This window comes from Microbacterium sp. CnD16-F (genome assembly GCF_024124465.1).
Taxonomy (GTDB): domain Bacteria; phylum Actinomycetota; class Actinomycetes; order Actinomycetales; family Microbacteriaceae; genus Microbacterium; species Microbacterium gawkjiense.
On the sequence record NZ_JAMXSA010000009.1, the window covers coordinates 1 to 55,890 of the forward strand.

50 protein-coding genes, 4 tRNA genes, 1 other RNA gene and 2 pseudogenes (1 of these 57 only partly in view) are annotated in these 55,890 nt (G+C 70.0%); 37 read left to right on the plus strand and 20 right to left on the minus strand.

Going from position 1 to position 55,890, the window contains the following annotated elements; translation table 11 throughout:
• Positions 1 to 366 (plus strand): annotated as a pseudogene (locus NH287_RS04105) (bifunctional 3'-5' exonuclease/DNA polymerase); the annotation flags it as partial.
• A 31-nt stretch (positions 367 to 397) separates the two neighbouring features.
• An RNA gene (gene rnpB / locus NH287_RS04110) (RNase P RNA component class A) lies at positions 398 to 762 on the plus strand.
• Positions 763 to 777: 15 nt separating this feature from the next.
• On the opposite strand, the gene ppgK is transcribed toward rnpB, so the two are convergent.
• Entirely contained in the window at positions 778 to 1,599 is an 822-nt protein-coding gene (gene ppgK / locus NH287_RS04115) for a polyphosphate--glucose phosphotransferase (RefSeq protein WP_253034581.1), read from the minus strand.
• 92 nt (positions 1,600 to 1,691) lie between these two features.
• Between ppgK and NH287_RS04120 the strand changes: the two genes are divergently transcribed.
• The 5 genes from NH287_RS04120 (at position 1,692) to NH287_RS04140 (ending at position 7,527) form a co-directional block, all read left to right on the plus strand.
• Complete coding sequence (locus NH287_RS04120; protein ID WP_253034582.1) at positions 1,692 to 1,874, plus strand: SPOR domain-containing protein; 183 nt, start codon at positions 1,692 to 1,694, stop codon at positions 1,872 to 1,874.
• A gap of 78 nt (positions 1,875 to 1,952) precedes the next feature.
• Entirely contained in the window at positions 1,953 to 3,290 is a 1,338-nt protein-coding gene (gene glnA / locus NH287_RS04125; protein ID WP_253034583.1) for a type I glutamate--ammonia ligase, read from the plus strand.
• A gap of 4 nt (positions 3,291 to 3,294) precedes the next feature.
• Complete coding sequence (locus NH287_RS04130) at positions 3,295 to 6,276, plus strand: bifunctional [glutamine synthetase] adenylyltransferase/[glutamine synthetase]-adenylyl-L-tyrosine phosphorylase (RefSeq protein ID WP_253034584.1); 2,982 nt, start codon at positions 3,295 to 3,297, stop codon at positions 6,274 to 6,276.
• Between the two features lie 27 nt (positions 6,277 to 6,303).
• Positions 6,304 to 7,212, plus strand: a complete 909-nt coding sequence (locus NH287_RS04135) for a DUF808 domain-containing protein (protein WP_253034585.1) — start codon at positions 6,304 to 6,306, stop codon at positions 7,210 to 7,212.
• 48 nt (positions 7,213 to 7,260) lie between these two features.
• On the plus strand, positions 7,261 to 7,527 hold the full coding sequence (locus NH287_RS04140) for a hypothetical protein (RefSeq protein ID WP_253034586.1): 267 nt from the start codon (positions 7,261 to 7,263) through the stop codon (positions 7,525 to 7,527).
• Positions 7,528 to 7,590: 63 nt separating this feature from the next.
• Here NH287_RS04140 and glnA (NH287_RS04145) read toward each other — a convergent pair whose 3' ends face one another.
• A complete protein-coding gene (gene glnA / locus NH287_RS04145) occupies positions 7,591 to 9,015 on the minus strand; it encodes a type I glutamate--ammonia ligase (protein WP_253034587.1) in 1,425 nt (474 codons plus the stop codon).
• Positions 9,016 to 9,146: 131 nt separating this feature from the next.
• On the opposite strand from glnA (NH287_RS04145), the gene NH287_RS04150 reads away from it, so the two are divergent.
• The gene (locus tag NH287_RS04150) at positions 9,147 to 9,575 is read left to right on the plus strand and encodes an RDD family protein (protein WP_359918819.1); all 429 of its coding nucleotides are present in this window, start codon (positions 9,147 to 9,149) and stop codon (positions 9,573 to 9,575) included.
• Positions 9,576 to 9,584: 9 nt separating this feature from the next.
• Here the strand turns inward: NH287_RS04150 and NH287_RS04155 are convergent, their stop codons facing one another.
• On the minus strand, positions 9,585 to 10,295 hold the full coding sequence (locus tag NH287_RS04155) for a DUF4191 domain-containing protein (RefSeq protein WP_217531720.1): 711 nt from the start codon (positions 10,293 to 10,295) through the stop codon (positions 9,585 to 9,587).
• A 117-nt stretch (positions 10,296 to 10,412) separates the two neighbouring features.
• Between NH287_RS04155 and NH287_RS04160 the strand changes: the two genes are divergently transcribed.
• Positions 10,413 to 11,687 (plus strand): hypothetical protein, encoded by a 1,275-nt coding sequence (locus NH287_RS04160; protein WP_253034588.1) that lies wholly within the window; start codon positions 10,413 to 10,415, stop codon positions 11,685 to 11,687.
• Positions 11,688 to 11,701: 14 nt separating this feature from the next.
• Here the strand turns inward: NH287_RS04160 and sucB are convergent, their stop codons facing one another.
• The 3 genes from sucB to NH287_RS04175 all read right to left on the minus strand — a co-directional run bounded on the left by sucB (position 11,702) and on the right by NH287_RS04175 (position 16,332).
• The gene (gene sucB / locus NH287_RS04165) at positions 11,702 to 13,429 is read right to left on the minus strand and encodes a 2-oxoglutarate dehydrogenase, E2 component, dihydrolipoamide succinyltransferase (RefSeq protein ID WP_253034589.1); all 1,728 of its coding nucleotides are present in this window, start codon (positions 13,427 to 13,429) and stop codon (positions 11,702 to 11,704) included.
• A gap of 63 nt (positions 13,430 to 13,492) precedes the next feature.
• Entirely contained in the window at positions 13,493 to 14,863 is a 1,371-nt protein-coding gene (gene lpdA / locus NH287_RS04170; RefSeq protein ID WP_253034590.1) for a dihydrolipoyl dehydrogenase, read from the minus strand.
• Positions 14,860 to 16,332 (minus strand): leucyl aminopeptidase, encoded by a 1,473-nt coding sequence (locus tag NH287_RS04175; RefSeq protein ID WP_253034591.1) that lies wholly within the window; start codon positions 16,330 to 16,332, stop codon positions 14,860 to 14,862. Before NH287_RS04175 ends, lpdA begins: the two co-directional genes overlap by 4 nt.
• Before the next feature lie 86 nt (positions 16,333 to 16,418).
• Between NH287_RS04175 and NH287_RS04180 the strand changes: the two genes are divergently transcribed.
• The 5 genes from NH287_RS04180 to NH287_RS04200 all read left to right on the plus strand — a co-directional run bounded on the left by NH287_RS04180 (position 16,419) and on the right by NH287_RS04200 (position 21,654).
• Positions 16,419 to 17,348: a proteasome assembly chaperone family protein gene (locus NH287_RS04180; RefSeq protein WP_064002137.1), complete on the plus strand. Its 930-nt coding sequence runs from the start codon at positions 16,419 to 16,421 to the stop codon at positions 17,346 to 17,348.
• Between the two features lie 222 nt (positions 17,349 to 17,570).
• Positions 17,571 to 18,890 (plus strand): RNA polymerase sigma factor, encoded by a 1,320-nt coding sequence (locus tag NH287_RS04185; protein ID WP_253034592.1) that lies wholly within the window; start codon positions 17,571 to 17,573, stop codon positions 18,888 to 18,890.
• A complete protein-coding gene (locus tag NH287_RS04190; RefSeq protein WP_253034593.1) occupies positions 18,887 to 19,591 on the plus strand; it encodes a coenzyme F420-0:L-glutamate ligase in 705 nt (234 codons plus the stop codon). Before NH287_RS04185 ends, NH287_RS04190 begins: the two co-directional genes overlap by 4 nt.
• A gap of 2 nt (positions 19,592 to 19,593) precedes the next feature.
• Positions 19,594 to 20,616, plus strand: a complete 1,023-nt coding sequence (locus tag NH287_RS04195; RefSeq protein WP_253034594.1) for a sugar-transfer associated ATP-grasp domain-containing protein — start codon at positions 19,594 to 19,596, stop codon at positions 20,614 to 20,616.
• Positions 20,617 to 20,640: 24 nt separating this feature from the next.
• The gene (locus tag NH287_RS04200) at positions 20,641 to 21,654 is read left to right on the plus strand and encodes a sugar-transfer associated ATP-grasp domain-containing protein (RefSeq protein WP_217531711.1); all 1,014 of its coding nucleotides are present in this window, start codon (positions 20,641 to 20,643) and stop codon (positions 21,652 to 21,654) included.
• 61 nt (positions 21,655 to 21,715) lie between these two features.
• Here the strand turns inward: NH287_RS04200 and NH287_RS04205 are convergent, their stop codons facing one another.
• Positions 21,716 to 21,937, minus strand: a complete 222-nt coding sequence (locus tag NH287_RS04205) for a hypothetical protein (protein WP_018186680.1) — start codon at positions 21,935 to 21,937, stop codon at positions 21,716 to 21,718.
• Positions 21,938 to 22,131: 194 nt separating this feature from the next.
• On the opposite strand from NH287_RS04205, the gene NH287_RS04210 reads away from it, so the two are divergent.
• Both NH287_RS04210 and NH287_RS04215 read left to right on the plus strand, forming a co-directional pair.
• A complete protein-coding gene (locus tag NH287_RS04210; protein ID WP_374209359.1) occupies positions 22,132 to 24,204 on the plus strand; it encodes a type IIA DNA topoisomerase subunit B in 2,073 nt (690 codons plus the stop codon).
• Positions 24,205 to 24,235: 31 nt separating this feature from the next.
• Positions 24,236 to 24,484 (plus strand): DUF4287 domain-containing protein, encoded by a 249-nt coding sequence (locus NH287_RS04215; RefSeq protein ID WP_253034595.1) that lies wholly within the window; start codon positions 24,236 to 24,238, stop codon positions 24,482 to 24,484.
• 1 nt (position 24,485) lies between these two features.
• On the opposite strand, the gene NH287_RS04220 is transcribed toward NH287_RS04215, so the two are convergent.
• Genes NH287_RS04220 through NH287_RS04230 form a run of 3 tightly spaced genes read right to left on the minus strand, consistent with a single transcriptional unit; the run spans position 24,486 to position 28,224 of the window.
• Positions 24,486 to 25,154, minus strand: coding sequence for a DUF4166 domain-containing protein (locus NH287_RS04220; RefSeq protein ID WP_253034596.1), 669 nt, complete (start codon positions 25,152 to 25,154; stop codon positions 24,486 to 24,488).
• Positions 25,151 to 25,759, minus strand: coding sequence for an SRPBCC family protein (locus NH287_RS04225; protein ID WP_253034597.1), 609 nt, complete (start codon positions 25,757 to 25,759; stop codon positions 25,151 to 25,153). The genes NH287_RS04220 and NH287_RS04225 overlap by 4 nt, the downstream gene beginning before the upstream one ends.
• A gap of 11 nt (positions 25,760 to 25,770) precedes the next feature.
• On the minus strand, positions 25,771 to 28,224 hold the full coding sequence (locus tag NH287_RS04230; protein ID WP_253034598.1) for a DNA topoisomerase (ATP-hydrolyzing) subunit A: 2,454 nt from the start codon (positions 28,222 to 28,224) through the stop codon (positions 25,771 to 25,773).
• 75 nt (positions 28,225 to 28,299) lie between these two features.
• Here NH287_RS04230 and NH287_RS04235 point away from each other — a divergent pair, with 75 nt between their 5' ends.
• The gene (locus tag NH287_RS04235) at positions 28,300 to 29,430 is read left to right on the plus strand and encodes an alkaline phosphatase family protein (protein ID WP_253034599.1); all 1,131 of its coding nucleotides are present in this window, start codon (positions 28,300 to 28,302) and stop codon (positions 29,428 to 29,430) included.
• 3 nt (positions 29,431 to 29,433) lie between these two features.
• Here NH287_RS04235 and sepH read toward each other — a convergent pair whose 3' ends face one another.
• Positions 29,434 to 30,456, minus strand: coding sequence for a septation protein SepH (sepH, locus tag NH287_RS04240; RefSeq protein ID WP_253034600.1), 1,023 nt, complete (start codon positions 30,454 to 30,456; stop codon positions 29,434 to 29,436).
• Between the two features lie 218 nt (positions 30,457 to 30,674).
• On the opposite strand from sepH, the gene NH287_RS04245 reads away from it, so the two are divergent.
• Positions 30,675 to 30,968, plus strand: a complete 294-nt coding sequence (locus tag NH287_RS04245) for a DUF4193 domain-containing protein (protein ID WP_018186686.1) — start codon at positions 30,675 to 30,677, stop codon at positions 30,966 to 30,968.
• 21 nt (positions 30,969 to 30,989) lie between these two features.
• Here NH287_RS04245 and NH287_RS04250 read toward each other — a convergent pair whose 3' ends face one another.
• A complete protein-coding gene (locus NH287_RS04250) occupies positions 30,990 to 31,460 on the minus strand; it encodes a DUF3093 domain-containing protein (protein ID WP_253034601.1) in 471 nt (156 codons plus the stop codon).
• A gap of 12 nt (positions 31,461 to 31,472) precedes the next feature.
• Here NH287_RS04250 and dut point away from each other — a divergent pair, with 12 nt between their 5' ends.
• The 7 genes from dut to pepN all read left to right on the plus strand — a co-directional run bounded on the left by dut (position 31,473) and on the right by pepN (position 41,571).
• On the plus strand, positions 31,473 to 31,922 hold the full coding sequence (gene dut / locus NH287_RS04255; RefSeq protein WP_253034602.1) for a dUTP diphosphatase: 450 nt from the start codon (positions 31,473 to 31,475) through the stop codon (positions 31,920 to 31,922).
• The gene (locus NH287_RS04260) at positions 31,919 to 32,503 is read left to right on the plus strand and encodes a DUF3710 domain-containing protein (RefSeq protein WP_064002126.1); all 585 of its coding nucleotides are present in this window, start codon (positions 31,919 to 31,921) and stop codon (positions 32,501 to 32,503) included. The genes dut and NH287_RS04260 overlap by 4 nt, the downstream gene beginning before the upstream one ends.
• Entirely contained in the window at positions 32,500 to 33,279 is a 780-nt protein-coding gene (locus tag NH287_RS04265) for a DUF3159 domain-containing protein (protein WP_253034603.1), read from the plus strand. The genes NH287_RS04260 and NH287_RS04265 overlap by 4 nt, the downstream gene beginning before the upstream one ends.
• Positions 33,280 to 33,321: 42 nt before the next feature.
• Positions 33,322 to 33,963: an LON peptidase substrate-binding domain-containing protein gene (locus tag NH287_RS04270; protein WP_253034604.1), complete on the plus strand. Its 642-nt coding sequence runs from the start codon at positions 33,322 to 33,324 to the stop codon at positions 33,961 to 33,963.
• A 150-nt stretch (positions 33,964 to 34,113) separates the two neighbouring features.
• On the plus strand, positions 34,114 to 36,978 hold the full coding sequence (locus tag NH287_RS04275; RefSeq protein ID WP_253034605.1) for an aconitate hydratase: 2,865 nt from the start codon (positions 34,114 to 34,116) through the stop codon (positions 36,976 to 36,978).
• Between the two features lie 74 nt (positions 36,979 to 37,052).
• Positions 37,053 to 39,020 (plus strand): 1-deoxy-D-xylulose-5-phosphate synthase, encoded by a 1,968-nt coding sequence (gene dxs / locus NH287_RS04280; protein ID WP_253034606.1) that lies wholly within the window; start codon positions 37,053 to 37,055, stop codon positions 39,018 to 39,020.
• A gap of 28 nt (positions 39,021 to 39,048) precedes the next feature.
• Positions 39,049 to 41,571, plus strand: a complete 2,523-nt coding sequence (pepN, locus tag NH287_RS04285; protein ID WP_253034607.1) for an aminopeptidase N — start codon at positions 39,049 to 39,051, stop codon at positions 41,569 to 41,571.
• Between the two features lie 56 nt (positions 41,572 to 41,627).
• Here pepN and NH287_RS04290 read toward each other — a convergent pair whose 3' ends face one another.
• From NH287_RS04290 to NH287_RS04305, 4 genes are all read right to left on the minus strand, one after another.
• Positions 41,628 to 43,769 carry a 3-hydroxyacyl-CoA dehydrogenase NAD-binding domain-containing protein gene (locus NH287_RS04290; RefSeq protein WP_253034608.1) on the minus strand — a complete coding sequence of 714 codons (2,142 nt, stop codon included), beginning with the start codon at positions 43,767 to 43,769 and terminating at the stop codon, positions 41,628 to 41,630.
• Positions 43,770 to 43,780: 11 nt separating this feature from the next.
• On the minus strand, positions 43,781 to 44,986 hold the full coding sequence (locus tag NH287_RS04295) for a thiolase family protein (RefSeq protein ID WP_253034609.1): 1,206 nt from the start codon (positions 44,984 to 44,986) through the stop codon (positions 43,781 to 43,783).
• Positions 44,987 to 45,058: 72 nt separating this feature from the next.
• Positions 45,059 to 46,255, minus strand: a complete 1,197-nt coding sequence (locus NH287_RS04300; protein ID WP_217531684.1) for a ribonuclease D — start codon at positions 46,253 to 46,255, stop codon at positions 45,059 to 45,061.
• On the minus strand, positions 46,248 to 46,829 hold the full coding sequence (locus tag NH287_RS04305) for a DUF3000 domain-containing protein (RefSeq protein ID WP_217531682.1): 582 nt from the start codon (positions 46,827 to 46,829) through the stop codon (positions 46,248 to 46,250). The genes NH287_RS04300 and NH287_RS04305 overlap by 8 nt, the downstream gene beginning before the upstream one ends.
• Before the next feature lie 25 nt (positions 46,830 to 46,854).
• On the opposite strand from NH287_RS04305, the gene NH287_RS04310 reads away from it, so the two are divergent.
• The gene (locus tag NH287_RS04310; protein WP_253034610.1) at positions 46,855 to 48,075 is read left to right on the plus strand and encodes a S9 family peptidase; all 1,221 of its coding nucleotides are present in this window, start codon (positions 46,855 to 46,857) and stop codon (positions 48,073 to 48,075) included.
• Here NH287_RS04310 and NH287_RS04315 read toward each other — a convergent pair.
• Positions 48,047 to 48,751, minus strand: coding sequence for a dihydrofolate reductase family protein (locus NH287_RS04315; protein WP_253034611.1), 705 nt, complete (start codon positions 48,749 to 48,751; stop codon positions 48,047 to 48,049). The genes NH287_RS04310 and NH287_RS04315 overlap by 29 nt on opposite strands.
• Positions 48,752 to 48,815: 64 nt before the next feature.
• On the opposite strand from NH287_RS04315, the gene zapE reads away from it, so the two are divergent.
• From zapE to NH287_RS04335, 5 genes are all read left to right on the plus strand, one after another.
• A complete protein-coding gene (zapE, locus tag NH287_RS04320; RefSeq protein ID WP_253034612.1) occupies positions 48,816 to 49,847 on the plus strand; it encodes a cell division protein ZapE in 1,032 nt (343 codons plus the stop codon).
• A gap of 195 nt (positions 49,848 to 50,042) precedes the next feature.
• A complete protein-coding gene (locus tag NH287_RS04325) occupies positions 50,043 to 51,260 on the plus strand; it encodes an ammonium transporter (protein ID WP_253034613.1) in 1,218 nt (405 codons plus the stop codon).
• 410 nt (positions 51,261 to 51,670) lie between these two features.
• Positions 51,671 to 51,796 carry a hypothetical protein gene (locus tag NH287_RS15185; protein ID WP_290440328.1) on the plus strand — a complete coding sequence of 42 codons (126 nt, stop codon included), beginning with the start codon at positions 51,671 to 51,673 and terminating at the stop codon, positions 51,794 to 51,796.
• Between the two features lie 100 nt (positions 51,797 to 51,896).
• Positions 51,897 to 52,304, plus strand: coding sequence for a DUF6098 family protein (locus tag NH287_RS04330; protein ID WP_253034614.1), 408 nt, complete (start codon positions 51,897 to 51,899; stop codon positions 52,302 to 52,304).
• 83 nt (positions 52,305 to 52,387) lie between these two features.
• Complete coding sequence (locus NH287_RS04335; protein ID WP_308210385.1) at positions 52,388 to 53,092, plus strand: MBL fold metallo-hydrolase; 705 nt, start codon at positions 52,388 to 52,390, stop codon at positions 53,090 to 53,092.
• A gap of 52 nt (positions 53,093 to 53,144) precedes the next feature.
• Here NH287_RS04335 and NH287_RS04340 read toward each other — a convergent pair.
• Positions 53,145 to 53,217 (minus strand) — tRNA-Val (locus tag NH287_RS04340).
• A 160-nt stretch (positions 53,218 to 53,377) separates the two neighbouring features.
• Between NH287_RS04340 and NH287_RS04345 the strand changes: the two genes are divergently transcribed.
• The 3 genes from NH287_RS04345 to NH287_RS04355 all read left to right on the plus strand — a co-directional run bounded on the left by NH287_RS04345 (position 53,378) and on the right by NH287_RS04355 (position 53,674).
• Positions 53,378 to 53,449 (plus strand) — tRNA-Gly (locus NH287_RS04345).
• Positions 53,450 to 53,504: 55 nt separating this feature from the next.
• Positions 53,505 to 53,578: transfer RNA gene (locus NH287_RS04350), tRNA-Cys, on the plus strand.
• 24 nt (positions 53,579 to 53,602) lie between these two features.
• Positions 53,603 to 53,674, plus strand: a tRNA-Val gene (locus NH287_RS04355).
• A 90-nt stretch (positions 53,675 to 53,764) separates the two neighbouring features.
• Here the strand turns inward: NH287_RS04355 and NH287_RS04360 are convergent.
• A complete protein-coding gene (locus NH287_RS04360) occupies positions 53,765 to 54,079 on the minus strand; it encodes a hypothetical protein (protein WP_217531671.1) in 315 nt (104 codons plus the stop codon).
• Positions 54,080 to 54,215: 136 nt separating this feature from the next.
• On the opposite strand from NH287_RS04360, the gene NH287_RS04365 reads away from it, so the two are divergent.
• The gene (locus tag NH287_RS04365; protein ID WP_064002111.1) at positions 54,216 to 54,566 is read left to right on the plus strand and encodes a YnfA family protein; all 351 of its coding nucleotides are present in this window, start codon (positions 54,216 to 54,218) and stop codon (positions 54,564 to 54,566) included.
• Positions 54,567 to 54,584: 18 nt separating this feature from the next.
• On the opposite strand, the pseudogene NH287_RS04370 reads toward NH287_RS04365, so the two are convergent.
• Positions 54,585 to 54,761, minus strand: a pseudogene (locus NH287_RS04370) (zinc-binding dehydrogenase); the annotation flags it as partial.
• Between the two features lie 86 nt (positions 54,762 to 54,847).
• Here NH287_RS04370 and NH287_RS04375 point away from each other — a divergent pair.
• Positions 54,848 to 55,360: a glycine cleavage system protein R gene (locus NH287_RS04375; RefSeq protein WP_253034616.1), complete on the plus strand. Its 513-nt coding sequence runs from the start codon at positions 54,848 to 54,850 to the stop codon at positions 55,358 to 55,360.
• Between the two features lies 1 nt (position 55,361).
• A protein-coding gene (locus tag NH287_RS04380) for a DNA alkylation repair protein (RefSeq protein WP_253034617.1) crosses the window boundary here: on the plus strand, positions 55,362 to 55,890 show its 5' portion. It continues 128 nt past the right edge of the window; the window shows 529 of its 657 coding nt (coding positions 1-529); the start codon lies at positions 55,362 to 55,364; the stop codon falls past the right edge of the window.

Consider the following 55,890-nt stretch of genomic DNA (forward strand, 5'->3'; position numbering starts at 1 on the left):
GACAGGACGCGCGCCCGCCGCGCCGCGCGCGACCGTGGGCGCTTCACGCGCAACTTCGTCGTGCAGGGGACGGCGGCGGAATGGGCCCTCGCGTGGCTGGGCGACCTGCGTGCGCGCCTCGCGGCACTGCCGCTCGTCGACGAAGCGGATTCCGCGCCGCGGTCGGGTCCGCTCCACGCACGGCAGGCGCACCTGGCCTTCTTCCTGCACGACGAGGTCATCGTCCACACGCCCGCCGCGCACGCGGCGCTCGCGGCCGAGGCGGTGTCGCTCGCGGCCGACGCGGCCACGCGCCGGCTCTTCGGCGACATCCCGTTGGACTTCCGCCTCGACCTGCAGGTGCGGGTCGACGCCGCGAAGGAGTGACCGGCCGGCCGGATAGACTCGACCCCGCGAATGGGTCGGCTGGACGGTCGCGTGGCGCGAGAGCGCACCGAGGAACGTCCGGGCTCCACAGGGCAGGGCGGTGGGTAACACCCACCCGGAGTGATCCGCGAGACAGTGCCACAGAGAGCAGACCGCCCCGGTTCCGACCGGGGTAAGGGTGAAAGGGTGGTGTAAGAGACCACCGGGGTCGTGGTGACACGACCCGCACGGTAAACCTCGCCCGGAGCAAGGTCAGACAGGGGATGCCGACGCGGCCCGCCGAGTCCCCGGGTAGACCGCTGGAGCGGCACGGCAACGTGCCGCCGAGAGAGATGACCGTCCACGGGGTCCGCGAGGACCCCCGGACAGAACCCGGCGTACAGGCCGGCCCATTCGCCCCCGGACGACGCGTCAGCGCGCGGTGGTGTCCGCCAGGTCGCCGCCCTGCTCGGCCGACACGTCCTCACGCTCGCCCGCGAGAGCGAGCGCCGCCGCACCGATGATGCCCGCGTTGTTGCGGTGCACGGCGGGGACGATCTCGGTCTTCAGATCGAGCAGCGGCAGGAACTTGTCGGCGTGCTTCGAGACGCCGCCGCCGACGACGAACAGGTCGGGCGTGAACAGGAACTCGAGGTGGCTGTAGTACTGCTGCAGACGGCCGGCCCAGGCATCCCATTCGAGTTCCTCGCGCTCCATCGCCGAGTAGGCGGCGAAGTGCTCGAAGTCCTTCTTGTGACCGGGGCGGTGCAGGTGGCCCAGCTCCGTGTTCGGAACGAGGACGCCCTTGTAGATCATCGCGGTGCCGATGCCGGTGCCGAGGGTCGTCAGCAGGACGAGGCCGTTGCGGTCCTTCGCGGCGCCGTAGCGCATCTCGGCGACGCCGGCGACGTCCGCGTCGTTGGCGAAGTGAATCTGGCGGCCGAGTCCCTTCTCGAAGAAGGCCTCGGCCTCGAAGTCGATCCACGTGTCGGCGACGTTCGCGGCGGACAGGGTGCGGCCGTTCTTCACGATCGCCGGGAACGCGACGCCCAGGGGGACGTCGGCGTCGGTGACCTCGAGCTTCTCGAGCACCTCGCGCACGGCCGTGAGCACGTCGTCGGGTTCGGCGCCCTTGGGCGTCGGGACCTTGATCCGGTCGGTGAGGAGCGTTCCTTGCGAGAGGTCGACGAGGGCACCCTTGATGCCCGTCCCTCCGATGTCGATGCCGACGGCGGTGGTGGCGGTCCCAGTCATGCCTCCGAGCCTACTGCGACCGCGCGATGGGAATCGTAGGATGCCGGGCGCCGCCTTCGTAGGATGAAGCACACGAGGCCGAGGAGGACCCCATGAGCGACGCCGACAAGTACTGGTACAACCTGAAGACGGGCGAGGTGCAGCAGGGGTACGAGGTGCCGTCGGTCGATCGGGCCGGCCCGTTCGACACCGCCGAAGAGGCGGCGCGCGCTCCCGAGATCATGCGCGAACGCTCCCGCGCGTGGGCGGCGGAGGACGCGGCCGAAGACGACTGAGGCGCGCCCGCGTCGCGTGAGTGCGGCGCCGTGGCGGACCGATAGTCTTGCAGTCGGCTCGGCACCGGGAAGGATGCGATGGACAAGCAGCGTGACTTCGTTCTGAGGACGATCGAGGAACGGGGGGTCAAGTTCATCCGGTTGTGGTTCACCGATGTGACCGGAACCCTCAAGTCGGTCGCGATCGCCCCCGCCGAGGTGGAGGGCGCCTTCGCGGAGGGACTCGGCTTCGACGGGTCCGCGATCGAAGGTCTGACCCGTTCCTACGAGTCCGACCTGCTGGCCCACCCGGACCCCTCCACGTTCCAGACCCTGCCCTGGCGCGGCGAGATCGACCCGACGGCGCGCATGTTCTGCGACATCACGACCCCCGACGGGCAGCCCGCGGTCGCCGATCCGCGCAACGTGCTCAAGCGCGCCCTCGCCAAGGCGGGGGACGCCGGCTTCACCTTCTACACGCACCCCGAGATCGAGTTCTACCTGCTCAAGTCGTCGTCCTTCGGTCCCGAGGGACCCGAGCCCGTCGACTCGGCTGGCTACTTCGACAACGTCCCCGGCGGCACGGCGCACGACTTCCGCCGCCGCTCGGTGCGGATGCTCGAGGACCTCGGCATCTCCGTCGAGTTCAGCCACCACGAGGGTGGGCCGGGTCAGAACGAGATCGACCTCCGGTACGCCGACGCGCTGGCGACGGCTGACAACATCATGACGTTCCGCACCGTCGTGAAGGAGGTGGCGATCGAGCAGGGCGTCTACGCGACGTTCATGCCGAAGCCCCTCAGCGGCAAGCCGGGCAGCGGCATGCACACGCACATGTCCCTGTTCGAGGGCGACATGAACGCGTTCTACGAGGAGGGCGCGCAGTACCAGCTCTCCAAGACCGGCCGCCAGTTCATCGCCGGCCTCCTGCGTCACGCGAACGAGATCTCGGCCGTCACGAACCAGTTCGTGAACTCCTACAAGCGCCTCTGGGGCGGGGACGAGGCACCGAGCTTCATCTGCTGGGGCCACAACAACCGCTCCGCCCTCGTGAGGGTGCCGATGTACAAGCCCAACAAGGGCCAGTCGACGCGCGTCGAGTACCGCGCCCTCGACTCCGCCGCCAACCCATACCTCGCGTACGCGCTCATGCTCGCCGCTGGCCTCAAGGGCATCCAGGAGGAGTACGAGCTCCCGCCCGAGGCCGAGGACAACGTGTGGTCGTTGACGGATGCCGAACGCCGGGCCCTCGGCTACGGTCCGCTTCCCTCGAGCCTCGACCACGCCCTGGAGTACATGGAGGAGTCCGAGCTCGTCGCCGAGACCCTCGGCGAACAGGTGTTCAACTACGTGCTGCTGAACAAGCGCCGCGAGTGGCAGGAGTACCGGTCGCAGGTCACCCCGTTCGAGCTGCAGAAGAACCTCGAGATGCTCTGAGGCGATGGCCTCCACCGAGCGACGCGCAGCACTCACCGATCTGGCCCGTGCGGGCTTCTCCGACCTCGAGCCATCCTCCGACGCCCTCGACGAGCTGAGCTCCCTCACCGGGATCGACCGCGGCCACCTCGTCGAGAGCGCCCAGCGGGCGGCGGACCCCGACGGCGCGGTGCAGGCCTGCGTGCGGATCGGCCGGCGCGATGCCGCCGCCCTGCGCACCGCCATGGACGACGCGGGCGCGGTGCTGTGGTCGCTGCTCGGTGCCTCGTCGGGGTTCGCGGACTTCTTCCTCCGCCACCCCGAGGAGCTCACCCACCTCGTCGGGGCCGGTCGCATGCTCCCCTCGCCGCAGGCGATGCGGGAGGGGCTGCTCGAGGCGATCGGAGCGGATGCCGACGGTTTCGCGGCGGCATCCGATGAATCCGCGTGGGTCGCCCTGCGCGTCCGCTACCGGCGGATCGTCGCGCTCATCGCGGCGTACGATCTCGCCGCGCCCGACGCGACCGACGTCCTGCCCGAGGTGGCGGCCGCTCTCGCCGACGCCGCCGGCGCCGCCCTCGACGCCTCGCTGTGCGCGGCGCGGACGCGTGCGGCGCTCGCGATGTTCCCGCGCGAGCAGGTCGCGGCGACGCGGCTGGCCGTCATCGGGATGGGCAAAACCGGGGCCCGCGAACTGAACTACGTGAGCGACGTCGACGTGATCTTCGTCGCCGGGGTCGCCGACGGCGCCGACCTGGCGGAGGGGCGCGCGATCGACATCGCGACCCGTCTCGCCACCCTCACGATGCGCGGCATCTCGGACGTCGAGATCGAACCGCCGCTGTGGGAGGTCGACCCCAACCTGCGACCCGAGGGCAAGCAGGGTGCGCTCGTGCGGACCCTCGACTCGCACCTGTCCTACTACGCCCGGTGGGCGAAGAGCTGGGAGTTCCAGGCCCTCCTCAAGGCGCGCCCGCTCGCGGGCGACCTGGCGCTGGGGGAGGAGTACTGCGCGGCCGTGCAGCCGCAGGTGTGGACGAGCAGCGCGCGCGAGAACTTCGTCGACAGCGTCCAGCGGATGCGCGAACGCGTGACGGATCACATCCCCGCCGACGAGGTCGCGCGGCAGTTGAAGCTCGGGCCGGGCGGCATCCGCGACATCGAGTTCACAGTGCAGCTGCTGCAACTGGTCCACGGTCTGGCCGACGAGGGGATCCGGCAGCAGAGCACGCTCGGGGCCCTCGTCGCGCTCGTCGGCGAGGGGTACATCGGACGGACGGATGCCGCGGCTTTTGGCCAGCACTACCGCACCCTCCGGGTCATGGAGCACCGACTGCAGCTGCGCCGCCTGCAGCGCACGCACCTCATGCCGACCACGGACGACGAGCTGCGCGTCCTGGCGCGGGCCACGGGCCTCGCCACCGACGCGGCGGGCATCGGCGCGGTCTGGGAGCGGATCAAGCAGCAGGTACGCGAGATCCACATCCGTCTGTTCTACCGGCCGCTGCTGTCGGCCGTGGCGGCCCTCCCGGCCGAGGAGCAGGGGGCGCTGTCGTCCACGCAGGCGCACGATCGTCTCGCGGCCATCGGCTTCCGCGATCCCGCCGGCACGCTCCGCCACATCGGCGCACTGACGAGTGGACTCAGCCGCAAGGCCACCATCCAACGGCACCTCATGCCGGTGATGATCCGGTGGTTCGCCGACGGCGTCGACCCCGACTACGGGATGGTCTCGTTCCGCCGCATCAGCGAACGCCTCGGCGACACGCCGTGGTTCCTCCGCATGCTCCGGGACTCGTCGGGCGCGGCCGAACGGCTCACCCACGTGCTCTCCGGCTCCCGCTACGCCGCCGACCTCATGGAGTGGATCCCCGAGGCGGTCGCGTGGCTGGACTCGTCCGAACAGCTGCGCCCGAGGTCCGGGTTCGCCCTGCAGCAGGAGGCTCGCGCCATCCAGGCCCGTCACGAGTCGATCGGCGACGCGATGCGGTCGGTCCGTGCGCTGCGACGCCGGGAACTGCTGCGTCTCGCTCTCGGCGGCCTGCTCGGCGAGTTGACGATGGCCGAGCTCGCCGACGGTCTCACCTCCATCAGCGAGGTGACGATCCAGGCGACGCTGCGGGCCGTCTGGCGGGAGGTCGTGCCCCCCGAGGACGATTCGCTCGATTTCGCGGTGATCGCGATGGGGCGCTTCGGCGGCGGCGAGCTGGGCTTCGGATCGGATGCCGACGTCATGTTCGTCTACGACCCCAACGGTGTGCCGCCGCAGCGCGCCCACGATCTCGCGCTGAAGATCGTGCAGGGTCTGCGCACGCATTCCGAGGACCATCGCGCGCCGTTCGACCTCGACGCGGGGCTGCGGCCCGAGGGCCGGAACGGGCCCATGGCGCGCTCGATCGACGCCTACGCCGAGTACTACCGGCGCTGGTCCCTGTCGTGGGAGGCTCAGGCCCTGCTGCGGGCGAGGGGCGTCGCCGGCAGCGTCAAGCTGATCGCGCGGTTCATGGCGTTGGCGGACGAGGTCCGTTATCCGCTCGATCCCGACCCGCAGGGCCTGCGCGAGATCAAACGCATCAAGGCGCGCGTCGAGAACGAGCGGCTGCCGCAGGGGGCCGACCGGTCGCGTCATCTGAAGCTCGGCCCCGGCGGCCTCAGCGACGTCGAATGGCTCGTGCAGCTGCTGCAGTTGCAGCACGCCGCGCAGGTCGAGGGTCTTCGGACGACGTCCACGACACAGGCACTCGCGGCAGCGCAGGGCGCCGGATTGATCCCGGATGCCGCAGCCGAGCGCCTGGCCGCGGCATGGTGGCTTGCGAGCCGGCTTCGATCGGCGAACACCCTGCTGTCCGGACAGACGAGCGACGTGCTGCCGAGCGACCGTGGCAAACTCGACGGGATCGGCCGCCTCCTGGAGTATGAACCGCGCTCGGCCACGCAGGTGGAGGAGGATTGGCTGCGGACCGCGCGGCGAGCCCGCCGCGCCTTCGAGAATCTCTTCTACGGCTGAGCGCCGACCCACTGAAAGGCTTCCCCCATGTCCGTTGGACTACTGGCCGTCGTCGACGACATCCTCAGCGCCGCCCTGAAAGCGTCGTCCAAGACCGCGGGTGTCGTCATCGACGACGCCGCGGTGACCCCGCAGTACGTGCAGGGTGTGACCCCGGCCCGCGAACTGCCGATCGTCGGCAGGATCGCCCTCGGCTCGTTGATCAACAAGTTCCTGATCATCATCCCGATCGCCCTCGTGCTGACCGCTTTCGCGCCGTGGGTGCTGCCCTACCTCCTGATCCTGGGCGGCGCCTTCCTCTGCTTCGAGGGTGCGGAGAAGGTCCTCGAGTGGTTCGGGTTCCACCTCCACGCGGAGGAGGAGGCGGAGCGCGACGAGAAGAAGCTCGTGCTGGGCGCCGTCCGCACCGACCTCATCCTTTCGAGCGAGATCATGCTCATCTCGCTGGACAGCCTGGAGGAAGGGCTCGGGATCTGGCAGACCCTCGCCATCCTGGCTGTCATCGGATTCATGATGACGCTGCTCGTCTACGGGGCCGTCGCCCTGCTCGTGAAGATCGACGACATCGGTCTGCGGATGGCGAAGAGCCCGGTCAGGCGCGTCCGCCACAACGGCGCCCGCATCGTGCGGTCCATGCCCGCGGTGTTCCGCGGGATCAGCATCCTGGGGACCGTGGCGATGCTGTGGGTCGGTGGATACCTCGTCCTGGAGAACGTGGGCAAGGTCGGATGGCACTGGACGACCGACCTCCTGCACGGCGTCGAGCACCTGCTCGAGGCTGCCGGTCCGGTCGTGGTCTGGGTCGGCGAGACGCTGGTCTCCGCGATCGCCGGCCTTCTCCTCGGCCTCGTGATCGTCGGGGTGATCATGCTCGTCGGCCGGCTCCGCGGAGGCCACCAGGAGCACAGCGGCAGTTCGTCCGCCTCCGTTCACTGACCTGTCAAGGGGTCCGGCGGCTACCAAGCGGGGCCGTACCGTCCAGTCATGACCAACGATCAGAACTCCGCTCCGGTCGAGCCCACCGAGGCCACCGACACCGCCCACTCGCAGGACGACCAGATCGATCACGACACCGCGTACAGCCCCGGCAGCGAGACCGAGACGCAGCAGAAGCAGGACGAGCACGTCTCCGACGAGGTGGCGGGCGACATCGACGAGGATCAGGTGCAGGTCGCACCGGGCACCGGGGGACCCGACGACGTCGGCGAGGTCGAGGTCGACCCGAAGGAGATCAACCTCCCCGGGTTCTGACCCGCGGCCGCACACGTGAAAGGCCCGCCGGCGCGATGCCGGCGGGCCTTCACAGTCGGGCGATCAGACCCCGAAGTACAGCTCGTACTCGAACGGGTGCGGACGCGCCGCGATCGGCTTGATCTCGTTCTCGATCTTGTACTCGATCCACGTCTCGATGAGCTCGGGCGTGAACACGTTGCCCCGCGTCAGGAACTCGTGGTCGGCGCGCAGCGCCTCGAGCGAGTCGAGGAGCGAGTTCGGGACCTGCGGGATGTTCTTGGCTTCCTCGGGGGGAAGCTCGTACAGGTCCTTGTCGACCGGCTCGTGCGGCTCGATGCGGTTGATGATGCCGTCGAGGCCGGCCATCATCTGCGCGGCGAAGGCGAGGTACGGGTTACCGGAGGCATCCGGTGCGCGGAACTCGATGCGCTTGGCCTTCGGGTTCGACCCGGTGATCGGGATGCGGATGGCCGCCGAGCGGTTGCCGGCCGAGTAGACCAGGTTGACCGGCGCCTCGTAGCCCTTGACCAGTCGCTTGTACGAGTTGATCGTCGGGTTGGTGAACGCGAGGACCGCGGGGGCGTGAGCCAGCAGGCCGCCGATGTACCAGCGAGCGGTGTCCGACAGCCCGCCGTAGCCCTTCTCGTCGTAGAAGAGCGGCTTGCCGTCGAGCCACAGCGACTGGTGCGTGTGCATGCCGGAGCCGTTGTCGCCGAAGAGCGGCTTGGGCATGAAGGTCGCGACCTTGCCCCACTGCTCGCAGGTGTTCTTGACGATGTACTTGAACTTCAGGATGTCGTCCGCCGAGTGCACCATGGTGTCGAAGCGGTAGTTGATCTCCTGCTGGCCGCCGGTGCCCACCTCATGGTGCGAGCGCTCGAGGGCGAAACCGGCCTCGATCAGCTTCAGCGAGATGTCGTCACGCAGGTCGGCGGTTTTGTCGACCGGGCTGACCGGGAAGTATCCGCCCTTGTACGGCGTCTTGTTGGCGAGGTTGCCGCCCTCTTCGGCGCGGCCGGTGTTCCAGGCGCCCTCTTCGGAGTCGACGGAGTAGAAGCTCGAGTTCTGCTTCACCTCGTAGCGGACGTCGTCGAAGATGTAGAACTCCGCCTCGGGGGCGAAGAATGCGGTGTCGGCGATGCCGGTCGACGCGAGGTACTTCTCCGCCTTCTTGGCGACCTGACGCGGGTCCTTGTGGTAGATCTCGCCGGTGCGCGGGTTGTAGATGTCGAAGATCATGACGAGCGTCTTCGCCTCGCGGAACTGGTCGAGGTAGGCCGTCGTGACATCCGGGATGAGCTGCATGTCCGACTCGTGGATGTTCGCGAAGCCGCGGATCGAGGAGCCGTCGAAGAGCTGGCCGACCGTGAAGAACTCCTCGTCGACGGTCGAGGCCGGGATGTTGAAGTGCTGCTGCACACCAGGGAGGTCCGTGAAACGGATGTCGAGGAACTTGACGTCCTCGTCCTTGATGAACGCGAGCACCTCGGAAGAATCTTTGAACATGGAGTCTCCAAGATCGGGTGCGTTGTCGTCGCCCGTCGGATCAGGCGCTCCTCGAACCTATCGGGGTGCAGTTGCCCGGCAGTGTCCCCGATGTTTCGAGGATGTTACGCGGTCCGGATTACGCTGAGACGGTGTCATCGACCCTGCCCGACTACCCCGGCGAACGGCTCGGACGTCCCGCCACCGGCCGCGGCAGCATCGGCCGGCCCGGCCGGCGCATCGGCGCCCTGTTCATCGACTACGCGGCGGCGACGGTGCTGGCGACGGCGTTCTTCGGATACGACCAGTTCGCCCTGCCTGAGAAGGCCGGCTGGACGTTGTTCGCGCCGATGATCGTGTTCGCCGCCCTCCAGATCCTGTTCATCCCCACGATCGGCGGGAGTCCGGGTCACCGGATCCTCGGGATGCGGGTGGAGCTGGCGCGCGGCGGATGGCCCGGCCTCTGGCGTCCCATCGTCCGCACGGCACTGCTCGTGGTCGTGCTGCCCGCGGTGATCTGGGACGCCGACCAGCGTGGCCTCCACGACAAGGTGGTCGGAACCGTCCTCGTCCGCGGCTGACGCGGCTGCTTACCGGGGTCGCGGAGCGCGGGCGCGCGTCGGGTCGATGCCCTTGGGGATCGGCAGCGACGTCACCGACTGCGACACCGAGTCGATGCGCTTGACGACGGCCGCGAGGGTGGCGCGATCGACGGTCTTGGGCAGCGCCTTGATGGTCTTGGCGAGCTTGGAGATGTGGACGTCACCCTCGCCGTCGCCGACGTAGAGGACCTCGATGTTGATGCCCGAGGCGACCCGCGCGACCTTCTTGCGCTCGTCGTTCACGAGGCGCGTCAGTCGCCCACGCGCACCCTCTCCGATGATGACGACCCCGCCGCGACCGACGGCCCGGTAGACGGCGTCCTGCGTCCGCGGGTTGACACCCACGGGCATGTCGGACGTCACCCAGCTCCGACCGAGACCGGTCGAGAGGATGTGGCCGGTGGCACCCGGCATCCCGTCGAGCTTCTTGTACATGACCCGCGTCGACAGGCGCGTCAGCAGGATCATCGCGAAGAGGAAGCCCATGAGCAGGCCGCTGACACCCCAGAGGATGACGCTCCAGATCTCCACCGGCGGCACGAGGAAGCCGAGGCCGACGCCCAGGGCGACACCGAGGAGCAGGGCACCGATCAAGGCCCACGGCAACCACCGGAACTCGCTCCGGGTGAACGTGTACAGCGAGCGGATCTGGGAGAAGAATCCGGGGCGCTTCTCAGGTGCGGTACTGCGGGATGCCATGTGCTCAGCCTACCTTCGCGGCCCGCGGACTTCTTCACACGTCGTCGGGCGCGGGCGGCTGTCCACCGGTCGTCGGGGCGCAGCCGATCATGGTGGGCGCGGGCGGAGGGTGGAGGAATGGAACCCGTCGCTCTGGACATCCCGCCGGCGCTGCGCGAGCTCACCGCGGCCGAGGCCCCGTTCGCCGGGGTACTGCGCGCCGGTGACCCGCCGACCGTGTGGGTGGACGCCGCTGCCTTCGGCGCCTCGCCCGCGTGGGCGGCGCACGGGGCCGAGCACCTCCTCGCCCCGATGGACACCGCCGGGACGCCGGAAGGTCCCCGTGTCGTCCTGCCGCACTGTCCCGTCAGGCTCGACGAGGTGCTGACGGACGGCTCGCCCCCGCCGGGTGTCCTCGTCACGCTGGCGGTCAGCGCCCTCCGAGGCGCACGCGAGGCGGACGGACTCGGTGCCGAGGCCGGACGATGGTGGGTCACCACCGAGGGCAGACCCGTCCTCGCGTTGATCGGCACGCTCGCCTGGCGCGAGGACACCGTCGACCTCCTCCGGCGGGTGGATGCCGCAGACCCGGCGCTGCAGCGAGCACTCGAGAGCACCGCAGCGGCGATCGGCGACCCCCGGCTCCTGCGCCGAGAGGGCGAGGCGATCGAAGGCGCGTTGTTCGCCGCGGCGGATCCCGAACCGCTTCCGACGGAACGGCGCGAGGACGGGCACCTGCCCAGGAGACGCGAACGCGCCGTGGCTCCTCCGCACGCGAGTGGGAGCGTCGCCGGCACCGTGCGGGACCTGCTCGCGCGCTTGGTGGACGTGGGGGTCGCCGAGCGGGTCGGGCGCGCGTGGGCCGCGGTCGTCCGTCGCACCCGTGCGACGCCGCGCGCGGGTGATCGGCAGGCAGACCGGCCCACGGGGGGACGGCGCCGTGTCCTCCTCGTCGCGGCAGCCGTGGCCACGGCGGTCATCGTCGGGGGCGCCCTGTGGCCGTCAGGGGAAGGGGAGCGCCCGGCAGCGGCGGCCGGCGGGTCCGCTGATCCGACGCGCGCGGCGGCGCCGTCGGCATCCGCCACTCCGGTGCGCGACGAGGATCCTGCGACGGAGGACGCCGTCCGGTCCGATGAGGGGCCGGCGGAGATCGTCGACGCGGCTCGCGGCCTGGTGGACGCGCTGGCTGCCTGTGGTGACGACGCCTGTCTCGGAAAGCTCTGGGAGGAGCCCGGAGCGGCCCGACCGATCGACGCCGCGGGTGGGGACTACGCGGTGGAGGTGGTCGACGAGTACGGCGGTGCCGCGGCCGTCCGGATCGTGACGGCCGAGGTGACCCAGGTGCTCGTCATGGTGCGGGTGGAAAAGCGATGGCTGGTCCGCGAGGTGTACGACCTCGCGGACCAGCCATGATCCCGCTGGGGGTGTCAGACGCCGAGCTGACCTTCGAACTGCGCCGCCTCGAGGCGAGCCTTCACCGCGCTGAGGAAGCGCGCGGCGTCGGCACCGTCGATGACGCGGTGGTCGTAGGACAGCGCCAGGTAGACGTAGGAGCGGACGCTGATCGCGTCCTTCCCGTCGACCGAGACGACTCCGGGACGCTTCACGACGACGCCCGTGCCCAGGATGGCCGACTGCGGCAGGAACACCACGGGGGTGTCGAACAGCGCGCCACGCGAACCGGTGTTGGTGAGCGTGAACGTGCCGCCGGCCAGCTCGTCGGGCTTCAGCTTGTTGTTACGCGTCCGGTCGGCGAGGTCGGCGATCTCGTGCGCGATCTGTGCGATGTTCTTGTCGCCCGCGTCACGCAGGACGGGCGTCAGCAGACCCCGCTCGGTGTCGACCGCGATCGAGAGGTTCTCGCTCGCCGGGTAGACGATCTGGTCGCCGTCGACGGTCGCGTTGATGATCGGGAACGCCTTGAGGGCTTCGGCGGCCGCCAGCGCGAAGAACGGCAGGAACGACAGCTTGTCGCCGGTCTTCTCGAGGAACGAGTTCTTCACCGAGTCGCGGTAGTTCGCGAGCTTCGTGACGTCGACCTCGACGACCGTCGTCAGCTGAGCGGTCTGCTGCATCGACTCGACGGCACGGCTGGCGAGCACCTTGCGCAGACGCGACATCGCCTGGGTGGTCCCGCGCAGCGGCGAGACCTCGACGGCGGCAGGCGCCGGCGCGGCGGTAGCGACGGGCGCGGACTCGGCCTTGGGGGCCTCGGCGGCCTTGAGGACGTCCTCCTTGCGGATGCGTCCACCGACGCCGCTGCCACGCACGTTCGACAGGTCGACGCCGTGCTGCTGGGCGAGCTTGCGCACGAGAGGAGTCACGTAGGTGACGCCCTCGTCGTCCGACGCCGACTCGGCCGGCGCCGGTGCGGCCGGAGCGGGCTGCTCGGCCTTCGGCTGCTCGGCCTTCGGCTCCTCGGCCTTGGGCTGCTCGGCGGCGGGCGCCTCGCTCTGGGGCGCCGGGGCCTCGGGGGCCTTCTCCTCGGCGGGTGCCGCGGGGGCCGATTCAGCGGGTGCCGCGGCGGCGCCGGATCCGACGCGGGCCAGGACGGCGCCGACCTCGACGGTCTCGTCCTCCTGGACCAGGATCTCGGTCAGCGTGCCGGCGATGGGCGAGGGGATCTCGGTGTCGACCTTGTCGGTCGAGATCTCGAGGAGGGGCTCGTCGACCGCGACGTCGTCGCCGACCTGCTTGAGCCAGCGGGTGACGGTGCCCTCTGTGACGCTCTCACCGAGCTCGGGGAGGACGACGTCCTTCGCGTCGCCGGATGCCGCCGGTGCCGGTGCCGGTGCGGACTCGGCGGGAGTCTCCTGCGGGGCGGGCTCGGCGGGTGCGGACTGCTCGGGCGCGGACTGCTCAGGTGCGGACTCGGCCGGAGCGGACTCGGCGGGCTCGGACTCGGCCGGCGCGGACGAGCCGTCACCGATCTTCGCGAGCACGGCGCCGATCTCGACGGTCTCGTCCTCCTGCACGAGGATCTCCTCGATGACGCCGCTGACGGGCGAGGGGATCTCGGTGTCGACCTTGTCGGTCGAGATCTCCAGGAGTCCTTCATCGGCCTGGACGGAATCACCGACCTTCTTGAGCCAGCGGGTGACCGTTCCCTCGGTGACGCTCTCACCGAGCGCGGGGAGGACCACGGATGTGCTCATGACTGTGTCTCCTTCAAGAAAGTGCGATGTGCTGTCTAGCTTAGTGTCGCCCGTGCGACGGGGTCAGACGGTATGGAGGGGCTTGCCCGCGAGAGCGAGGAACGCCTCGCCGAGGGCTTCGCTCTGGGTCGGATGCGCGTGGACGAACGGTGCGATGTCCTCGGGGTGGGCTTCCCATCCGATCGCGAGCTGCCCCTCGGTGATGAGCTCGCCGACGCGGTCGCCGACGAGGTGCACGCCCACGACGGGGCCGTCCACGATGCGGACGACCTTGGCGAAGCCCGCGGTCCCGAGGATCTCGCTCTTCGCGTTGCCGGCGAGGTTGAACTCATAGGCCGCGACGCGATCCCCGTGCGCGGCGCGCGCCTGCTCCTCGGTGAGGCCGACCGAGGCGACCTCCGGGTGGGAGTACGACACGCGCGGGATGGTCGATTCGGGGACGGCGACCGGCGCGAGACCGGCGATCCGCTCCGCCACGAAGATGCCCTGCTGGAAGCTGCGGTGCGCGAGCTGGAGCCCGGGGACGATGTCGCCCACGGCCCACACGTGGGGGACCGAGGTCTGCAGGTCGTCGCCCACGACGACGAACCCCCGGTCGCGGGTGACACCCGCCTCGTCCAGGCCCAGGCCGTCGGTGACGGGACCCCGTCCGACCGCCACGAGGACGTAGTCCGCCTCGACGACGGCTCCGTCCGAGAGTGTGACGGCCACGCCGTCCTCGCGCTGCGAGACGCCCTCGCAGCGGGTCGAGAGGGCGGTCCGGATGCCGCGCTTGCGGTAGGCGCGTTCGAGGGCCTTGCTCGACGCGGCATCCTCTGCCGGGAGCAGTCGGTCGAGGGCCTCGACGATGAGGACGTCGACGCCGAGCGAACGCCACGCGCTCGCGAACTCGACCCCGATGACCCCGCCGCCCAGGACGACCACCGAGCCGGGGACGGTGTCGAGCGTCAGCGCGCTCTCGCTCGTGAGCACCCGTCCGCCGACCTCGATCCCCGGGAGCGACCTCGTCTGCGAGCCCGTCGCGAGGATGACATCCGCACCCGCGTACTCGTCCTCGCCGACGATCACGGACCGGTCCGCGCTCAGCCGGCCCTCGCCGGCGACTACGGTGATGCCGCGCGTGGACAGCAGGCTCTGCAGGCCGCGGTACTTCTTGGCGACGATGCCTTCGCGGTAAGCGGTCATCCGCGCCGGATCGAACCCCGTCAGCGAGGCGTCGACGCCGACCGCGGCGGCTTCCCGCACGTGGTCAGCGATCTCCGCGGTGTGGAGGAGCGCTTTGGTCGGCACGCAGCCGCGGTGCAGGCAGGTTCCCCCGACCTTGTCCTTCTCGATGAGGGCGACCTTCTTGCCCAGCTCGCTCGCGCGGATCGCGGCGGCGTACCCGCCGCTGCCGCCGCCGAGGACGACGACGTCGAACTCGTGGCGGCTCATCGGATCTCCGCTTCGAGGAAGGCGAGCAGCGAACGGACCGTCGCCGCCGTGGGTCCCTTGTCGGTCGGGCCGAAGGGCGAGGCCTTGTTCTCGCCGCTGCCCGCGATGTCGAGGTGCACCCACGGGATGCGGGGGGCTTCGGCATCCTCTCCCGTGCGTCCGACGAAGCGGCGCAGGAAGAGCCCGGCGAACATCGTGCCGCCCGCCGGGTCGCCGACCTTGGCGTTGCGGAGGTCCGCGATGGGGGAGTCGAGTTCGTCCTCCATGTGGTCGGGGAGCGGCAGCTGCCATGCGGCCTCACCGGCGGATGCGGCCGCCTCGAGGTAGCGCGCCACGGTCTCGTCGTCGCCCATGACCCCCGTGTGGCGGTTGCCGAGCGCGACGATGACGGCACCCGTGAGCGTCGCGACGTCGACGATGACATCGGGTCGCGTCCGGCTCGCCGCGACGAGTCCGTCGGCGAGGACGAGGCGGCCCTCGGCATCCGTGTTGAGGACCTCGACACTCGTCCCGTCGAGCATCCGTAGGACGTCGCCGGGGCGGGTCGCGCGCCCGGAGGGCATGTTGTCGGCGATGCACAGCCACGCGGTCACCGCGATCGCCAGTTCGCGTTGCGCGGCGGCGCGCACCACGGCGAGCGCGGTCGCCGCGCCCGCCATGTCGAACTTCATCCCGACCATGGATGCCGGTGGCTTCAGCGACAGCCCGCCGGTGTCGAACGTGATCCCCTTGCCCACCAGGGCGATGTGGCGGTCGGCGCCCGCGGGGGAGTAGGTCAGGCGGACGAGACGCGGCGGACGGTCGGACCCCTTCCCGACGCCCAGGATGCCGCCGTAGCCCTGCGCCGCGAGCTCGGTCTCGTCGAGCACCTCGACGTCGACGGGGAGCCCCGCGACGGCCTCGATGGCGCGCTCGGCGAGATCGGCGGGTCCGAGCCATTCCGCGGGCACGTTGACGAGGTCCTTGACGAGGGCGACGGCGGACCCGGTGACGTCGACCGCGCGCAGCTCCTCCGGGTCGACGTCGGCCGACAGGTGCAGGACGACGTGGGAGGCGCGGGTCTTCCCGGACTCGGAGGACTTGTACCCCTCGAAGCGGTATCCGCCGAGGACCGCCCCTTCGGCTGCGGCGCGCCAGTGCGCTTCGGCGTGCGGGAGGGCGACGGCGAGCCGGGCGAATCCCGTCGTCGTGCGCACGGCGGCACCGACGGCATCCCGGATCGCATCGGCCGAGGGCGCTGAGCCGGTCCCCACGACGAAGAGGGGGAGCGCGGTGGAGGCGGGGGCGAAGACCCGGGTCGTGGTCCCGGGGGTGCCGCTGAATCCGATGCCGCGGAGGACCTCCTCGACACCCGGCCAGTCCGCGAGGACCGACGCCGCGTCGTCGAGCGGCGGGAGGGCGAGGATGATCGCGTCGGCACCGCCGTCGCGTGCAGGTGAAGTGGACACGGTCAGCTCGGGGTACGGCATGGACTCCATCCTATGGACGGGGGCGTTCGCTCAGAGCGGGACGGGTGGCGCGCCGCCTGCTTCGGGCGTGCTCCTACAGTGGAGACATGCCCCTGTCTGGTCCCCTCTACGAGCGCATCACGACGGCGCCGCCCGTGCCCGCGGGCCTTCCGCTGGTCGTCGCGTTGACCGGCTTCACGGATGCCGGTTCCGCGGTCACCCGCGTCGTCGACCACCTGCACACCGAGCTCGACCCGCAACCGGTCATCACCTTCAACCCGGACGTGCTGTTCGATTACCGCGCCCGCCGGCCCCTCATCACCTTCAACGGCGACCACCTCGAGGACTACCAGCCTCCCCGTCTCGACCTCGCGCTGGTCCACGACTCGCTGGGTCAGCCCTTCGTCCTGCTGTCCGGCTACGAGCCCGACTTCGCCTGGGAGGCCTTCGTCGACACCGTCGTCGGACTCGCCGAGGGGCTGCAGGTCCGGTCGGTCACGTGGGTGCACGCGATCCCGATGCCGGTGCCCCACACGCGGCCGCTGGGGACGACGGTCAGCGGCAACCGCGCCGACCTCACCGAGGCGCACTCCGTGTGGAAGCCCCGCACCCAGGTCCCCTCGACCGCCGGGCACCTCCTCGAGTACCGGCTCTCGGATGCCGGTGTCTCGGTGTCCGGGTTCGCCCTGCTGGTGCCGCACTACCTCGCGGAGACGGACTTCCCCGCGGCGGCGATCGCCGCACTCGACAGCGTCTCCGTCGCGACCGGTCTCGTCTTCGACAGCGACACCCTCCGTGAGGAGAACCGGGAGTACCTCGAGAAGGTGGACGACCAGGTCGCGGCCAGTGAGGAACTGACCGCCATGCTCGGCAACCTCGAGAACCGTTACGACGCCTACATGGCGGGCTCGACGCAGGCCCAGCCGATCATCCACACCGGCGATCTGCCGTCCGCCGACGAGCTGGCCGCCGAGCTCGAGCGGTTCCTCGCGAACCGTCCCTCCGGCGACGACGACCGGCGCCCCGGGCTCGGCTGAGTCGCACTCCACGCCGCCGTGACAGCATTCCGCCGGGGAATGCGCACAAGGTATTCGGTGTTGACACGGGTACGTACTTCATGCATCCGAGACGTATGAGAGAATGGACGAAATGACCCGTTGTCGGGCCCGTGGAGTCGCTTCCGTGCGAGTCCGGCGGACTTGACAAGGGTCTTACTAGTGTCCGAAACCCGGCGGAGTGCCGTCGGTGAAAGGCGAAACGTGACTTCGAGCACGAGGACCACCCGTACACGCGCGGCCGACACGGTCGACGACGCCGAAGCGGTCGAGCCCGAGGCGGCGACCACCCCGGCGAAGAAGGCCCCGGCTCGCAAGGCCGCGGCGAAGAAGCCGGCCGCGACGAAGGCGTCCCCGGCCAAGGCACGCGCCAAGAAGGCAGCCGACGACGAGGACGAGGACGAAGAAGTCGACGAGGTCGAGATCGATGTCGACGCTGCCGACGATGCCTCGGACGACGACACGAAGAAGGATGCCGAGAAGGCGGACGGCGAGGACGAGGACGAGCCCGTGAAGCCTGCCTTCACCGAGCCGCTCCCGACGGGCGCGATCGTCATCTCGTCCTCGGACGACGACGAGGTCCCGGTCTACTCGACGCAGATCACCGGTGCGACCGCCGACCCGGTCAAGGACTACCTGAAGCAGATCGGAAAGGTCCCGCTCCTCAACGCGGCCGAAGAGGTCGAGCTCGCGATGCGGATCGAGGCGGGGCTGTTCGCCGAGGAGAAGCTCTCGCACATGACGGCGGCCGAGAAGTCGTCGCAGCTGGGCCTCGACCTGCAGTGGGTCGCCCGTGACGGGCAGCGCGCCAAGAGCCACCTGCTCGGCGCGAACCTGCGACTGGTCGTCTCGCTCGCCAAGCGCTACACCGGTCGCGGCATGCAGTTCCTGGACCTCATCCAGGAGGGCAACCTCGGCCTCATCCGTGCCGTCGAGAAGTTCGATTACACCAAGGGCTTCAAGTTCTCGACCTACGCCACCTGGTGGATCCGTCAGGCGATCACCCGCGCGATGGCCGACCAGGCGCGCACGATCCGCATCCCGGTCCACATGGTCGAGGTCATCAACAAGCTGGCCCGCGTGCAGCGGCAGATGCTCCAGGACCTGGGTCGCGAGCCCACGCCCGAGGAGCTCAGCCGCGAGCTCGACATGACGCCCGAGAAGGTCATCGAGGTCCAGAAGTACGGCCGCGAGCCCATCTCGCTTCACACGCCCCTCGGTGAGGACGGCGACAGCGAGTTCGGCGACCTCATCGAGGACACCGAGGCCGTGGTCCCCGCCGACGCTGTCGGGTTCACGATGCTGCAGCGTCAGCTGGAGTCCCTGCTCGACTCGCTCAGCGAGCGCGAGGCGGGTGTCATCCGGATGCGGTTCGGCCTGGGCGACGGTCAGCCCAAGACGCTCGACCAGATCGGCGACACGTTCGGCGTCACGCGGGAGCGGATCCGTCAGATCGAGTCCAAGACGATGGCGAAGCTGCGGCACCCGTCGCGGTCGCAGTCGCTCCGGGACTACCTCGAATGAGCGGCGCCGCGAACGAGGGCAAGGAGCTCACGCGAGCGGTCGACGGCGCGACGTACGCCCGGATCCCGATCCGGACGCACGTCGTCATGCCGGGCGAGGACATCGACGAGATCGTCGCGACCTACGCCTCGCCCGAGCTGCAGCCCGGTGATCTGCTGTTCGTGACGGAGAAGATCGTCGCGATCACGCAGGGCAGGTCGTACCTCGTCGAGGACATCGCGCCGCGCCCGCTCGCGCGTTTCCTCTCGCGCTACGTCGTCAAAACGAAGTACGGCATCGGCCTGGGCATGCCCGAGACGATGGAGATGGCGCTGCGCGAATGCGGGACGCCCCGCATCCTGTTCGCCGCCGGCGTCGCCGCGATCACGAAGCTGTTCGGACGACGCGGTGACTTCTACCGGATCGCCGGCGACAAGGCGCGCTCGATCGACGGCCCGACTCCGCACACGATCCCGCCGTACAACAAGGCGGTCGTGCTCGGTCCGAAGGAGCCGGCCGCCGTGGCCGCGCGCCTGAAGTCCCGTCTCGGCGGCGCGTTCGAGGTGGCGGTCGTCGACATCAACGACATCGGCGGCAACATCCTCGGGTCGACGCTCGACAGGGCCGGGGAGCAGCGGCTCGTCCGCATCCTCTCGGACAACCCGCTCGGTCAGGGACACCAGTCCACGCCGCTCGGCATCATCCGTCCGTCGAAGGGCTGACCGTGGGCGCCGTCAACAGGCTCTACCGCCGTGCCCGCTTCTTCGTGCGCCGGGTGGTCAACTTCGACACCGAGCGTGTGCTGCAGTTCGCCCGTCAGTCCGCGCGGCTGTCGAAGGCGCCGCTGTGGTGGGTCGTCGCCGACATGGCCTGGTGCTCCGTGCGGTACGAGACGACGTTCGAGAACTACTCCGAGTGGGACTTCCGCATCCTCAAGGGTCGTGAGCGCAAGACGTACATGACCGACCCCAAGTCGTTCCACCTCTCGCGACGCCTCAACGACAACGCCCAGCGGGCGATCTTCGACGACAAGCTCCAGTTCGCCACCCGTTTCGGGCCCGAGTTGGGTCGTGAGTGGCTCGACCTCGGGGAGTCGGATGCCGCGGCCCTCGCCGCCTTCGTCGCCCGCCACCCGCGCATCATCGCCAAGAACCCCGGCGGCGTGGGCGGCAACGGGATCACGCTCGTCGACTCCGCCGACATCGGGGACGTCGACGCCTTCCGCGATCGGCTGCTCGCCGACGGTCAGACGCTCGTCGAGGAGGTGCTCGTGCAGCATCCCGACATGGCAGCGCTGTACCCCGGGAGCGTCAACTCGCTCCGGATGGTGTCCTACCTCGATCCCGACGGCGAGGTGCACGTCCTCGCGGGTGTGCTGAAGATCGGCAACGGCGGCGTCATCGACAACTTCAGCAACGGCGGCATGTACACGATGCTCGACGAGCAGGGTCGTGCCCTCCACGCCGCCAGCGACGAGGAGGGGCGCCCCTTCGCCGAGCACCCCGCGACGGGAACACCCATCACCGGGTTCCAGGTGCCGCTCTACGACGAGGTGCTCGAGCTCGTCGACCGGCTCGCGCGTCGCGTGCCGGCCTTCCCGTACATCGGGTGGGACATCGCCATCACGCCGGATGGCCCCGTCGTCATCGAGGGCAACCACAACTCCGGCGTCTTCCAGTCGAAGCCCTCGGTCTCCGGCATCCGTCGCGGTCTGCTGCCCCGCTACCGCGCTGCGATGCGCTTCTGACCGACCCCAACCGAAGGGACCGACATGCGCCGCATCCGCGTCCGCCTGCAGTACCTGATCCGTCGGGCACGCAAGCTCCGCCCGGGCAACCTCGTCGAGTTCGCGCGGACCGTCCAGCGGGTGTCGAAGGCGCCGCTGCCGGTGATCATCGCGGACATGCTGTGGTGCTCGGTGCGCTACGACATGGCGTTCCGCGACTACGCGGTGTGGGACATTCGGCTCCTGAACGCGCGTGAGCGGAAGACGTGGATGACGCACCCGAAGTCCTTCCGCATCACGAAGATGTACAACACGCCCGAGGGGCGCTCGAAGCTCGAGGACAAGCGCCGGTTCGCCCGCGAGTACGCCGATCTGCTCGGTCGCGAGACGATCGATCTGCGGGACGTCGACGACGCGCAGCTGGCGGCGTTCCTCTCCCGGCACCCGCGTGTGCTGGCCAAGCCCAACGAGGGTCACGGCGGCGGGGGGATCGAGCTCCACGAGGTCGGCCCCGACGTCGACCCGGCGCGGTTCCGGGCAGAGGTGACCGCCCAGGGCCAGACGGTGCTCGACGAGTTCATCGTGCAGCACCCCGAGATGTCGGCGCTGTACCCGGACGCGGTCAACACCGTCCGGCTCATCACGTTCCTCGACAAAGACGACCGTGTGCACCTGCTGGCGGCCGTGCTGCGCATCGGCAACGGCGACGTCATCGACAACTTCGCCTCGGGCGGGATGTTCACGATGCTCGACGACGAGGGCGTCGCGCTGTACCCCGGTGTCGACAAGAACAGCAACGTCTACCGCGAGCACCCCGTGACGGGAACGCCGATCGTCGGATTCCGGGTGCCGCTCTACAGCGAGGTCCTCGATCTGGTCGCCGCCCTCGCCCGTCGGACGCCCGAGGCGCCCTATGTGGGCTGGGACATCGCGATCACCGCGAACGGTCCCGTCGTCATCGAGGGCAACCACAACTCCAGCGTCTTCCAGCCGAAGCCGTCGGCGTCGGGTGTGCGGACGGGCCTCCTCCCGGTGTACCAGGCGGCCGTCGGGTTCTGACCGGCAACGCGAAAGCCCCCTGCATCGCAGGGGGCTTTCGTCGTGATCGGGATGCCGCGGCTCAGACCGACTCGGTCAGGCGGGCGGTCTCGTCGTGCCACGAGGTGGCGACGGCGCGGAGCTTCTCCTCGTACTTGCGGCCGTGGTGGGCGCAGAACAGGAGTTCGCTCCCGTTGACCTCGGCGGCGATGTAGGCCTGGGCTCCGCAGGAGTCGCAGCGATCCATCGCCGTCAGGCGGTGTTCGAGGACGGCTCCGGGCTCGGTGGTGGTCGACGTGCTCATGTCAGGTGCCTCCTCGTACTGCTCATGACGGGTGAACTGTCACGCAATACAACCACGCCGATGTTGCGGGTATGCCGCCATTGCATGACATTTCGCTGTGCGCGTACGGTATGCGCTCCCTGTGCGTGTCGACCTCGTGACGGCGTGTGTGTCGGTCGGCGTCGTGTCGGGGGTGCCGCATACGATGGGAGATCGTGACAGCCGAGTATTCCGCCCATCATCTCCAGGTCCTGGAAGGGCTCGAGGCCGTGCGCAAGCGGCCCGGTATGTACATCGGCTCGACCGACTCCCGCGGACTCATGCACTGCCTGTGGGAGATCATCGACAACTCGGTCGACGAAGCCCTCGGCGGACACGGTGACCGCATCGAGATCATCCTGCACGCCGACGGCAGCGTCGAGGTCCGTGACCGGGCGCGCGGCATCCCGGTGGACGTCGAACCGCGCACCGGCCTGACGGGTGTCGAGGTCGTCTTCACCAAGCTGCACGCGGGTGGCAAGTTCGGCGGTGGGTCCTACGCGGCATCCGGTGGGCTCCACGGTGTCGGCGCGTCCGTCGTCAACGCCCTCTCGGAGCGGCTCGACGTCGAGGTCGACCGGGCGGGCAAGACGTACGCCATGTCGTTCCACCGGGGTGAGCCGGGCGTGTTCGAGGGCGACTCGCCGTCATCCGGATTCCGGCCGTTCGAGAAGTCCAGCGAGCTCCGCGTCGTCGGCAAGGCGGCGAAGGGTGTCACGGGTACCCGCATCCGCTACTGGGCGGACCGGCAGATCTTCACGAAGGACGCAGCGTTCGATCTCAGCGAGCTGGAGCAGCGCGCGCGTCAGACCGCGTTCCTCGTCCCCGGTCTCGAGATCGTCATCGTCGACGAGCGGACAGCGGACACCGTCGAGACGAGCTATCGCTTCGACGGAGGCATCTCGGAGTTCGCCGATTTCCTCGCCCCGGATGCGCCGATCACGGACACGTGGCGTCTGACCGGCACCGGCACGTTCACCGAGACGGTGCCCGTCCTGCAGGCCTCCGGAGCCATGGTCCCCACCGAGGTGCAGCGCGAGTGCGAGGTCGACATCGCGCTGCGGTGGGGGACGGGCTACGAGACGGTCACCCGCTCGTTCGTGAACATCATCGCGACGCCGAAGGGCGGTACGCACCAGCAGGGCTTCGAGCAGGGCCTCATGAAGACGCTGCGCGGGCAGATCGAGTCGAATGCCCGCAAGCTCAAGGTCGGTGCGAACGACAAGATCGAGAAGGACGACATCCTCGCGGGACTGTCGGCGGTGCTGACCGTCCGCCTGCCGGAGCCCCAGTTCGAGGGCCAGACGAAGGAGATCCTGGGCACGCCGGCCGTCCGCAACATCGTGACGTCGGTGGTCTCGAAAGAGCTCGCCGCCAAGTTCGCCTCGACGAAGCGGGACGACAAGGCGCAGACCGCCCTGCTGCTCGAGAAGGTCGTCTCCGAGATGAAGGCGCGCATCTCGGCGCGCACGCACAAGGAGACCCAGCGCCGGAAGAACGCGCTCGAGTCGTCCTCGCTGCCGACGAAGCTCGCCGACTGCCGGACGAACGACGTCGCCGAGTCGGAGCTGTTCATCGTCGAGGGTGACTCGGCGCTCGGGACGGCCAAGCACGCCCGTAACAGCGAGTACCAGGCGCTGCTGCCGATCCGCGGCAAGATCCTCAACGTCCAGAAGGCGTCGATCAGCGACATGCTCTCGAACGCCGAGTGCGCCGCGATCATCCAGGTGATCGGTGCCGGTTCGGGCCGCTCCTTCGATCTCGAGGCCGCGCGCTACGGCAAGATCATCCTGATGAGCGACGCCGACGTCGACGGTGCACACATCCGCACGCTGTTGCTCACCCTCTTCTTCCGGTACATGCGGCCCCTCATCGAAGAGGGTCGGGTGTACGCCGCCGTGCCGCCGCTGCACCGCGTCGTCGTCATGAACCCCGGTTCCAAGCCCAACGAGACGATCTACACCTACAGCGAGCAGGAACTCCACACGCTGCTTGCGAAGCTGACGAAGTCGGGCAAGAGGTGGCAGGAGCCGGTGCAGCGCTACAAGGGCCTCGGCGAGATGGACGCGGACCAGCTCGCGACGACGACGATGGACCGCGCGGGACGCACCCTCCGCCGCGTGCGGGTGCAGGACGCCGAAGTCGCCTCCACCGTCTTCGAGTTGCTCATGGGGTCCGAGGTGGCGCCCCGCCGCGACTTCATCGTCACTTCGAGCGAACGGCTGGACCGCGAGCGCATCGACGCCTGAGCCGGCCCCGCCCCGGGGCTAGCCTGTGCTCATGACCTCCCACCGCGTCGTCGCTCCTGTGATCGCCCCCGGCGACAAGCCGAAGGGGCCGGCGTCGTACTTCCCGAGCATCGAGAAGACGTATGGGCAGCCCGTGCAGCACTGGCTCGACATCGCGGCCGACGCGCTCGACACGAGGACGCACATGGCGACGGTGGGGCTCCTCAAGGAGGAGCACGGCCTCGGCCACGGCCACGCGAACGCGATCGTCGCCTACGTCAAGGCGAAGCTGACCGCCTGACTCAGAGGCGCCGCTCGTGGCGACGCGGCTTCAGATGAGCCGGGGCGTCGGATGCCGGCATCCACTCGCACGTGAAGGACCCTCGGTAGCCGAAGAGGTACCCGAAGCGGTCGTTGTCGACGCGAAGGTCGACGTGGAACCGTCCGTCGGTCTCGTCGAACCGCTCGCGGAGAGTCGCGCGGCCGCTGAACAGCATCGGGAAGCGGAAGGCGACCGGCCCCTCGTAGAAGCGCTGTGCGCCGCTGCGCAGGAGGAGTGACCCGTCGGGCTCCGCCGACACGTCGAGGTCGACCGCGAGGTGCTGGTGGGTCCCCAGGTAGTCGACGATCCCGTCGTGCCCTGCCACCATCGTCGCGTCGAACCGGCGCCTCCTGCCGCGGACCCGGTACTCGCGCACGAAGGTGACCGTCTCCCGTCCGTACGGATCGAGGTAGGGGTAGTTGGCGATGGTGAAGGGGACGTCGGCGCCCACGTCGGGGACGAGGATGTTGCGAAGGCGCCCGATCTGCAGGAACGGCACCGTCCACCACGGGCCGCGCGTGATCTGCGTCATGATCCCGCGTCCCACGCAAGCCATGCCGCCCGTCAGCCCGACGTCGAAACGACGCTGGAGCTGCGGGTGCAGGCGATCGAAGTCCGCTCCCATGGCGGTGCGGAAGAGCGAGATCATGTCGGCTCCCGAAGGTCGGCGAGGGTGGCGGGGGCGTCGTCGAGCGCGTGCCGGCCGGCGGGTCGACGACCGCACCGGGCGGCGCGGGGTCGGTCCGCGCGCCACCAGGCCAAGGCGGAGACGAGGCCCCAGCGCTCCGGGGCGACCCCCGTCTCTGCCCAAATGCGCAGCCGGTCGAAGCTCCATGCCGTGACCCAACCGAGAAGCGGACGCACGAGGACGTCGGCGGGGCCCCACCCGGGGTCGTAGTCGTACCCCGTCACGAATCGCACCCGGCCGTCGGGGAGGGGGATGTAGCGCCAGTACCCCCGTCCCCGGCGGATCGGTGAGAGCCGATCGGTGGTCGAGAAACGCAGCGCCGACGTCCGGGTGCCGTCGGGCCGCAGGCGCTCACCCAGGCTGACACCCGTGCCCCGCACCGTGTGGAGCGGCGTCCGGCGTTCGTACGTGAACCGCTGCATCCCGGACGCGTCGGTGCCCGTCGGCTGGATACGCGAGAACCGGACGTCCCAGCGCGGGTGCAGCTCGGGGTCCTGGGTGAGCGCCCAGAGGTGCTCCATCGGCGCGGCGATGTCGATCTCCACATGGATGCCGCGCCGAGCCACGCCGTGCCGCCTCAGGAGACCGCGGTGCCGATGGCGCCGATGACGGCGTCGAGGGCCTGACCGGAGGCGTCGCGTTTCGCACCCGGTTCGGGCAGCTGCCGGACCGAGCCGTCCGCACCCACGGCGCGGGGGCCATCGCCCACCCAGGCGAGGATGAGCGCGTCCTCGCCGCGGAGGAATCGCTGCGCGCGTACGCCGCCGGTCGCACGCCCCTTGGCGGGGAACTCGGTGAACGCGGAGACCTTCGCGGATCCGGCATCCGTCCCCGGCAGGGCCGCGGTGGATCCGGCGACGGTCGCGACGACGGTGTCGTCGGTCGCGGCCACGGCGGTGAAGGCGATCACACGGGCGTCGCCTGCCAGACGGATGCCGGCCATGCCGCCCGCCGAGCGGCCCTGGGGACGCACGGCCGCGGCATCGAACCGCAGCAGCTGAGCATCGGTCGTGACGAAGACGAGTTCGGTCCCGTCCGCCGCGAGCGCCGCCCCGACGACGGTGTCGCCGGGCTTGAGCGCGATGATCTCGACGTCCGGCTTACCGGCCGGGAGCTCGGTCGCCGCGACCCGCTTGACGACGCCCTGCGCCGTGCCCAGCGCAATCGGCGCGTCGCCCGTCAACGGGACGAGGGCGAGCACATGCTCGTTCGCGCCCAGCCCGAGGTACTGCGCGGCGCGCGTGCCGGCCGCCAGCTGTACCGAGTTCGCCGGGACCGAGGGGAGGTCGACGGGGGTGAACCGGACGAGGCGTCCGAGCGTGGTCACCGCGCCCAGGTCACCGCGGGTCGTCGTGTCGACCGCCGACCGGATGGCGTCGTGCTTGGACCGGCGTGCCGGCGGCACGATGCCGCCTCCCGGTGCGTCGGGTACCAACTCTGCGCGCACCATGCGGCCGGTCGCGGAGAGGAAGACGCGGCATGGAGCGTCGGCGATCTGCAGATCGGCGGGGGCAGCGGCGCGGCCGCGCGGGGTGACCGGTCCGCCGTTCATGAGCAGGGTGCGGCGCGGCGTGCCAAAGGCCTCGGCCGCGGCATCCAGCTCCTTCGCGATCTGACGGCGCAGGAGCACGTCGCTGGCCAGCAGCTCCTCCAGTGCGGCGATGTCGGCCTTCAGGGTGTCGCGCTCGCTCTCGAGCTCGACACGCGAGAACTTCGTCAGCCGGCGCAGGCGCAGTTCGAGGATGTACTCGGCCTGCGGCTGCGACAGGTCGAACACGTCCATGAGTCGCGTGCGGGCCTGATCGCTGTCGTCCGAGGTGCGGATCACCTGAATGACCTCGTCGATGTCGAGGATCGCGATGAGGAGGCCCTCGACGAGGTGGAGGCGTTCCTGCTTGCGGGCGAGCCGGTAGCGGCTGCGCCGCGTGACGACCTGGATGCGGTGGTCCAGGTACACCCGCAGGAGGTCCTTCAGCCCGAGCGTCTGCGGCTGACCCGCGACGAGGGCGACGTTGTTGATGCCGAACGAGTCCTCGAGCGGCGTCAGGCGGTACAGCTGCTCGAGCACGGCGTTCGGGTCGAAGCCCGTCTTGATGCCGATCACGAGCCGCAGACCGTTGTTGCGGTCGGTGAGGTCGGTCAGGTCCGAGATGCCGGTGAGCTTCTTCGCGGTGACGGCGTCGCGGATCTTCTCCATCACCCGCTCGGGGCCGACCATGTAGGGGAGCTCGGTGACGACGATGCCGGTGCGACGCGGGCCGAGCGATTCGATCGACGTCTTCGCGCGCGTGCGGAAGGAGCCGCGGCCCGTTTCGTACGCCTCCTTGATGCCGTCGAGTCCCACGATGACGCCGCCGCCGGGGAGGTCGGGACCCGGCACGAACTCCATGAGCTCGTCGAGGGTCGCATCGGGGTGCTCGAGCAGGTGGACGGCCGCCGAGACGACCTCGATGAGGTTGTGCGGCGCCATGTTGGTCGCCATGCCGACGGCGATGCCGGTCGCGCCGTTGACGAGGAGGTTCGGGAAGGCGGCCGACAGCACCTCGGGCTGCTGGAACTGGCCGTCGTAGTTCGGGATGAAGTCGACGACGTCCTCGTCGAGGTTCTCGGTGAGTGCGAGGGCGGATGCCGCGAGTCGGACCTCCGTGTACCGCGCCGCCGCGGGGCCGTCGTCGAGCGAGCCGAAGTTGCCGTGGCCGTCGACGAGCGGGACGCGCAGGGCGAAGTCCTGGGCGAGACGCACGAGCGCGTCGTAGATCGCGGAGTCTCCGTGCGGGTGGAGCTTTCCCATGACGTCGCCGACGACGCGCGCGCTCTTGACGTGCCCGCGGTCGGGGCGCAGCCCCATCTCCGACATCTGGAACAGGATGCGGCGCTGCACCGGCTTCAGGCCGTCCCGCGCGTCGGGCAGGGCGCGCGAGTAGATGACCGAGTAGGCGTACTCCAGGAAGGACCCCTGCATCTCGTCGGCGAGATCGACGTCCTCGATGCGTTCAACGGCGGGAGGGGGAGGGGGAGTGCGCGATGCCATGGCCTCGATCGGTCTTCGGGAGATGCTGCCAGGGGTCAGGACGGCGGCGGGGCACCGTGTGGAAGACTGACCCGGATGACTGCCAGCCTACCCGCGGACCCGCCCACGGCCCGGAGCCTCACCGGTGTCGTGCCGCAGATCCTGGCGTCGCTGCAGGGGCGCGGCGAGTGGTTCGCGCCGGCGCGATCGGCGATCGTCGTCATGGTCGACGGACTCGGTCGATCGAACCTCACCGCCCGCGCCGGGTACGCCCGTTTCCTCGCCGGACGCATGACGAAGAAGGATGCCGCGCGCACCGTCTTCCCCGCGACGACCGCAGCGGCGCTGACGAGTCTGCTCACCGGGGAGTCGCCGGGCCGGCACGGCCTCGTCGGCTACCGCGTGCGGGTGCCGGGCACCGACCTGGCACCGAATCAGCTCAAGGGTTGGGAGACCGACGGTCTCGATCCGCTCACGTGGCAGCGCTGCGCGCCGATACTCGAACGCGAGACCGCAGCCGGGCGACCCTGCTTCGTCGTCTCGTCGCCGCGGTACGCCGCGACCGGGTTCACCCGCGCGCTGCAGCGCGGCGCGGACTTCATCGGGGCCACGACCATCGCGGAGCGCATGGAGCGCTCCGCGGATCTCGCGTTGCGGCATCCTGGCGCCCTCGTCTACACCTACATCCCCGAGCTCGACACGATCGCGCACGCGCGCGGGTGGGAGAGCGACGAATGGTCGGCCGCGCTGGAGACCGTCGACGTGGCGGCGCGCGATCTCGACACGGCGATGGGCGCCCACGCGGGTGCCGTCGTCACGGCCGACCACGGGGTGGTCGACGTCCCGCGGCACCGTCACCTGCTCCTGCAGGACGACGATCCGCTGGTGGACGACGTCCGCATCGTGGGCGGCGAGCCGCGCATGCTCCATCTCTACGCGGAGGAGGGACGCGCGGACGACGTCTTGCGTCGGTGGCACGAGGCCGAGTCCGGAAGGTCCTGGGTGCTGTCGCGCGACGAGGCGGTCGCGGCGGGCCTGTTCGGCGAGGTCGTGGACGCGGAGGTGCTCCCTCGCATCGGCGACGTCCTGGTGGCCGCCCGCTCAGCGGTCGCGTACTACGACGACCGGGAGTCGGACAAGCGGCCGCAGAGCATGATCGGGCAGCACGGATCACTCACCGATCAGGAGCGCATCGTCCCGATGGTGCGACTGGGGTCGTTCGCCTGACGCTCAGCCGTCCTCGGTGCGGGCGCCGAAGACGATCTCGTCCCACGACGGCATCGACGTGCGTCCGCGGCGGCGCGTCTGCTCGGCCGGAGCCTCGCTCGCCTCGGTCTCGGTGGGTGCCGGCTCGTCGGGGACGGACTCCTCGGGCGTCTCGAGCGCGTCGAACAGGGCGACCGGGCTCGACGACCGCTGTTCGGTCTGCTCCGTCGGCATCGGCTCGCGCTGTCCGCGGCGGCGGCGGAGCGCCTCGAGGAGGTCGGCTGTCTCCGCGGAAGTCACCGGGGCGTCCGGGGCACGCTTGATCGCGGCCTGCTGTACAGCTGCCGAGGAGGAGGGGCGATCGTCGGTCGCTTCGGCCGCGCCGTCGGGGGCGACGAGCCCGCGGGGACCGAACGATCCGCTGTCGAACCGCGAGGCATCCTTCTGCGGAGCGGTGTCGAGGGCGCGCAGGCGAGGGATGAGGCCCTCCGGGAGGGAGCCTTGCCGGGAGAGCTGCGTCGCGTCGGAGTTCTGGGGTGCGAGCGAGGATCGGCGGGGGTCGAACGACCACCGCGCGTCGTGCTCGACCTCGCCGACGGTGAACTCGAGCTTCACGGTCCAGCCGTTCTGGTCCTTCCAGCTCGTCCACCGTTCGCCGGTCGCGCCCGCCTCGGCGAGTTTCGCGCGCACGGCGTTGCCGAACGTGGGCTGCGCCCCGGGGTCGAGCTCGCCGCCGATCAGCACGGTCACGGCGAGGGCCTGGTCGACGACGTGCTCGCGCTCGGCGAGGACGGGCCCTTCGAAACGCTGGACGTCCTCGACGCGGACTCCGAGCAGCTGGGCGACGTCCTCAGCCGACATCCCGGCACGGATGTGCGCCTGGATGTCGCGGGGGTTGGGGCGGGCGAGTCGAGGTTCGGCGTCGCGCTGCAGGCGGCGCAACTGCGTGCGCAGCGCCTCGTCGACGGCGAGCGAGAAGCGGTCGCCGGCGTCGGTCGCGAGCATGAGGCGACCGTCCTCGGTGCCGATCACTTTGAGCTGTTCCATGCGGACGTCCTCCAGATCCAGCGTGTGCGCCCATGGTGTCACGGCGGGCGCCCGGCGACGGGAATATCCGGGGCGTGCCGCGAGTTTGCGGTGAGGCCCCTCCGAAAGGCGGCGGCGACCCGGCGGCCCATTTGCGATTCACGGGTGCGTGATGCAAACTATGGCCGCCCGAACGGGCCGCACCCACTGCAACACCCCGAAAGTTGAGACGTTCTCGCATGGCCACGGATTACGACGCCCCCCGCAAGACCGAAGACGACAGCGAGTCGATCGAGGCTCTGAAGGAACGCGTCCCGGACAAGATGTCCGGCTCGGTCGACGTCGAGGACTCCGACAACCCGAGCGGTTTCGAGCTGCCCGGCGCCGACCTCTCCGACGTCGACCTCGACGTCGTGGTCCTGCCTCCGCAGGAGGACGAGTTCACCTGTGTCGAGTGCTTCCTCGTGAAGCACCGCACCCAGATCGACCACCAGACCTCGATCGGTGCCATCTGCACCGAGTGCGCGGCCTGACCGGCCCCGACCTTCCAGGTCTCAGCGACCCCGCTGCGCGCGGGTGATCATCGCCGCCACCCTCTCTGGGGTGCGGGACGAGAACACCCACCGCGCCGTGGGGTCGTCCTCGTCTGCGACGGGAACGCGGACGACACCGTCGATGCCTCCGCGCAGGAGGTGCCAGTCGTCGCGGCGGAGGTCGCTGCCGCGGGCGGCCCGGGCGGCCTCGCCGGCGAGGATCTCGGGCTCACCGAGGTCGCTGACGGCGATGTGCGCGCGGCCCACGCGGAGCTCGCCGTCGCTCACCGAGACGACCGGAGCGCCGGCGATGAGTGCCGAGACGAGGCCCACGCCGACGGCCAAACCGACCACGAGCGCGAGGGTCGTGTCGATCGGCGCGAAGGCCACCGCGGCCATCGGTGCGCACACCGCGGCACTGACCAGCAGCCACAGCGACGGGCTCAGCCGCTCGCGGTACGAGGGGGGAGCGGAGCGGTCGGTGTTGTGCATTAGCCTCGGGGGGTGATGGATACCGTGGACGTTCCCATTATCTCGGCTCAGGTCCCCGTCTACGCGCACCCGGGCGACGCGGGCGCCGACCTCGTCGCCACGGAGCGGGTCCGACTCGCCCCCGGGCAGCGCGCCCTGATCGGCACCGGCGTGCGCATCGCGTTGCCCGACGGCTACGTCGCCTTCGTCGTGCCGCGCAGCGGTCTCGCGGCGAAGCACGGCATCACGGTGGTCAACTCCCCGGGGACGGTGGATGCCGGCTACCGCGGCGAGATCAAGGTCACACTGTTGAACACGGATGCCGAAGAGGCGTTCGACGTCGCGCCCGGCGACCGCATCGCCCAACTCATCGTCATGCCCGTCTCGCGGGCGACCTTCCTCCCCGTCGACGCGCTTCCCGACAGTGTGCGCGGCGACGGGGGATTCGGATCCACCGGCTATACGACAGGACAACCCGCATGAGCGACGAGCTCGCCCCCAAGTCGGCACCGAGCGATCGTGCCAGCAACGGTCCCTTCGACGAGGCGGAAGCCAATCCCGTCCGTCCGTACATCGATCTCGGCGGCGTGAAGGTGCTGCCCCGCGAGGGCCTGAACCTGCGTCTCGAGGTCGAGGAGCAGACTAAGCGCATCGTGGCCGTCGGCCTCGACTACGCCGGCTCCACGCTGCAGGTCCAGCCCTTCGCCGCGCCGCGCTCGAGCGGCTTGTGGGAGGAGACGCGCGAGCAGATCCGACAGCAGGTGCGCCAGCAGGGCGGTCGCGTCGAGGAGCGCGAGGGTCCGCTCGGACCCGAGCTGCTCGCCGAGGTCCCCGTCGCGGGAGCCGACGGCGCGGCCGGCAAGCGTCTCGCCCGGTTCGTGGGTGTCGACGGCCCGCGGTGGTTCCTGCGCGGCGTCATCGGCGGAGCCGCCGCGAGCGACATCGACGCCGCGGCGCAGGTCGAGGACCTCTTCCGATCGATCGTCGTGGTGCGGGGAGCGACTCCCATGCCGCCACGCGACCTGATCCCGCTGAAGATGCCCGCCTCTCCCGGCAGCGCATGACCGCGTCGCAGGACCGCGACGGATCCGACGAGCCCTCGGCGCCCCGCCCCGACCTCGTCCCCCCGGCCGCAACCGAGGGTGCGACGGCCTCCGAGCTGCTCGGGCAGGCCCTCGGCGGTGCGGCGAAGCGGGCCGGACTGGATCCGGCCGAGGATGCGACGACCGGTCACGTCGTCTGGCGGGCGATGGGGGGATGGCGCGGCATCGCCGAATCCGTCCTCCCCGGTCTCGTCTTCGTGGTCCTCTTCACCGTGACCGGGCAGGACCTCGTGCTCTCGCTCGTGGCGTCCGTCGGGCTCGCGGCCGCGTTCACGATCATCCGCCTCCTCCAGCGGTCGCCGGCGGCCGCTGCCTTCGGCGGTCTCGTCGCGACGGGTGTCGCTGCCGCGCTCGCGCTGTTCACCGGTCGCGGCCAGGACAACTTCGTCCCCGGGCTGATCACGAACGCCGCGTACGGCACCGGTCTGCTGATCTCGGCACTGATCGGCTGGTCGCTCATCGGGCTCGCCGTCGGCTTCCTCATGAACGAGGGCACCGCGTGGCGCGCCGACCGACGCAAGCGTCGTGCCTTCTTCTGGCTCACGATCGCGTGGGCGGCGTTGTTCTACGCCCGGCTGGCCGTGCAGCTCCCGTTGTACCTCGCGGGAGAGGTCGCAGCACTCGGCACGCTGAAACTCGTCATGGGTCTGCCGCTGTTCGCCCCGATGGTCGCCGTGACATGGCTCGCGGTCCGGGCGCTGTACCCCCCGCGTGTCCCGCGCCTCGACGAGAGCTGAGGAACCACCCCACCGGCGCCGCGGGGCTGATTGACTGAGCCCATGGACGCCGTGCCGATGTTCCCGCTGGGAAGCGTGCTGCTCCCGCACACGCCGCTCGCGCTGCGCGTCTTCGAGCCGCGGTACCTCACGATGATCGGGCGGCTGCTCGATGCCGACGACCCGTCGTTCGGGGTGGTCCTGATCGAGCGCGGATTCGAGGCCGGGGGCGGCGACGAGCGCGCGATGCTCGGAACCCTGGCGCGCATCGTCCGGGTCGAGGCGGGCGCCGAGGACCTGTTCGTGATCGCGGTGGGAGGGGAGCGGATCGCCGTCCACAGGTGGGGTGAGGACGACCCGCATCCCGTGGCGGACGTGTCACCCGTCGCGCCGCTCGCCTGGGACGAGGACCTCCTGCCGCTGCGCCGTGAGGTGGAGCGCGTCGTGCGTCGTGTCGCGACGTTGGCTGCGGTCCTCGACGAAGCGCGGTGGGACCCGGATGCCGAGGTGGCCGACGATCCTGTCGTCTCGACGTGGCAGCTGGCCGCCATGGCCCCGCTGGGGGAGTACGACCGGTTCCGCCTGCTGGGTTCCACGAGCATCGCGGATCTGCTCGAACGGCTGCGCGGGATGTGCCTCGAGGAGGAACCGGTCCTCGTCGCCCGGATCGCGGATGCGGCCGATACGGACGACGGGGACGTCTGACACACGTGCCGGAGGCGTCCGTGAGGTATCTTGATATCAAGATAGATTTCGCCCGTCACGGTAAGGCAGACCTCACTAGCCGCCGGGACCGGGCGGGGCGAAGATGGGAGGGCCGGCTCACGCCGCGCCCGCCGACGAAGGAGAGCACACGTGTCCACTGTTGACAGCTTCGGTGCGAAGAGCACACTCACGGTCGGCGACACCGACTACGAGATCTTCCGCATCGACACCGTTCCCGGCTACGAGAAGCTTCCGTACAGCCTCAAGATCCTCCTCGAGAACCTGCTCCGCACCGAAGACGGTGCGAACGTCACGAAGGAGCAGATCGAGGCTCTCGGGAACTGGCAGCCCGACGCCGAGCCGAACACCGAGATCCAGTTCACGCCCGCACGCGTCGTGATGCAGGACTTCACCGGTGTCCCGTGCATCGTCGACCTCGCCACGATGCGCGAGGCCGTGACCGCCCTGGGCGGCGACCCCAACAAGATCAACCCGCTCTCGCCCGCCGAGATGGTCATCGACCACTCGGTCATCGCCGACCTCTTCGGCAGCGAGAACGCTCTCGAGCGCAACGTCGAGATCGAGTACGAGCGCAACGGCGAGCGGTACCAGTTCCTCCGCTGGGGCCAGACCGCCTTCGACGACTTCAAGGTCGTCCCGCCCGGCACCGGCATCGTCCACCAGGTCAACATCGAGCACCTGGCCAAGGTCGTCTACGACCGCACCGTCGACGGTGTGCTGCGCGCCTACCCCGACACCTGTGTCGGCACCGACTCGCACACCACGATGGTCAACGGCCTGGGCGTGCTCGGCTGGGGCGTCGGCGGCATCGAGGCCGAGGCCGCGATGCTCGGCCAGCCCGTCTCCATGCTGATCCCGCGCGTCGTGGGCTTCAAGCTGACCGGTGAGATCCCCGCCGGCGTGACCGCCACGGACGTCGTCCTCACGATCACCGACATGCTCCGCAAGCACGGCGTCGTCGGCAAGTTCGTCGAGTTCTACGGCGAGGGCGTCGCCCAGGTGCCGCTCGCCAACCGCGCCACCATCGGCAACATGAGCCCCGAGTTCGGCTCGACCGCCGCCATGTTCCCCGTCGACGACGTCACGCTCGACTACCTGCGTCTGACCGGTCGCGACGAGCAGACCGTCGCGCTCGTCGAGGCGTACGCGAAGGCGCAGTCGCTGTGGCACGACCCGGCGCGCGACCTCAGCTTCAGCGAGTTCATGGAGCTCGACCTCTCGACGGTCGTCCCCTCCATCGCCGGCCCGAAGCGCCCGCAGGACCGCATCCTGCTCTCCGAGGCGAAGAGCCAGTTCGAGAAGGACATCCTCAACTACGCGGATGCCGCCGAGGAGGACTCGGTCGAGATCGAGGGCACGTTCCCCGCCTCCGACCCGGGTACCACCCCGGGTGTCGAGCACGAGACGGTTTCGGCCGAGGGCGTCTCGCACCAGCACGACCACGAGCACGTCCCCTCGATGATCTCGAGCGGTGCCCGCCACGCGGCATCCAAGCCGGTCAAGGTCACGACCCCCGACGGGCAGTCCTACCTCCTCGACAACGGCGCGGTGACCCTCGCGGCCATCACCTCGTGCACGAACACGTCGAACCCGTCGGTCATGATCGCGGCGGGCCTGCTCGCCAAGAAAGCCACCGACAAGGGCCTGAAGCGCAAGCCGTGGGTCAAGACGACGCTCGGCCCCGGCTCGAAGGTCGTCACGGACTACTACGAGAAGTCCGGGCTCGACAAGGCGCTCGAGGCGCTCGACTTCTACACCGTCGGCTACGGCTGCACGATCTGCATCGGTAACTCGGGCCCGCTCATCGACGAGGTCTCGGCGGCCATCAACGAGAACGACCTGGCCGTGACCGCGGTGCTCTCGGGCAACCGCAACTTCGAGGGTCGCATCAGCCCCGACGTGAAGATGAACTACCTCGCGTCGCCGCCGCTGGTCGTCGCCTACGCCCTCGCCGGGTCGATGAACTTCGACTTCGAGACCGATGCCCTCGGAAAGGACGCGGACGGCAACGACGTGTTCCTGAAGGACATCTGGCCCTCGCCCGACGAGGTGCAGGAGGTCATCGACCAGTCGATCTCCCGCGAGCAGTTCATCAAGCAGTACTCGACCGTCTTCGACGGCGACGAGCGCTGGAAGAACCTGCCCACGCCCACCGGTCCCGTCTTCGAATGGGACGAGGACTCGACGTACGTCCGCAAGGCGCCGTACTTCGACGGCATGGAGCGCACCCCCGCACCGGTCACCGACATCTCCGGCGCGCGCGTCATGGCGACGCTCGGCGACTCGGTCACGACCGACCACATCAGCCCGGCCGGGAACATCAAGGCGGGCACCCCCGCCGCGCAGTACCTGACCGAGCACGGGGTCGCGCAGAAGGACTTCAACTCCTACGGCTCGCGCCGCGGGAACCACGAGGTCATGATCCGCGGCACCTTCGCCAACATCCGCCTGAAGAACGAGATCGTGGCCGCCGTCAACGACGGCAAGGTCGTCGAGGGCGGGTTCACCCGAGACTTCACGCAGCCGGGCGGCCCGCAGTCGTACATCTACGACGCGAGCCAGAACTACCAGGCGCAGGGCACCCCGCTCGTCGTCTTCGGCGGCAAGGAGTACGGCTCGGGCTCGTCGCGCGACTGGGCGGCCAAGGGCACGAGCCTGCTGGGCGTCAAGGCGGTCATCACCGAGAGCTTCGAGCGCATCCACCGCTCGAACCTCATCGGCATGGGTGTCGTGCCGCTCCAGTTCCCCGAGGGGGAGAGCTGGAAGTCGCTCGGCCTCGACGGCACCGAGATCGTCTCGATCACGGGTCTCGAGCAGCTCAACGAGGGCGTCACCCCGAAGACGGTGAAGGTCGTCGCCGAGCCCAGCGAGTTCTCGCCCGAGGGTAAGCAGACGATCGAGTTCGACGCGGTCGTCCGTATCGACACCCCCGGTGAGGCCGACTACTACCGCAACGGCGGCATCCTGCAGTACGTGCTGCGTTCGCTCGTCTGAGGTCCGTTGTCAAGAGGACCCCGGCTCCGCGTGGAGTCGGGGTCCTCTCGCGTAGGGCCACGTAGACTCTGGACATGAGTCTTCTCGAGGGAATTACCGGTCCACGTGACCTCGACCGATTCTCGAGCGAGGAGCTCCACATCCTCGCCGACGAGATCCGGACCTTCCTCGTCGAGAACGTCTCGCGGACCGGTGGCCACCTCGGGCCCAACCTCGGCGTGGTCGAGCTGACGATCGCCTTGCACCGTGTGTTCGACTCGCCGAACGACCCCATCATCTTCGACACGGGGCACCAGTCCTACGTCCACAAGCTGCTGACCGGGCGACAGGACTTCTCGAAGCTCCGCTCCCGCGGCGGCCTCGCCGGCTACCCGCAGCGGTCGGAGAGCCCGCACGACGTCGTCGAGTCCTCGCATGCGTCGAGCTCGCTGAGCTGGGCCGACGGCGTCTCGCGTGCCCTCACCCGCACCGGGCGCAAGGACCGTCACGTCGTCGCCGTCGTCGGTGACGGATCGCTGACGGGCGGGATGACGTGGGAGGCGCTCAACAACATCTCCGACGACAACGACCGCAACCTCGTCATCGTCGTCAACGACAACGGCCGGTCGTACGCGCCGACCATCGGTGGCATGGCCCGCTACCTCAACCGCGTGCGCACCGCCGACAGCTACCAGACGCTCCGTCGCAGCTCCGCGCACGTCTCGCGCTTGTTCGGCCCGATCGGGCGCGCCGTCTACCGCGGTGTGCGCGGCGGCACGCACGGGTTCCTCTCCCGGTTCACGAACAACATCGCGCTCTACTCCAATCTCGACATCAAGTACCTCGGTCCCGTCGACGGGCACGACCTCGACGCGATGGAGGAGACCCTCCGCCTCGCGAAGGAGTACGGCGCCCCCGTCATCGTGCACGCGATAACCGACAAGGGGCGCGGCTTCGAGCCGGCCCGGCGCGACGAGGCCGACCAGTTCCACGCGGTCGGCAAGATCGACCCCGTCACGGGTGAGCCCATCGGAGCCTCGGATGCCGTGGCGTGGACCGACGTGTTCGCGGACGCCCTCGTCGACGCCGGCGACCGGCGCGAGGACATCATCGCGATGACCGCCGCGATGCTCCGCCCGACAGGTCTGCAACCGTTCGCGCAGCGGTTCCCAGACCGCGTGTACGACGTGGGCATCGCCGAGCAGCACGCGGTCGCCTCGGCCGCCGGTCTCGCCTTCGGCGGACTCCACCCCGTCGTCGCCATCTACGCGACCTTCATGAACCGCGCGTTCGACCAGGTCATGATGGACGTCGCCCTCCACAAGGCGGGCGTCACCTTCGTCCTCGACCGCTCGGGTGTCACCGGCCCCGACGGCCCCAGCCACCACGGCATCTGGGACCTCGCCATGCTGCAGCTCGTCCCCGGCATCCGTCTGGCGGCACCCCGCGACGGCGAGCGGCTGCGCGAACTGTTCGACGAGGCCATCACGGTCGAGGACGCCCCGACCGTCGTGCGCTTCCCGAAGGGGTCCGTACCCGACGCCCTCGAGGCGATCGAGCGGCTCGAGGACGGTACTGACGTCCTCTACCGCAGCGGTGCGGAGGACGTGCTCCTGGTCGGGATCGGACCCATGGCCCACCTCGCCGTCGCCGTCGCCGAACGTCTGCGCGCGCAGGGCATCGGGTCGACCGTCGTGGATCCTCGATGGGCCGTGCCGATCCGCCCCGCGATCGTCGACCTGGCGGCATCCCACCGCCTCGTGATCACGATCGAGGACGGCATCCGCGTCGGCGGCGTCGGCACCCGGGTCCGGCAGGTGCTGCGCGAGGCCGGAGTGTCGACCGCGGTCGATGAGCTGGGGCTCCCCGACGAGTTCATCGACCACGCGAGTCGCGAGCAGATCCTCGCGGATGCGGGGCTCACGGCACCGAAGATCGCGCAGGACGTGGTCGCTCAGGTCCTCGGCACGCGCGTGCCGATCGCCCGGCAATCGACCGACGACGCGGTGTGGTCCTCGCAGGACGTCGAGCTGCGCGGCCCCGCCGACTCCGCGTCGGACTGACGTCGCCCCTGCGTGACAGCATGGAGGGATGCAGACACCGCAGCATCCCGGCGATGAGAACCTGAGTCGAGAGGATGCCGCGGCCCGCGCATCCGTCGTCACGCTCGAGACGATCGAGGTCGACCTCGACGTGCGATCGGCGTCCGACCCGGCGCGCGAGGACTTCGAGACGCAGAGCATCCTCCGCTTCGACGCGGCGACCTCGGAGACCTGGGTGGACTTCCTGGGCGCGTCGGTCGACGAGGTGGAGATCAACGGCGAGACCCGAAAGGTCGACTGGGACGGCGCCCGCATCCGACTGACGGGCCTGGCCGAACGCAACACGGTGCGGATCCGCGCGCGCGGCCGGTACAGCCGGTCGGGTGAGGGTCTGCACCGCTTCACCGACCCGGTCGACGGCGCGGTGTACCTCTACACGCAGTACGAGCCCGCCGACAGCCGCCGGGTCTACCCCTGCTTCGAGCAGCCCGATCTGAAGGCGCGGTGGACCTTCCACGTCACGGCCGCGGGCGACGGTGTCATCCTCTCCGGCGGTGCGGAGACCGGGCGCACCGACGTCGACGGCGGCGTCCGGGTCTCGTTCGCCGAGACGCCGCCGCTCTCGAGCTACGTCACCGCGGTCGCGGTGGGCCCGTATCACCGCGTGGACGGTGTGTGGCGCGGTGAGCGCCAGAGCGTCGACCTCGGGGTGCTCTGTCGCGCCTCGCTCGCGGAGCACCTCGACGCGGACGAAATCCTCGACATCACCCGTCGCGGTCTGGACTTCTTCACGAGCGCGTTCGACCAGCACTACCCGTGGGGCAAGTACGACCAGATCTTCGTCCCGGAGTACAACCTCGGCGCGATGGAGAACCCCGGACTGGTGACCTTCACCGAGGCCTACGTCTTCCGGGGAGCGGCGACGGCGGCCCAGCGCGAAGCCAGGTCGAACACGATCCTGCACGAGATGGCCCACATGTGGTTCGGCGACCTCGTGACGATGCGGTGGTGGGACGACCTGTGGCTCAAGGAGTCGTTCGCCGACTTCATGGGGACCCACGCCAACGTCGCGACGGGGCTCCACCCGGATGCCTGGATCACCTTCGCGAGCCGGCGGAAGGGCTGGGCGTACGCGCAGGACCAGCTGCCGACGACGCATCCGATCGTCGCCGACATCCCCGATCTCGAGGCGGCCAAGCTCAACTTCGACGGGATCACCTACGCCAAGGGCGCCTCGGTCCTGAAGCAGCTCGTGGGCTTCGTCGGCGAGGAGGCGTTCTTCCGCGGAGCGCGCCGCTACTTCGCGACGCACGCCTACGGCAACACGACGCTGGAGGACCTCCTGGCGGCTCTCGAAGAGGCCTCGGGCCGCGACCTGCGGTCGTGGAGCGCTGCGTGGCTCGAGACGACGGGTCTGCCCACCCTCACGACCGAGCGCGCCCCCCTCGCGGTCGCGCAGGACGTCGCGAGGCCCCATGCCGTCAGCGTCGGGCTCTGGGACGACGAGGGCGGGCGACTCGTGGCCCGCGGCGACGTCGCCGTCGACCTGTTCGGGGAGCGGACGGTCGTGACCGCCCCCGTCCTCCCCGACGCCGCTGTGGTCGTGGCGAACGTCGACGACCGGTCGTACGCGAGGGTGCGGCTCGACGACCGGTCGCTCGCCGCGGTCCAGGAGGGTCTGTCGACCATGCCGGATGCGGTCGCGCGGGGCGTCGTCTGGGCTGCGCTGTGGAACGCCGTCCGGGACGGCGAGCTCGCGGCATCCGTCTACCTCGCCATCGCGGCGCGGCATGCGCCGCAGGAACCGCACCCCGCCCTGCTGGCGGACGTCCTCGCGCACGCGGCCTTCGCGGTCCGCCACTACGTCCCGGACGCCGCCCGTGCCGCGGCGGCGGACGCGTGGCTCGACACCGCCGGGGCCGCGATGGACGCCGCGGCCCCGGGTTCGGACGCGCAACTCATCTGGGCGCGTGCCGTCGGGGTGGCCGCTGAGCTGTCGGACGCTCGCGCCGAGCTGATGACGGCGATCCTCGACGGTCGGGCCCCGACTCCCGAGGGGCTCGCGCTCGACCCCGACCTGCGCTGGGGGTGGGTGTTCGGACTCGCCGCCTCGGGCCGGGCGGACGCGAGGCGGATCGAGGAGGAGGCGGCGCGGGATGCCACGTCGTCGGGCCGTACGGCGCGTCTCGCCGCCCTCTCGGCTCGGCCCGAGGCATCCGTCCGTGCCGATGCGTGGCGCGCGGCGTGGGACGACCCGACGCTGACGAACGATCATCTGGACGCGGTCATCCGGGGCGTCCGGGCGGGCGCGAGCCGGCCGCTCGTGACGGCGTTCGACGACGACTACTTCGCCCGGATCCTGCCGGTCTGGCGCTCGCGCAGCATCGAGATCGCGGCGCGTCTGGTGCGCGGGCTGTTCCCCGCCACGGAGGACACCGTGGCGGTCGACGCGTGGCTGGCCGCGCATCCGGACGCGCCGGGCTCGCTCCGCCGCATCGTCCTCGAGGAGCGCGACCACCTGGCGCGCGACCTGCGGGTCCGTGCGGCCCAGGCGGTGCTCGAGGCACGCTGACCCACGGAAGCGGCCCCGGGGATCCACCCCGGGGCCGCTCCCGTCCTGCCGTCCGATCAGGCGATGCCGCGGATCGGCGGGTGGTGGAACGTGTCACCGAACACCCGCTCGCTGGCTCCCTCGCGGTCGAGGTACGGCGTGGCGCCGCCGTCGATGAAGGGCCAACCCGCGCCGAGGATGAGGCAGAGGTCGATGTCCTCGACCTCGGGCACGACGCCCTCGTCGAGCATGAGCTTGATCTCCTGCGCGAGGCGGTCCTGCACCCGGCGGAGGATCTCCTCAGCGGATGCCGGTGTCGATCCGGTCGCCTTCTTCGCGACCTTCTCGGCGGCCTTCGTGAAGCCGGTCACCCGGCCCCCCTTGTCCTTCTCGACGACCGCGTCGAGCGCGGCGAGCTCGTGGAAGTTCTCGTTCGCGTAGAAGCGATCGGGGAAGGCGCGCACCATCGTGTCCTGCACGTGCGCGGCGACCTTCCAGCCGACGAGGTCGATGAGCTGGAACGGTCCCATGGGCAGGCCCAGCGGAGCGAACGCCTTCTCGACGTCGGCGACGGGTGTGCCCTCGTAGACGGCGCGGGCCGCCTCGCCCATGACCTTGGCGAGCAGCCGGTTCACGACGAAGCCGGGCGCGTCAGCGGTGAGGACCGCGTTCTTACCGAGGCCCTTCGCGACGACGAAGGCGGTCGACAGGGCGGCATCCGAAGTCTTCGGCGTCTTCACGACCTCGATGAGCGGCATGACCGCGACCGGGTTGAAGAAGTGGAAGCCGACGAGCCGCTCGGGGTGCGCGAGCTTCGCGCCGATCTCCTCGACCGACAGCGACGAGGTGTTCGTCGCGAGGATGGCGTCCTCGGCCACCACGGCCTCGATCTCGGCGAAGACGGCCTGCTTGACGCCGACCTCTTCGAAGACGGCTTCGATGACGAAGTCGCAGTCCGCGTACGCGGACTTGTCCGTCGTCCCGGTCACGAGGGCGCGCAGCTTGTTGGCGGTGTCGCCGTCGAGCCGGCCCTTCGCCTCGAGCTTGCCGATCTCGTCGTGGATGTACGCGACACCCTTGTCGACGCGCGCCTGGTCGAGGTCCGTGATGAGCACGGGCACCTGCAGCTTGCGCACGAACAGCAGCGCGAACTGGCTGGCCATGAGTCCCGCACCGATGATGCCGACCTTCGTGACCTTCTTCGCGAGAGCCTTGTCGGGCGCACCGACCGGCCGCTTCGCGCGCTTCTGCACGAGGTCGAACGCGTACATGGATGCCGCGAACTGGTCGCCCGTGACGAGCGAGGCGAGCGCCTCATCCTCCCGCGCGAAGCCCTCGGCCTTGGTGCCGCTCTTGGCCTTGTCGAGCAGGTCGAGAGCCACGTACGGCGACCGGGGCACCGTTCCGATCTTCGACTCGAGCATGCCGCGGGCCATCTTGATCGCGATGGGCCACTTGGTGAGGCGCTCGATCTTGCCGGGGACGTTCTTACGCTCGACCTTGACGGCGCCGGTGAGGACGTCGTCGGCCCAGCGCAGCGACGATTCGAGGTAGCTCGAGGCGGGGAAGATCGCGTCCATGATGCCGAGGTCGTACGCCTGCTGCGGCTTGAGCACCCGGTTCTGCTTCAGCGGGTTCGAGATGACGACCTCGAGAGCGTTCTCGATGCCGATGAGGTTCGGCAGCAGGTACGCGCCGCCCCAGCCGGGGATGATCCCGAGGAAGACCTCCGGGAGGGCGATCGCCGCAGCCGAGGCATCCACCGTCCGGTAGGTCGAGTTCAACGCGATCTCGAGGCCGCCGCCGAGCGCGAGCCCGTTCACGAACGCGAACGAGGGCACGCCGAGGTCGGACAGCTTGCCGAGCACGTGATGGCCGAGCTGGGCGATGAGTCGCGCGTTCTCCACCGAACCGACGTTGCTGACCTCGCTGAGGTCGGCGCCGGCGGCGAGGATGTACTGCTTGCCGGTGATGCCGACGGCGTCGATCTCGCCCGCGGCCGCGCGCGTCGCCAGGGTGTCGAGCGTCGCGCCGAGCTCGGTGAGCGTCGCCGGGCCCAGCGTGTTGGGGCGGGTGTGGTCGCGGCCGTTGTCGAGCGTGATGAGGGCGAGGACCTTGCCACTGGCGAGCGTGATGTCGCGGACGGGGGAGTGGGTCACGACCTCGCTGTCGGAGAGGGCGAGAAGGGGCGAGAAGTCGATCCGGTCGTAGTTCGTCATGGTCGGCTGCCTCACTTCTTCTTCTTGCCGTTGTAGTGCGGGTTCTCCCAGATGACGGAGCCTCCCTGTCCGAGGCCGACGCACATCGCGGTGAGGCCGTAACGGACGTCGGGTCGCTCCGCGAAGTGCGCCGCCAGCTGGATCATGAGGCGGACACCGGATGCCGCCAGCGGGTGCCCGAGCGCGATCGCGCCGCCCCAGGGGTTCACGCGCGGATCGTCGTCGGCGATGCCGAAGTGGTCGAGCAGCGAGATGACCTGCACGGCGAAGGCCTCGTTCAGCTCGAACAGGCCGATGTCGTCGATCGTGAGGCCCGCCTTCTTCAGCGCCTTCTCGGTCGAGGGGATCGGGCCGATGCCCATGATCTCGGGCTGGACGCCCGCGAAGGCGAACGAGACCATCCGCATCTTCGGCGTGAGCCCCAGTTCCTTGACCGCGCCGCCGCCGGCGAGGAGCGACATGGTCGCGCCGTCGGTGAGCGGGGAGGAGGTGCCGGCCGTCACGCGACCGTGCGGGCGGAACGGCGTCTTGAGGGCGGCGAGGTCGGCCATCGTCGTCTGCGGACGACGGCCCTCATCCTCGGTCGCGAGTCCCCACGCGCCGGCGGCATCCTTCACCGCGACGGGGACGAGGTCGGGCTGGAACTTGCCGGCTTCGTAGGCGGCCTGCGCCTTGTGCTGGCTCAGCATGCCGAACCGGTCGGATCGCTCCTTCGTGAGCTGCGGGAACCGGTCGAAGATGCGCTCCGCCGTGACTCCCATGTTGAGGGCGCCGGGGTCGACCATCTTCTCGGCGACGAACCGCGGGTTGGGGTCGGCGTTGCCGCCGATCGGGTAGTGCCCCATGTGCTCCACGCCGCCCGCGAGCGCGACGTCGTACATGCCGACGCCGATCGCCCCGGCCATCGTGGTGACGCTCGTCATGGCGCCCGCGCACATCCGGTCGATGGCGAAGCCGGGGACCGTCTGCGGGAGCCCCGCGAGGATCGCCACCGACCGCCCCAGGGTCAGCCCCTGCTCGCCGGTCTGGCTCGTCGCGGCGATCGCGACGTCGTCGACGCGCTCAGCCGGGACGTCGGGGTTCCGTTCCATGAGGCCGATCGTCGCCTTGACGGCGAGGTCGTCGGCGCGCGTGTTCCAATACATGCCCTTTTCGCCCGCACGCCCGAACGGGGTGCGCATTCCGTCGACGAAATAGACGTCCGAAAGCTCGGCCACACTGCCTCCAATGATTGGGTTCCCACCCAGCCTAAGGAGGCCGCGATACCGCGAAAATCGGTTGGGTCGAACCTACGAAGCGGTCTCGGATGCCGCGTCGGGCACCTGCACGGAATCGACAAAGGCCGTGGCGATCACCTGTGCAGTCTGTGCAATCTGCCACGGGCGCGCGCCCAGCTCCCCGAGGGCATCGCCGATCGACTCGGCCGTCACCTCGGCCGGCGGATGCCAGGCCACGCGGCGGAGCAGGTCGGGCGTCAGGAGGTTCTCCGTCGGCATCCCCAGCTCTTCGGCGCGCGCCTCCACGAGAGGCCGGGCGGCCTTCAAGCGCGCGTCCGCCGCGGGGTTGCGATCGGCCCATGCCCGGGGCGGCGGCATCCCGTCACCCGGGCCGCGCTCGGCGGGCAGGGCGGGATCTGCGCGCCCCGCCTCGATGGCCGCCCACCAGCGGTCCAGCTGACTGCGGCTCGCGCGTCCCGTGAACTCCTTCACGCGGGCGAGGTCCTGCTTGGTCGCGGGGTCTGCGATGACGGCCGCGACGAGCGCGCGGTCGGGCACGAGTCGGCCCGGGGAGACGTCCTCTTCGCGGGCGTAGTCCTCGCGGGCCTGCCACAGCGCACGGGCGACGGCGAGCGCGCGGCGACCGCGCACCGTGTGGAGCCCGCTCAGCCGGCGCCACGGCTCTTCGCGCGGCGGCTTGGGGGCGCGGGTGCGCACTGCCTCGAACTCCTCCTGGGCGAAGGCGGTCTTGCCCTGTTCATCGAGTTCGGTCGCCAGGGCGTCGCGGACGTCGATCAGGTGCAGCACGTCCAGCGCGGCGTACTCGAGCCACCCCTGGGGGAGCGGCCGGGTCGACCAGTCCGCCGCTGAGTGCGCCTTGGCCAGGGTGATGCCGAGCGTGTCCTCGACGACGGCGCCCAGACCCACCCGGTCGTGACCGAGCAGTCGGGCGGCGAGTTCGGTGTCGAAGATGCGGGGCGGCTCGAGTCCGGCCTCGCGCAGCGACGGCAGATCCTGGCTGGCCGCGTGCAGCACCCACTCCTCGTCGCCGATCGCCGCCTGCAGGGCGGAGAGGTCACCGATCGCGGGCGGGTCGAACAGGAAGACCTCGCTGCCGCGCCGGTAGACCTGGATGAGGTAGGCGCGTTGCGAGTAGCGGAAGCCCGACGCCCGCTCGACGTCGACGGCCACGGGACCGTGACCGGCCGCCAGGCGCGACGCTGCGGCCGCCGCCGCATCCAGATCGGCGATGACCTCGTATTCAGCCACGTGTACTCCGCTGTCCGCCGAACACGGCGATGTTCTCCGAACCCGGGGGGAGTCCTGCCAACATGCAGACCAGCTCGCCCCAGGCGTCCATGTGACCGGTCGGATCCCCGTCGGGGGACCACGACGCGCGGAGTTCGATCTGCGCACCGTCGCCCTCGGCGGCCAGCGTCCCGAAACCCTTCGAGAGGGTCTTGGTCGCTGTGCCGGATGCCGCGTGGAACGTCGCTCCACGCGCTGCGAGGGCATCGACCAGCCATGACCAGGCTACGTCGGCCAGCAGGGGATCGGTGCCGATCTCGGGTTCGAGAGGGGCCTGCGCGAAGCAGACGATCCGCCAGGGGCCGCCCCAGGCATCCGGTTCCGAGGCGTCATGGAGGATGACGATCCGGCCCGTCCCGTAAGGGGATTCACCGTCGTCGTCCGGACGCACGTCGCCCGCGAAGGCGATGGCCTCGGGGGCGAGGGATGCCGGTGCGGCGATCTCACGAACGACGAAGTCCTCGCGGAAGTGCAGGGCGCGCAACGCGTCGCTCACAGCGAGGAACTCCGGCGTCCCGGTCGGGGGTTCGGTCACGGCGACAGACTAGAGTGAGGGCACCATGAAGGCTTCCAGGCGCGCCGTCCCCGACGCGGCCCGACCCGGGACCGTTCCCACGATGCGCAGCACCGTCGTCGCGCTCACCACGGCGCTCGTCAGCACGACGGGACTGCTCGCGCTCCTCGCCGGTCGCGTCGCGCGGCGCGTCGTGACGCTCTCCGCTCGGGTGCCGGACACGACCCTCGTCGACGTCGACGTCGCCGCGCAGACCATCACGCTCTCACGCTCGGCGGATACGGTCCTGCCGGGGCGTTACGGCTTGTTCACCACCGGGACGCAGAGCTACATCAAGCTCGGCACCGTGCTCGCCGCGGGGACGGACACCGTCACCCGGAAGCTCCTCACCCAGATCGACGAGTCGGATCGCCTCGACGCCGCCGCAGCCTTCAGCGGGTGGTACTTCTCCGATCCCGCCGAACTGCATCTCCCGTTCGAGGAGGTCTCGGTCAGCACTTCGCTCGGGTCGTGCCCCGCGTGGGTGTTCCCCGCGGACGGCGGGAGCGACGTCTGGGCGGTGCACATCCACGGACGCGGCACGACGCGTGCGGAGACCCTGCGTGCCGTGCCGGTCTTCCATGCCGCGGGGATCACCTCGATGCTCACCTCCTACCGCAACGATGCCGACGCTCCCCGCAGCCGCGGAGGGAGTTCGGCACTGGGCGCGACCGAGTGGCGCGACGTCGACCGCGCGATCGGCTACGCCCGCCGCGCCGGGGCGCGGCGCATCATCCTCATGGGGTGGTCGATGGGCGGCGCGATCGCGCTGCAGCTGGCGGCGGGATCCGCCCACCGCGACCTCATCGCCGGCGTCATCCTCGACTCGCCCGTCGTCGACTGGCGCCGCGTGCTGACGCATCACGCCGACCTCACCCGCATCCCGCGCCCGCTGACGCATCTCGCCCTCGACGCGCTGACCCGCCCGTGGGCGTCGTCGCTGACGGGGGCGGGCGACCCGATCCCGTGGGACCGTCTCGACGTCCTCGCCCGCGCGGACGAGCTCGTCGCGCCGATCCTGATCCTGCACAGCGCGGCGGACGACTTCGTGCCGCCGGCGGCCTCCCGTGCGCTGCGGGATCGACGTCCCGACCTCGTCACGCTCGACGAGTTCGAGGGGGCCCGGCACACGAAGCTGTGGAACTACGACGAGGAGCGCTGGACCTCGGACATCCGCGACTGGCTGTCGGCGCGGGACCTCACCGGCGACGCAGACGCAGGTAACTGAATCCGTCGTCGTCGACGAGCACGCCCGCGGGTGTCGTGTCGACGGCGTCCGCCAGCGGCAGGAACGGTCCGGCGCTCGGGACCAACCGGGGCGCTGCCGTGACGCAGTACTCGTCGACGACCTCGGCCGCGGCGAACTGTCCGGCCAACGACGGGCCGCCCTCGCAGACGATGCGTCGGATGCCGCGGTCGGCGAGTGCGGAAAGGATGCCGGGCACCGGCATCCGTCCGTCGTCCAGCGTGACGCGGACGAGGGTGACACCGGGCACGGGGCGCGGGGTCGGCGCGTCCGGGGGCAGCAGGAGGAGCACCTGGTCTTCGGGTCCGTCCGCGGCGGGTTCGAGTCGGTGCCCGGCGAGGTCACCCGCTCGCGACACGACCACGAGGCGGGAGCGACGGGGGAGGACGTACCCCTCGGCTCGCACGGTCTGCGCTCCCACGACGACGGCGTCCGCGCCCGCGCGGATGACGCCGAGGATCGCGCGGTCGGTGCGGTTCGTGAGGGTGTCGCTCGTGCCGTCCGGGCCGACGGCCGACCCCGTCAAGGAGGTGATCATGTTGAGGCGGACCCAGGCGTCCGCGGCCGGCGCGTACCGGTCGGCCAACCATGCGCGCCCCTCGGGCGTCGCGGCATCCACCCGCTCCCCGGTCGACGGCAGCACCTCGGTCACCCACACGCCGCCATCCTCGCACGCGCTGCGGGCCGCGAAGGGGACTGCGCCCGGCGGCTAGGCTGGTCGGGTGCCCCTCACCTCCTCCGGAACCACGCACCTGAGCGAACGCGATCCGAAGGTGAGCGGTGCCGAGATGGTCGCCGCTCTCGTGCCGCCGCCGCAGTTCGACGGGGCCACCTTCGAGACCTACCGCGCCGACGAGGCCTATCCCTCGCAGCAGGAGGCCAAGGACCTGCTCGAGGTCTTCAGCTCGGGTCGTGGGGCACCCGCCGCGCGGGGAGGCTTCTTCCGACGCGCCAAGCGCGAAGCGCCGATGAAGCCGGGCGTGTACCTCGACGGCGGCTTCGGCGTCGGCAAGACCCACCTGCTCGCCGCGATCTACCACGCGATGCCGGCACGCCGGAAGTACTTCGGCTCGTTCATCGAGTACACCGCGCTGGTCGGGGCGCTGGGCTATCAGAAGACCGTCGAACTCTTCCGCGGCGCGGACCTGCTGTGCATCGACGAGTTCGAGCTCGACGATCCGGGCGACACGATGGTGATGACGCGACTCATCGCCGAGCTCGTCCCCACCGGCACGAAGCTCGCCGCCACCTCCAACACCCCGCCCAACGCGCTGGGGGAGGGGCGGTTCGCCGCGCAGGACTTCCTCCGCGAGATCCACGCGATGGCGGAGCACTTCCAGACCATTCGTATCGACGGCACCGACTACCGGCAGCGCGCCGTCGACGGTCACGCGGTCGTCCTCGACGACGTCGCCTACGAGAGCGCGATGACGGATGCCGCGGCATCCGCTCTCGTCTCCGATGACGACTTCGGGGCGTTCATCCGCCATCTCGCCTCGGTGCACCCGTCGCGGTACATCCGCCTCATCGAGGGGATCGGGACCATCGGCCTGCGGAACGTGGTCGGATTCGACGACCAGTCCGCCGCCCTGCGCTTCGTGGCGTTCGTCGACCGCGCGTACGACGCGCAGATCCCGATCCGCGCCACCGGGACTCCGCTCGATTCCGTGTTCCGCGAGGACATGCTCGCGGGCGGATACCGCAAGAAGTACCTCCGCGCCGTCTCGCGCCTGGTGGCTCTCACCCACTCGTAAGGCGCAGGACGCCTCACTCGCAGAGGCGGGAAACGTGATGTTTACCTGCTCGACCCGCTCGTAACCGGCGCGAAACACGACGCATCCCGCCGCGGAAACTCGACGGCGCCAAACTGATCGCGCCCGACAGCGCTGCCTACCCGAATGAACAGGCGCGCCGGGACCGAGTTACACAACACATGAGTGAGGAACTTCATGGACAGCGGAAACCTCGCGTGGTCTGTCGCCGCGACAGCCCTCGTACTCTTCATGACGCCGGGCGTCGCGTTCTTCTACGGGGGTCTCGTCAAGGCCAAGAGCGTCGTGAGCATGATGATGCTCAGCTTCGGCGCCATGGGTCTCATCGGCGTCCTCTGGATCCTGTTCGGGTTCAACATGAGCCTCGGCGGAGGCACGTTCGCCTTCTCCGGTAACCCGTTCGTCGACTTCGGGCTCGCCGCGGCGGACAGCGACACCCTCGTCGGCGCCACATACGGAGCCACCTTCGCGATCATCACGGTGGCCCTCATCTCGGGCGCGATCGCCGACCGCGCGAAGTTCGGCGCGTGGATGATCTTCGCGGGCATCTGGGCAACGGTCGTCTACTTCCCCGTCGCCGCCTGGGTGTGGGGCGACGGCTGGATCTTCAACTGGGGTGACAACACGGGGCTGCCCGGAGTCATCGACTACGCCGGTGGTACCGCTGTCCACATCAACGCCGGTGCAGCCGCTCTCGCCCTCGCGCTGGTTCTGGGCAAGCGGGTCGGGTTCCAGAAGGGCATCCACAAGCCCCACAACGTGCCACTCGTCATGCTCGGTGCCGCGATCCTCTGGTTCGGCTGGTTCGGCTTCAACGCGGGTGCCGAGGGCACCTTCGGTCTGCTCGGCACCGAGGACCAGGCCGTGGGCACCATCGTCATCAACACGCTCGGCGCCACCGCCGCCGCGATCCTGGGTTGGACTCTCGTCGAGAAGCTCAAGGACGGCAAGGCGACGTCGGTCGGGGCAGCCTCCGGTGCAGTCGCCGGTCTCGTCGCCATCACCCCCGCGTGCGCCGCTCTGGCGCCGGGATGGGCGCTCCTGCTCGGTGTCATCGCCGGCGCGGTCTGTGCCCTCGCGATCGAGCTGAAGTGGAAGCTTGGCTACGACGACTCGCTCGATGTGGTCGGCGTGCACCTCGTCGGCGGTGTCATCGGCACCCTGTACCTCGGCTTCTTCGCGACCGGCACCGGCCTGTTCACCGGTGGTGACGCGGGCCAGCTGATCTCGCAGACCGTCGCCGCCTTCGCGGTCCTCATCTACTCGTTCGTGGTCGCCTTCGTCATCGGCTTTGCGATCGAGAAGACGATCGGCTTCCGGGTGAAGAACGAGGACGAGATCGCCGGCATCGACACCGTCGTCCACGGCGAAGAGGGTTACGCTCTCGTCGACTGATACGCACCTCGCACCGAAGGGGCGCCGCGGACCATCCGCGGCGCCCCCTCCTCTGTGCAGGGGCTGGAGTCTTGCGCTCGTTCCGTCTTCCGCCCTAGGTTGGCGGGGAAGCGCTTGCCTGCGCTTGCCGACCCGTCTCCGGCGGCGGAGCCTGGTGCGAAGGACCTGTACCGACAGGGCGGCCTACAGGTGGCGATCTCCTCGCGCACAGAGCACCCCGAAGCCGCAGCCCTGTTCCTCGATCACGTGGTCAACAGCCCCGAGGCGGGCGAGATCTTCGGTACGACCCTGGGATTCCCGGCATCCACGAGCAAGCTCGAGGGCGCAGCGCTCGAAGGTCCGGATCAGCAGGTCGCCGACGACATCGAATCCGTGTCGAACCCCATCGGTGACGCCCCCCGGCGGCCGTGGTGGGCTACGGCTCCCTCGAGCAGAAGTTCTGGGATCTCGAAAAGGAGCTCGGTCTCGGAACGAAGACCGTGGATGCCGCGGTGAGCGAGTTCTTCACCGAGGCGGAGGTGATCCTCGCCAACTGAGGAACTGCATCGCTGGTCCGCGCCGTCCACACGGCGACGGCGCGGAGCGGCGATGTCAAGGCCCTCCGGGCGGTGCACGCCGATCCGTACGTTGCGTCGCATGTCCGCGGCCGCCGATCGTCCCACCTCCACCCTGCTCGTCATCCACCGCCTGGCCGAACTCGCCGCTCTGGTGCGCGCCAGCCCGGGCCTTCACGTGCGCTGGTCGGAAGGCCCCGTGCAGGATGCGGAGCGGACGAGCATCGATACCGAGAGCGGGCTCCGACTGCCGGGACTCTCGGTCAATCCGCTGGACGCCGAAAGCTGGTGGACCCGGCCGCTCGAGGACTGGCTCGCGCGCCAGCTGTCGCAGTATCGGCATCTGCAGGACGAGAACCCGGACCACTTCGCATGGGTCCTGCGGGGTGAGCTCGCCGGTCGGGGTCCCGACTGTGAGCCGCTGCTTTCGAATCCCGAAGCGATCGCGATCCTCGACGAGCAGCTGCTCCAGGAAGCGGAGGATCGTTAGCGCGGCGAGTTCGACGCGGGTCGGGGGCCGGAGGGATGAAGGCGTCGACGGCCTGGGTGGACGATCGTCCCGGATTCTTCCGTATGACAGTGGCGGCCACGAACTGCTATTTGATCAGGGATACCGACGGCGTGACGCTCGTCGATGCCGGACTGCCGGCGACGGGAAGGGTCCTCGACGTCCTCCTCGGCGACCTGGGCCTGCGACGCCAGGACATCGATGCCGTCCTCCTCACACACGCGCACTTCGACCACGTCGGCCTCGCTCACGGACTGCGGGCGTCGGGGGTCCCCGTGCGTGTCCACCCGGATGATCGTCGGCTGGCGCGGCATCCGTACCGGTATCGTCCGGCCGTGGCTCGGATCCCGTATCTGCTCACCCACCCGGGCGGCATCCCTGTGATCGGTCGGATGGCAGCGGCGGGTGCGCTGGCGGTGCGCGGGGTGGACGCGGAGGCATCCCTTCCATCCGGCGGCGTCCTGGATGTGCCGGGTCGTCCCACGGTCGTGCACACACCCGGTCACACCGACGGGCACTGTGCGTTCTACTTCGCGACGCGCGGCGTCCTGTTGTCCGGCGACGCGCTCGTCACTCTGGATCCGTATACCGGCAAGCGCGGTCCGCAGATCGTCGCGAATGCGGCCACGAAGAATGCAGCGACCGCGCTGCACTCCCTCGACGCGCTCGAGGCGACCGAGGCGGGCGTGGTGCTGACGGGGCATGGGGACCCCTGGATCTCGGGGATCGCCTCAGCTGCTCGACGGGCCCGGGTCGTCGGTCCACACTGATCCGGACAAGGGTGAAGCCCCGGCGGTCCGGGACCTGCCGGGGCTTGTTCGGTGGGCGATGCCGGACTCGAACCGACGACCTCTTCCGTGTGAAGGAAGCGCGCTACCAACTGCGCCAATCGCCCGAATGACACTCGGGCCGGTGTCCGAGCATACCGGATCGGAAGGCTCGGACCGAACCGGCGCGGGGGTGTGGGGGATGACACGCGCGGGGCGTGCTCGGTTTTGCACTGGGCCCGGAATCGTCTACTGTTTAACGAGTGCCGGAGAGATCCGGAACGAAATGCGGATGTAGCGCAGTGGTAGCGCATCACCTTGCCAAGGTGAGGGTCGCGAGTTCGAATCTCGTCATCCGCTCGAGTGTGGGGATCTTCCTCCGGGGAGATCGCGTCACGTGGGTCAAACCACACACGGTGGCGTGGCCGAGTGGCTAGGCAGCGGCCTGCAAAGCCGTCCACACGGGTTCGAATCCCGTCGCCACCTCCACTCACAACTCAACAGCCTTCACGGGCGCGATTGGCGCAGCGGTAGCGCGCTTCCCTGACACGGAAGAGGTCACTGGTTCGATCCCAGTATCGCGCACAGACAAACCCCCGGTTCTCCGGGGGTTTTTTGTTGTGCGCGGGCGGCGCTGCGCGGGCCCGAGGCGCCCCGGGCCCGCGCAGCGAGGGGTCAGCCGACGGCTGCGACCTGCTCCGTCTCGGGCAGCTCGTGGAGTCCGGCGGGGGAGTTCGCGGCAGCCATCAGGCGCTCGACCCACTCGTGGTTGAGCGGGATGCGGGCGTCGCCCCGCCGGCGGAAGGCGAGGCTCGATGCCCGGTTCATCCACACGGTCGTGCGGCCGGTGCCTTCACCCGCGGCCCGCGACCACGTGAAGAGGAAGGCTTCGCCGCGGCGGAGCTTGGCGTAGATGACGGCTTCGAGATGCGCGAGAGTGCGATCGTCGATGTCGAAGCGTGTGGTGCTGTTGTAGGCGAGGAGTCCCATGGAACCGACCCTGGTCGAGGCGTACAGAAGGGCGGAGCTGCGGTCTCCACGGTCATCCTCTCACCCGCGCGGGCCATCCTCGCGCACCGGCCGGACGTGTCACACGGTCGTCACAGGTCGCTGAGAAAATGCGGACATGACCACCGCCCGGATCATCGTCCTGTTCGTCCTCGCCGCCGTCGCCGAGATCGGCGGCGCCTGGCTGATCTGGCAGGCCGTGCGGGAGAACCGCGGATGGTGGTTCGCGCTGCTCGGGATCGTCGCCCTCGGCGCCTACGGCTTCGTCGCCGCCCTGCAGCCCGACGCTCATTTCGGACGGGTGCTCGCCGCGTACGGGGGAGTGTTCGTCGCGGGATCCTTGGCCTGGGGGATCGTCGTCGACGGGTTCCGCCCCACCGTGTGGGACTACGTGGGCTCCGGTGTCGCCCTGGTCGGGGCCGCGATCATCATCTTCGCGCCGGTGGTGACCGACGCCGTCGACGGATGACCGCGACCCCGCGGCCGATCAGGGGACGATGACCGCGCGCCCCCGCACCTTCCCGGCCGCGAGCGCCTCATAGGCCTTCGGGCCGTCGTCGAGGGAGTACCGCTGCACCTCGACCGACACCTGACCCGATCGTGCGAGGTCGAGCACCTCGATCAACTCACTGCGCGATCCCCAGTACGGGGCGCGTGTACTGGAGTGCCTTCATGCGCGGCACGCTACGCCGCATGCGTCTCGCGGCGCATGCCCCTGCGCCGCGGCATCCCGACCGATAGGATCCCGCCATGGCCCACCTCGTGCTCACTGTGGTCGGCGACGACCGCCCGGGACTTGTCAACGCCCTCGCCGAGCAGGTCTCGGCCGCGGGAGGCAACTGGGAGCGCAGCGAGCTCGCCGAGCTGGCCGGCGCCTTCGCCGGCATCGTGCTCGTCTCGATCGACGACGACCGTGAGGCCGACCTCGTCACGGCGCTCGAAGGACTCGACGGGATGCTGCGCGTCACCGTCCACGGCGGACACGTGGCCTCGGTGACCGAACCCGTCGAGCGCGCGATGGAGGTCACCGTCCTCGGCAACGACCGCCCCGGGATCGTGCGCGACGTGACCGCGGCGATCGCCGCCCACGCGCTGAGCATCGACACCTTCCGCAGTCGGACGCTCGACGCGCCGATGGCGGGCGGGACGCTCTTCGAGGCGACGGTCGCGTTCCGCGTGCCGGCCGGAGCGGATGCCGCGCCGGTGACGGCCGCGCTGGAGGAGCTCGCGGGCGAGATCCAGGTGGACCTCACCGTCGCTTGACGTGCACCGCGTCGACGTGATCCGCTCCCGCCTGCGGGCCGCAGCAGACCCGTCCCGCGCGGCCGGCCAGCAGGCGTACATGAAGTCCGACCTCCCGTTCCTCGGCGTGCGGGTGCCGGAGACGCGACGGATCGCGCGGGCGGCGGTCGCGGGGGAGACCGACCCCCTGCGCATCCTCGACGACGCGCGGGAGCTGTGGGATGCGGCATCCCATCGCGAGGAGCGGTACGCGGCCATGATGCTCCTGGCCGTGCCGCCCGCCCGCGCGGACCTGCGGATCGTGCCGCTCGTCGAGCACATGGTGCGCACCGGCAGATGGTGGGACGTCACGGACGAACTGAGCGGCCGCATCCGCGAACTCCTCGACGAGCATCCCCGCGACGGAGACGCCCTCGTGCGCGGGTGGTGTGTGAGCGAGGAGCTGTGGCTGCGACGCCTCGCGATCCTCAGCCAGCTCGGTCGCCGCGAGCGGACGGACCTGCGCCTGCTGACCGACGCGCTCGAGCCGAACCTCCGCGACGGCGAGTTCT

What these genes read in the sequence shown, in the direction of transcription:
- ppgK (WP_253034581.1), bottom strand. Translation starts at nt 1,599, where the DNA reads ATGACTGGGACCGCCACCACCGCCGTCGGCATCGACATCGGAGGGACG.
- NH287_RS04120 (WP_253034582.1), top strand. Translation starts at nt 1,692, where the DNA reads ATGAGCGACGCCGACAAGTACTGGTACAACCTGAAGACGGGCGAGGTG.
- glnA (WP_253034583.1), top strand. Translation starts at nt 1,953, where the DNA reads ATGGACAAGCAGCGTGACTTCGTTCTGAGGACGATCGAGGAACGGGGG.
- NH287_RS04130 (WP_253034584.1), top strand. Translation starts at nt 3,295, where the DNA reads ATGGCCTCCACCGAGCGACGCGCAGCACTCACCGATCTGGCCCGTGCG.
- NH287_RS04135 (WP_253034585.1), top strand. Translation starts at nt 6,304, where the DNA reads ATGTCCGTTGGACTACTGGCCGTCGTCGACGACATCCTCAGCGCCGCC.
- NH287_RS04140 (WP_253034586.1), top strand. Translation starts at nt 7,261, where the DNA reads ATGACCAACGATCAGAACTCCGCTCCGGTCGAGCCCACCGAGGCCACC.
- glnA (WP_253034587.1), bottom strand. Translation starts at nt 9,015, where the DNA reads ATGTTCAAAGATTCTTCCGAGGTGCTCGCGTTCATCAAGGACGAGGAC.
- NH287_RS04155 (WP_217531720.1), bottom strand. Translation starts at nt 10,295, where the DNA reads ATGGCATCCCGCAGTACCGCACCTGAGAAGCGCCCCGGATTCTTCTCC.
- NH287_RS04160 (WP_253034588.1), top strand. Translation starts at nt 10,413, where the DNA reads ATGGAACCCGTCGCTCTGGACATCCCGCCGGCGCTGCGCGAGCTCACC.
- sucB (WP_253034589.1), bottom strand. Translation starts at nt 13,429, where the DNA reads ATGAGCACATCCGTGGTCCTCCCCGCGCTCGGTGAGAGCGTCACCGAG.
- lpdA (WP_253034590.1), bottom strand. Translation starts at nt 14,863, where the DNA reads ATGAGCCGCCACGAGTTCGACGTCGTCGTCCTCGGCGGCGGCAGCGGC.
- NH287_RS04175 (WP_253034591.1), bottom strand. Translation starts at nt 16,332, where the DNA reads ATGCCGTACCCCGAGCTGACCGTGTCCACTTCACCTGCACGCGACGGC.
- NH287_RS04180 (WP_064002137.1), top strand. Translation starts at nt 16,419, where the DNA reads ATGCCCCTGTCTGGTCCCCTCTACGAGCGCATCACGACGGCGCCGCCC.
- NH287_RS04190 (WP_253034593.1), top strand. Translation starts at nt 18,887, where the DNA reads ATGAGCGGCGCCGCGAACGAGGGCAAGGAGCTCACGCGAGCGGTCGAC.
- NH287_RS04200 (WP_217531711.1), top strand. Translation starts at nt 20,641, where the DNA reads ATGCGCCGCATCCGCGTCCGCCTGCAGTACCTGATCCGTCGGGCACGC.
- NH287_RS04205 (WP_018186680.1), bottom strand. Translation starts at nt 21,937, where the DNA reads ATGAGCACGTCGACCACCACCGAGCCCGGAGCCGTCCTCGAACACCGC.
- NH287_RS04215 (WP_253034595.1), top strand. Translation starts at nt 24,236, where the DNA reads ATGACCTCCCACCGCGTCGTCGCTCCTGTGATCGCCCCCGGCGACAAG.
- NH287_RS04220 (WP_253034596.1), bottom strand. Translation starts at nt 25,154, where the DNA reads ATGATCTCGCTCTTCCGCACCGCCATGGGAGCGGACTTCGATCGCCTG.
- NH287_RS04230 (WP_253034598.1), bottom strand. Translation starts at nt 28,224, where the DNA reads ATGGCATCGCGCACTCCCCCTCCCCCTCCCGCCGTTGAACGCATCGAG.
- NH287_RS04235 (WP_253034599.1), top strand. Translation starts at nt 28,300, where the DNA reads ATGACTGCCAGCCTACCCGCGGACCCGCCCACGGCCCGGAGCCTCACC.
- sepH (WP_253034600.1), bottom strand. Translation starts at nt 30,456, where the DNA reads ATGGAACAGCTCAAAGTGATCGGCACCGAGGACGGTCGCCTCATGCTC.
- NH287_RS04245 (WP_018186686.1), top strand. Translation starts at nt 30,675, where the DNA reads ATGGCCACGGATTACGACGCCCCCCGCAAGACCGAAGACGACAGCGAG.
- NH287_RS04250 (WP_253034601.1), bottom strand. Translation starts at nt 31,460, where the DNA reads ATGCACAACACCGACCGCTCCGCTCCCCCCTCGTACCGCGAGCGGCTG.
- NH287_RS04260 (WP_064002126.1), top strand. Translation starts at nt 31,919, where the DNA reads ATGAGCGACGAGCTCGCCCCCAAGTCGGCACCGAGCGATCGTGCCAGC.
- NH287_RS04265 (WP_253034603.1), top strand. Translation starts at nt 32,500, where the DNA reads ATGACCGCGTCGCAGGACCGCGACGGATCCGACGAGCCCTCGGCGCCC.
- NH287_RS04270 (WP_253034604.1), top strand. Translation starts at nt 33,322, where the DNA reads ATGGACGCCGTGCCGATGTTCCCGCTGGGAAGCGTGCTGCTCCCGCAC.
- dxs (WP_253034606.1), top strand. Translation starts at nt 37,053, where the DNA reads ATGAGTCTTCTCGAGGGAATTACCGGTCCACGTGACCTCGACCGATTC.
- pepN (WP_253034607.1), top strand. Translation starts at nt 39,049, where the DNA reads ATGCAGACACCGCAGCATCCCGGCGATGAGAACCTGAGTCGAGAGGAT.
- NH287_RS04290 (WP_253034608.1), bottom strand. Translation starts at nt 43,769, where the DNA reads ATGACGAACTACGACCGGATCGACTTCTCGCCCCTTCTCGCCCTCTCC.
- NH287_RS04310 (WP_253034610.1), top strand. Translation starts at nt 46,855, where the DNA reads ATGAAGGCTTCCAGGCGCGCCGTCCCCGACGCGGCCCGACCCGGGACC.
- NH287_RS04325 (WP_253034613.1), top strand. Translation starts at nt 50,043, where the DNA reads ATGGACAGCGGAAACCTCGCGTGGTCTGTCGCCGCGACAGCCCTCGTA.
- NH287_RS04330 (WP_253034614.1), top strand. Translation starts at nt 51,897, where the DNA reads ATGTCCGCGGCCGCCGATCGTCCCACCTCCACCCTGCTCGTCATCCAC.
- NH287_RS04335 (WP_308210385.1), top strand. Translation starts at nt 52,388, where the DNA reads ATGACAGTGGCGGCCACGAACTGCTATTTGATCAGGGATACCGACGGC.
- NH287_RS04360 (WP_217531671.1), bottom strand. Translation starts at nt 54,079, where the DNA reads ATGGGACTCCTCGCCTACAACAGCACCACACGCTTCGACATCGACGAT.
- NH287_RS04365 (WP_064002111.1), top strand. Translation starts at nt 54,216, where the DNA reads ATGACCACCGCCCGGATCATCGTCCTGTTCGTCCTCGCCGCCGTCGCC.
- NH287_RS04375 (WP_253034616.1), top strand. Translation starts at nt 54,848, where the DNA reads ATGGCCCACCTCGTGCTCACTGTGGTCGGCGACGACCGCCCGGGACTT.